This is a genomic window from Paenibacillus xylanexedens, assembly GCF_007676705.1.
In the GTDB taxonomy this organism is placed as follows: Bacteria; Bacillota; Bacilli; order Paenibacillales; family Paenibacillaceae; genus Paenibacillus; species Paenibacillus xylanexedens_C.
Map to the genome: position 1 here is coordinate 519043 of NZ_VEBF01000002.1, position 57671 is coordinate 576713.

Here is a 57671-nt window from a genome sequence, read left to right on the forward strand (position 1 = left end):
GGTCCTGTGGACTGACCCCGTAACGTAAGACAAATCAAAACACCTTCAAGAGAATGACCATAAAACGTATTCAAAAACTGTACCATCGTTGTAAAATAATCGGGCGATCCCAATGATCCCGCGCCAGCTTCAATTGTTTACGTTTCATATCATAACGTTCGCCATCTTCATCGTCTTGTCTTTCATCATCCTGGTTATCTCCACATTGGAATGGTGTTCCAGAATCATGCCTTCCTCATCATTGTCCCCCAGCAAAATACGGCGGATCTCCGCAGCATTCTGTTGGATTATGGTTGTGAACGGTACAATGTAAATAATGCGTTGCTTTCTGTGTTCCAGCGCATGTCTTAGCGCATATGCTAATAGTTATTAAAGCCTTTTTCATACAGTTATACCCTCCATAGTTGTAACTTCTAGAATTATAACGGATCGGGTACAGGTATTGTTACGCTATCCTGCCCGTTAGTTGAACAAAAGCAGCCGATCGTGTTGATCAGCTGCTTTCTTTGTTTTAAAACGCTATCGTTTCCCGTTAGTTCAATGATATCCCTGAATTATGATATGTTTCTCTTGTTTAATTTGTTAAATGACCTTGATATAGCCATTGATCCCCAGTTTTCACAAAATCCATATAGATGGAAACATTTCCATCATCTACTTTTGCCAAAAATACTTGAACCTCATTCTCACTCACTGGATCAAAACCGCGATACTCTAAGTTCCCTAAATCAATTGGTGATAAGAGAGAAACATTTTGCTTGGAATCATCATCTTGTAAAGTATACGTTTCGGCCTGATCATCCCACGCCACTTCAGGAACAGATAATGGTGCTAAGGCTTCGTAATCTTTATTATTCATGGCGTCAATTACTCTGAATGCTGCATTCAAAGGACCTGTATTTGCTTCCATGTCCATTTCATTAGAAGTATTCTGAGCCACTTCTAATTCAGCTTTAAGTTGCTCGTTTTCAGCTTGAAGATCCTGAATTTCCTGATTACCATGGGTAACAGGTAGATTTTCATCAGAATTATCACATGCAGCCAAAGCGAAAGCAAAAATAAGCAACAATACAAATTTTCTCATCATATACCTCCTTGAATACGGATGCCCTATATCTTTATAAACGAGCAATAAGGAAGTTTAGTTACGCTAACTTGCACGTTAGTTGAATGAATATTTTACTTATATAATTTCCAATTTCCTCTTTTCTCCTTTAAATAATCAAGTGTGGGGCTCGAGAATATCAATTACGTTCTTATTATGTTGCATTAAGAATGAATTGTCCTTCTTCAGCTTTAATTTCAAAGAAGTACTTTGTATCTTTAATTAGGCCATCTAAATGCTTGCTGGTCCCAGGAGATATCTGGAATTGCTCAATGACAATGTCCCCTTTTGCATCTTTAACTCTCAATAACACGTTTCGGTCACTATTCGCATCATTAATGATGGCCTTGTCCCAGAAAATAGTATCGTATTCAATGGAGTCTTTACCATCAAATATTATAGGGTTCCATTCGTCTGTGGTGTCTTCAGCATCAATTACGGATGTTAATTTTGGCGAAAAATAATTATGAACATATCTTACATTGAGATAAATCTGATAAGAACAAACAAAAATTATTGTTACAATTAGCACTAAACCAATAAGGCCAATTATCTTAGATTTACCATTAACCATTTCTTGATTCCTCCTTGTTAATTGTGTTGTTAAACGTAAAAGGAGTGCAATTGCTCAAGAAGTTAATTTACTTTATTTTACTTTCTATAATACTTAGATAAAACCTTTTTCAACGTAACTAAACTACCCGTTACTTGAACAAAAGCAGCCGATTCACTATGGTCGGCTGCTTCTTTGGTTTTATAGGGCTATCGTTACCCGTTAGCTTAATCATCACATGGATATGATACTCTAAATTTGAATATCACAACCGTCAAAAGGTATCCCCCTTTCAATAAGTTTAACCGCATTGTTGATTGCATTTCGTTGTTCCTCTGTAAGATGACTCTCATTACCATCCCATTTATCTAACCACCAGAAGAAAGAACAAATATTCCGATACTCCATAAACATGGGGATTGTTTCTATCCAGTATTCTGTTAGATGACTTTCTTTACCATAACCATTTAAAAATTCATGTAAGAACATCTGAACAAACTCGTTTTTTGCAACACGCTCTTCTTTTTGCACTCCCCACCAGACGGCATGAGTGGCAGCAATCGCGATGTCTGATGAAAACCAACCATAGATACTGTCGTCAAAATCAAAGACGGTTATTTTACTGTCGTCTATAAAAAAATTATAAGGGTGGAAGTCATTATGAATCAGTCCAAATGAGTCTCTTTCCCTTGGGAGTAACTGAATCGTCCGCTCCAGGGAGATCAATTTTTCAAGAAGTACATAGAAACTGCCTCGTTGCAGATGAGGGTTATTAATATTCCTTATACTCCAGCAATCTCTTTTAACAAGGACTTCAGATGCTGTATAAGATTTAGATAGTCGATGCATTCTGCCCATGGTTTCTCCCCAGTTACTAAATACTTTTGGTCCCCAATATTGATCATCGTTTTTATCAAAAAAACGACCAGTAGCCGCATGAAAAGCTGTTGCAATATACAAATTATCTTCATCATAGTAAATTGCCGTTAATTGATTATCCCTTGTTTTGATTGGTAGTGATGCACGTACACCGTTCTTTACCAAATAATAAATCCAATCCACCTCAGCTTGTATCTTGTCCATGTATTCATGTGGTTTCTGAGTTAAACGTAAGATATACAACTGATCACCTTTGGTAAACTGATACACCTCATTTGTTGAGTTGCTAAGGAAGACTAACGTTTCTACATTAAATTCGAAAGAATCAGCGGCTTTTAGTAATATCTTCAAGATCGCCATTAAGAATCCCCCTATCTTTAGAGTCTCCCGGCCAGGTATAACCAAACAATAGATGAAATTTCTAGAAAAATATAGACTTATCTTTTCTCTAGGTATAAACTCATAATTAGATTAAGTGTTATTTTATCTTCTGCTATTTGATAGTCATATTCTGTGGTAAAGATAGACATAGAACTTCAAAAAAAATTTAAAAAGCGACCATTAAAAGAGGGACGCTTTAATTTCATAATTCTGCCCGTTAGCACAACAAAAGCAGCCGGTCACATTGATCTGCTGCTTTCTTTGTATTATTACGCTATCATTTCCCGTTAGCTTAATCTTGACAATAGATCTTTTCCTTTAAAACGACCTCTCTTAAGCTGTAGGGTTCCATAGGATAGCAGTGGATTTAATCTTGACCTTCTTCAAATAACTCTCTGAGCATCCTATCCTTGTTATTCACAAACTCTTTCATAATCATAAAATGGTCGGTTTCTTCCAATACTTGGACCTCGATACCATCCGGCTTTAAATTGTAAATAATTGAATCTGGGTATGCCATAAGGATTGGAGAATGGGTCGCAATAATAAATTGAGAGTTTTGCAAAACAAGTTCATGGATTCGTGTCAGCATCGCCATTTGGCGAAGGGGAGACAATGCAGCCTCAGGCTCATCCAGTATATATAATCCATTCTCCCCGAACCGATGAATGAAAGTGGAAAAGAACGACTCTCCGTGCGATTGCTCATGCAAGGACTTGCCACCGTACGAATCTTTAATAGGGCGAATAGGGCGACCAAATGAAGGTTGGCTGTCCAACTCATCGATCGTGGTGGCTAAATTATAATAACTTTCTGCCCTGAAGAAGAAGCCATCCCTCGGGCGTCGCGGACCTCTGATCAATTGTATATATTCATATAAGCTCGAGTGGGTAGCCTGGGTTGAGAAGGAAAAGTTGATTGTCCCACCCTCCGGGTTAAATCCCCATGCAACAGCAATGGACTCCATCAGTGTTGATTTGCCCATCCCATTTTCACCTACGATATAGGTTACCTTGGGGTGGAATTCAAGAGTATTTAGACTTCGAATGACTGCCAAATTAAAGGGGTAAAGATTATAAGTGGGTACTTGGTGCCTCTTGAGCTGAATTTGTCGTAAATAGGAATGCTGTACATTCAATATAGTTCCCCCTTTTAAGCCTTTAATCATTATCCTTACCTTTGTTGGCCGACACTGACTCATGTCGCACCCTTTAGTTTACTCCATCAATCAAATAATACCACATACCGAAACTACCCTGCCCGTTATCATAACAAGTATCGCCTATCTAACATAGTTCTCTACCGTCCTCCCCATTTCTTAGTTATTCATTGATTCTTAAGAACTATAATATGTGATACTATATTCCTAATCCTACCAGTGTTAGATGGATATCATTAAATAAATGATGAAAGCTAAACATTTTCTGAATTGTGAGGTGAATTATCAGAGTAACAAGCTAGGTACTAAACATTGCTAGTACATAGAGTATGTTTTTGGGAGGCCGCTCTCAAAAATTAGCGGTAATTAAGTATGAATAGAACATACTGTGTAAGGGTTTTGTAGAACTTGAAGAACGAATTGATTTGAGGAGGAAATATGAAAAATATTTTAAAGGTTCAGGGTATTCTATTGGCTATTCTGCTGGTTATTGTGGTTCCTGAAAATGCATTGGCTTCAGGCTCTTCTTCCATCGCAACAAATGCACAAACATATCTAGAGTACATGGGTGAACACCTTAAAGACAGTTCAGCCTCTCCTACAGATAATTCTTTAGGAAATGGTAAAGTTCATGGACAGACAAAACGATGGATTAGGAGCACGCTAAGAGAAATTGGCGTAGACTCTCGATATATTTATGAGCAGAATTTCAACACAAAAACAGATACTACTAGCACTATTACAGGGACATACAGACAAAGTATCTATTTTAAAGGCTCGAATATTGAAGTAACACTGAAAGGGAAAGATCCTAGCAAACAAATCATTGTTAGTGCCCATTATGACGGATCAGGCTATTCGAATAACGCTTCGGGGGTAGCATTAATGCTCGCTCAAATCAAGGAGCTAGTAGACAAGAAACTTCCTCACACAGTTAAATTGCCGTATACCGTAAAATTTGTTTTTTTTGACATTGAGCGATTCGATAAAGGATCAGAGTACTATGCAAAGAAAATGACTGCAGCAGAAAAGAAGAATACTCTTTTCATACTCAATATCGACAATATCGCACGTGGTGATTACCCTAATGTTTATGGAGGCATAACTGATCCAAATAATAACTCCGTTGTACATACAGAAGCTTATAAATTAGCCGTTTCCAAAGCCTTAGAATTGGGGATTAATGTATTCGACACCGAGGCACTAGATGGATATTACAACACACATGGCAAAGGTCCCGAAATTAGCGAAAATACAATATATACCAACCCATGGACAAGCTCAAATCCTTCTCCGGGCGTAAAGTATTCTGCACTTTCTCCTTCAAATGAAATAAGTAGAAGTCATATGCTTTTTGTAGAAGCAGGGATACCTTATGCAAGTTTCCAAGCCTCGAACTGGTTTGCAAAAAGCATTGATGGTACTTTATTTGAAGCTGAAAATGATGGTTTAATATCTTTCGTTAAGCGAGATTTCTACATTGCAGGAGGGAAAGAGCATGATACGATGAAAATTCTGGAAGCTTATTTTCCAGGACGTTCATTGGCACATTACAATGTGTACGGACCATTGTTGAACAAAATGCTGATGGAGCCAGACATCAAAACACTCCGACCAGGTCAATAAAAGTACTCTACATCAAAAACAGTTACAGGGAGCTATGATTCCGAATTGTTCGGAGCTTAGTTCGCCTGTAACTGTTTTTTGATTTATTTTTCTCGACTCTGAGGTGTAATTTTAGCCGCCAAAAATTGAACGTCATGGTCTGGATGTTCTTTTATAAATTCCACTTCATTTCGCGTTTAAATAATCGTGGCAAACTTATGCTTCCAATAAGTCTGATCCAGCTGGACTCGGTTCGTGATAAGCTTACTTATCTGTTGCCAGCTAGCTAAATGAAAAAGAGATCCCCGCTAACCTGCAGTCTGCCTCATACTTTTTGAACTAACGTTTCTCGTTAGCGTATTAACTTTTAATTGCACTGAACACATCTCATCTGGTCGCCTAGTAAACAAAAGTTATTGTTGCACATTGATGAGGCTTTCAGAGTATTATCATTGTTTTAATCGTCTACTTTTTAAACCTATATGCAGGCATGCTGTCATGTCATAACGCTATTAGAGAACGCTTATATTCTCATTTCTTATAAGAAACTGAAACCAGTCATCTTTTTCAACATCCGGAACTATTAACTCATAGTTCTTGTAGAAAACAAAATTCAAAAGAAACGTATCTAAACTTTCAAATTCTTGGAACCTGAGGTCCCCCTCATCTTTTATTAGAATTAATGAACCAGAAAACTTGTCTATAAAAAGCGGTTTATACATTACTTGTCCTATCTCAAGCCACCTATTTATAAACTCAGGGAATTCGCTTACCCTAAATTGATTATCAGGTAATTCCTCATAGGTCCAAAAATCAATCGCCCCACAGCGTGCACCATTTGTTTTTTCTAGAAATGAAATGTACTGAGTGAGGTGAACAGAATTAAACTCAAGCTCAATACCAGAGATCCCCTCATTTAACTCACCAACTATTATCCCATTTGGATCCTCTTTCAAGCTTATCTTTAACCTGCAAATTATATCTTTTAAATTCTTATTCATCTTTTGCTGCACTCCATATGTATATCTCATTAATAGACGTTGAATATTCTTAATTATATCACGATGGCTTTGATTCATTGTATTATTAGCATTTGTAGTTTGGGATAGAACAGGCTTACCCGATACACTAATCATAATAACCACAAAATTAATATTATGACTCCTTTAGAATACATCTTCACAAGTATTCACTTCTTATACTTACTGGCTCTTTACTCTTTATGAGCTTCATCTCTTAAACCTCAACAAATAATGGTGAGTTACGCTAATCTTCCTGTCAGCTGAACCAAAGCAGCCGATCACATTCATCAGCTGCTTCTTTGGTTTTCCGTGATTTTAATAACAAAAGGATCTAGGAATAACCTAAAGCAACCTTTAAAGATGTTACCATTACATTGCGGTAAATTAGTTGTTTGACTGATTAATGGTATGTTGTTCTTATCCTTCGCTCAAAACGAGTTTATAAGCATCAATTTTGCGATCTTTATGTAAATCGTTTTTGTCACGTGTTATGATTTCCAACAACCTAAATGTTTAGATATTAATCTAATCGGCAACGGCACATTGTTCTTGTCCTTTTCAATCAACGGTACTATGTTCTTGTGCTGAGCTTGGGACAAGAACTTGGTTCTTTAAACATAGCCGTTATAGGTAGAAGTAAACAGAATCCCAAGTCTGTCCGATTAATAAGTATAGAGCCTTTGACAAGGTTGAGTACAGTCTAGGTGACCGCTGCACAGGACCGGTAACCACTTCTGGAGAAACGTACAAAGTGAGGGAGTGGTAAATCAAACGCCAATACACGTTGAGCGTCAGTTGAAGGAGTATTTTAAGGAGTTGCCGAAAATAATTAAACGTAGGTCGGGCTTTGAAAGGCTGAGAAGGTGTAGATATCGAATACATAAGTCCATCAGAAAATCGTGGTGCTGGTAGCTAGGTAGACAACCAGTTGGAAGAATTCCGGATGCTACCATTAAAAGAGTTTAAACTTGAATGAGGGGTTAACTGTTCTATGAGTAAAAAGATTAACGAGATTAGTGACTACGTTGGTGTGTTTTGTTTAGGTGCTTTAACATTATCACTTTTTGTATTATCAATTATGTTTATTATCAAGAGCTTTATCAATATTTATAGAAGATTAAAAGGTGTAAAAATAGACAGAATGACGCCTTGCACAACATGTAGACGCTCGATTTCAAATACTGCTATTATTTGCCCGTACTGTGGTGAACATTACGGTAAAATGAACGGATTAGGTGATTCCATATTTATCTGTTTTCTTTTTGGAGTAGGTCTTTTCGTATTAGGAATTGCGAGTCTAACAGAGTCCGTTGAATGGTTTGAACGAACTTATATGAACTGATCAACACATGTCATATTCTCCATAACTTACCGCCTCAATCATTTATAGCAAACCGCTATAATTAGGTTGAGGTGTTATTATGTACACCCCCAAAATTTAAGATTACCCTTACACCAGTGTATGAATATATATTGTAAGCACAATACAGGAGGTGTTTTGTATGTGTGGTAGATTTACAATCACTGACCCTTTAGACTCTATCTTGGACAGGTACTATGCATCTATTGCTGATGGATTTGAGTACAAGCCTAACTATAATGCTGCACCCATGCAGTACATCCCAACTATTATCGGAAGTAAAAACGGTAATAGATTAGGCGCTCTCCGCTGGGGTTTGGTACCCACTTGGGCAAAAGATGATAAGATCGGGAACAAGATGATTAATGCCCGCGCAGAAACATTAGCAGAGAAGCCGTCCTTTAAACGTCTGATCAGCTCTAAACGCTGTATCATCCCCACGAACGGATTCTACGAGTGGAAGAAAGAAGAATCAACAAAGCGGCCGATGCGAATTCTGATGAAAGACGACAGTATCTTTTCATTGGCAGGATTGTATGACACGTGGACAGATCCAGATGGAAACAGACTGAGTACTTGCACCATCATTACAACGGAACCAAATAGTCTTATGGAGGTTATCCATAATCGTATGCCGGTCATCTTGCGCCCTGAGGATGAGGCTGAGTGGCTTGGAAGAGATAATGATGATGTTCAATCGTTGCTCGGTTTTCTTAAGCCATATCAAGCATCTGAGATGCGAGCGTATGAGGTGCGAGCGTATGAGGTGCGAGCGTATGAGGTGCGAGCGTATGAGGTGCAGAAGGAAGTGGGCAATGTGAGAAATAACAGTGTGGAATTATTGAAAGAAATAGTTTAGTGGTAAAGCTTTACCGACTTATTTAGGTCGGTAAAGCTTTTTCATATTTAAAAGTGCATCATTGTTCTTAAAATTAACTCTTAATCATAGAGAAAATTCCTATTCAAAAATAGACTGGCAGATGATTCTAGTGGTAAGAATCTGGGCTATCAGAAATAGTGAGCCCAGAGTATCCAGAACAAGCATCTGGAGACCGCGCCATCCTTGTAGTTAACCCTGACAGCAGGTTTGGATAAAGAAACGATCTTCCGATGAGTGATGTAAATGCATTCCTCAAATGGAACGATGATCGTGATGCAGGAACTGGCCCGGCCAAGTTTGCTATCAACAAATACAGCAACAACAAAGGTCCATTCAGCAAGCGTACTGATTACGTGATATTCGATAATATTTTGAAATTTGAGATAAGTGAATATACGACCAACTAATTACATGGATCTGTGCTCATTTGCACAGAGTCTTTTAAATGTAAAGAAATAAATGGAAATAGATAAACGGGTTTGATAAAATAAATTGGATTATTACATAGATGGAGGAATACAATGTTTGATAATATGGCATCTTACTCACTTCTGGGTATTGCCGGTCTCATCACTACTTGTTTGTTTATATTTGGTATAGCTTGTTTAATAGCATTTTTTATCAATATCTTCAGATTGATCAAAGGTCGATTTAACCGAAAGTTAGAACAATGCCAATCGTGTGGTAATACTATCTCAATATCAGCTATCATTTGCCCTAATTGCGGCCACCACTATGGTAGATCTAATGGAGTTTTCAATTCAATTTTCGGGTCATTCGTTGGTTTCGTAATTTGCATTGGCGGTGGATTCATAGCATTAGCTGAACTTATGAAGATGTTTAATGATAAGTAATTAAGTGAGAAGGGGCCATTTAAGACTCCTATTTTTGTACCCTAAATTCAAACGCGTTACGGAATTATCTACCGTCTATGCTCTTAGTTGATGCTTTTCTAATACTCGATAAGTGTTCATTTTCTAACATTCATTCATTTCTATAGAAAATTATATCTAGGTCTGATAGACTGTTCTGGATTGATTACATAGTTGGAGGAACGTCATGTTCGAGCGCATAAATAATGTAATAGGTAATTTATTCGGTATAGGGATCATTATCGCAATGTTTGTACTTGCAATCCTAGCTTTTAAAGCAATGTTTAGAAATATAAAAAGAAAGTTCAAACCTAACGCTAACAACTTAATGCATTGCGAATCTTGCAAATGTGTGATTTCTGCGGACGCTTTCATGTGCCCACACTGCGGGCAACATTACGGTAGATCAAGGGCTGGTAATTCTATATTTTACTGTTTATTGGCCGGATGCGGATTTTTGTTGGGGGCATTTTATGGTCTCCAACTCTTCTTTGAAGATGAGGAGGTACTTTTTTTTATCCGAACATACTTTAATTAATCGAATATATAGTAATAAAAGGAGCCACATAAGGCTCCTTCCTATTTTTGTACCCTAAACTCAAATGTATTACGAAAGTACCTCTTCCCCCATGATCTTAATGGATACTGTGCTATACGCTTCTACTAGTCCTTCTAACCTACTCTCGTTGAAAAACTTCGTTCGTAACTAGTGTCCCTATTTTAAATCCTTTCACAAATGCCTCACAAGAATTAGTGGAATTAATATTATCTATCATATCTAATAGTTCTTCAAACTGTTTAAAGTCATCCTCCGAGAGTTTTTTCTGAAATTTTTTCGATACTAGCCTGTAATCTCCTTATTAATAGATCGATACTCCGAATCTTTAGGTACAATATTCTCCTCTGGTCTCAGATTACCGTAATATAATTTTTCTATTATATTTCCCACATCACATCCCCCTTTCTCTAATAAATGTCTTGTGCTCTTCTCATGACAATTATATAAGTTTGACAGACAATGCTGGGGAATTATGCAATATTCGCATGTGATTCTTATAGCTTTCATAGGATATCGCATTTTACAAGCATGCTTTGACATAATAATGTAGTGCTTGTTGAGCCCTACCTCGCGAGTATGCTAAGATAATGGACACCTATTTCTACAAAATCCTATAACAAATCAACCGCACAGAAAGGACACTATGAATCCTTCATCACTGTCATCCAAGTTACAACAGATCATTCCACCGCTGGATCTCCGAAGCTGCCTCGTCAGCGTACGCGGTGAGATTATGTACGAACATTACCGCAACCAAGAGGCTGCGACCGATATTGCAAAAGTCAACTCCTGTACCAAGAGTGTGCTGTCCGCACTCATCTGTATAGCGATGGATAAAGGCTTGTTGCCAGAGGCATCGGCCCCAATCTCCACCTTTTTCCCACAGTTGACATCCGATCCTGATCCGCGTAAACCTGCGATCACGCTGGAACAACTGCTCACGATGACAGCCGGATTCAACTGGGACGAGTTCGGTGGGCAGAATTCATTCCCTCGTATGACCCGTACCGATCATTGGGTGGATTTTGCGTTGGAACAACGTTTAAGTCATGAACCGGGTACATACATGGAATACAATTCAGGAGTATCACAGATTCTATCCGCCATCCTGATGCAAAAAGCAGGCATGAACGTAGCCGAGTTCGCAGAACGTTATCTTTTTGGCCCGCTGGGAATTAAGGATTATGAATGGGAAAGTGACCCTCAAGGTGTGCATACAGGTGGGTTCGGTCTAAAAATGTTGCCCGTTGATCTGCTGAAATTCGGTCAGCTGTTTCTACAGCAAGGTACATGGGAGGGTGAGTCTCTCATTTCAAGTGATCTCGTCTCCCGTTCGACGCAGCCTTTCATTACAGTCACTCCACCGAATCACGGCAATTATGCTTGGCATTGGTGGGTGGATGACTATCCGAACGAAAGGTCTGACTCCGAATATATCGCTGCTGATAACGACAGGCCCAATCTCCATTATTATTACGCGCGAGGGTTTGGTGGGCAGTATGTATACATTGTTCCTGAACTGGAACTCGTTACGGTGTTAACCAACGACAAACGAAAGAAAGAGAAACCTCCGTTGGATGTTTTCCCACGATTAATCGCACCTGAACTTTGGAAAATGTTATAAACACGGACATTCTATCTATCTCGTCCTATAAATGAACCCCCAACCTTATGTGGGCATAACCTTGCCCTTAGGCTGAGGGGTTATTGGTCATGCCAAAGCTTCTTCGATGGCCATCGTTATTGGATACGGGCCTGACTCTTGATTAGAGAGCACAACCAGTCGTAGATCTCTGTCTGGATACACAGAAGACATGAACGACACCCCTGGATCAAACCCCATGACATGAAATTTGAGAATGTCCTCTCCTTTCCGGTCAATCCAGATACCATGCCCATAATACTCTTCATCCTCTTGATGAGCATGTGGAGTTAATAACTGCTGCGTCGTCTCTTCATTCAACAATTGGTGACCCAGCAAAGCATCCCAAAATCGCATCATATCCGGAGCCGTAACATAGGCCCCACCATCTGATCCACCTTTGACAGGAATGGAGAACATATTGGTGTTCCAAGAGCCATCTTCATGATCTATATACCCTAAGGCTGTGTTACGCGGAAGCTGATCGGTTAAGAAATAACCCGAATCCTTCATACCACACGGCTTGAAAATGTGCTCCTCCACATAATCTGTAAATGACATTCCGGAATGTTGTTCTACAATAAGTCCCAGCACAATGAAACCCGCATTGTTGTAGTGAAAACGTGCACCCGGAGTAGACTTCATCGGAAGATGCTGAAACATAGGCAGAAAGTCACTTAATCGCCGCATCGCGTAGACGGGTCTGTCTTTCCACAATTCCGAAAAGTCTTCCATCACTTCTTCATCGAAATAATCCGGAATGCCTGACGTGTGTGTTAATAACTGATGGATGGTGATTCCTTCGTCCCACAGTGAAAACTCCACATCCAACACATCCGTAAGCTTGGAATCCGCAGACAACTTGCCTGCTTCAATTAGTTGGCATACACTCACTGCCGTGAAGATCTTACATCCTGATGCAATTCCGAAGCGTGTGTCCACCTGATTAGCAAGTTCCTCGCTACGATTGGCATAACCACGTTTCATATTCAATAGGGGTTTCCCGCCTTGCTGGAGTAATACGACACCCGAAAAATTCACCCGTTCCATGACTTCTTCTACTTTTGTTGTCAACTCTAATACATTCAACATTTTGTTGTTCACCTACTTGTCTATGTATTCATTACATTCCCATTCTTAATTCTTCGTCATATCCTGCATACCTGCCAATTTTCACAAAAAGAAGGGTCACTCCCTTATAAAAGGAAATCACCCTGCTTTCAGACAACGTAAGTTTAAGTTGGACAAAGCATGCTCAAATGCTGCTCAATCACTTGTTCCACTCGTTTTACCGTAAGTCTATCTGGCTGCATTAGGATATGAATGGCGAGTCCATCCACAAGAGCATATAACTTCTCCGTCTCCATCTCGGCATCCAGATCGGGATGTGTCATGCCCTGCTTCTGCAACTCCTCGATTACCCACTGAGCAGACCGATACATCCCCTGATGCATCTGATCACTTAACTTTTTTAATTCAGGGTATATCAATAATTTGGCTGTAAACGAAAACCAGACCTCCATTTCCATCATTCTGTCTTCGTCCAACGGGAGAAATTGCAAGAGCAGATTCTTCATATCCTGCAGTACAGATCCGCTCATCTGTAACGCCTCTACCCTCTTCTGTACCCGTTCTGCAAAAAGATTCATGCAAAAGGTGAACAATTCGGCCTGTGTGGCAAAGTAATGACGCATGGAACCTACAGATAGTCCCGCTTCCTTTGCTATATTCCGAACTGTAGCATGCTCAAGCCCATGCTCTTGAATGACCCGGATGGCTGCATCAGCAACGACTCTCCTTTGACTTTCATGATCTACGATTTTTGGCATGACCTCATTATACATCAAGCTTCTCTTTTTGTAATACACTGTGCTATAATCTTTTTAATACATTGTATTAAAATAAAAAAAGCTCTATGGAGAGGAATTAATAAGATCATGCATACCACGATCCCAGCCTCAAAACGCAAGAAATTCAGAGTTATCACCTTCATAATAAGGCTATTCTGCACCATGTTATTGCTGATCGGTGCAGTATTCTTGTATGAGTGGTTTGCTTCGTCACAGGCCAAAAAAAACTTTCCGCCTCCTGGTACGTTAGTTCAAGTCGGCGATTACCAGCTGCACATTCATAAACAAGGCAGTGGTTCGCCGACCATACTTATGGAGGCCGGAAGTGGTGAGACCAGTTTGTCGTGGAGGGACATTCCGACGGAACTAGCCAAACATGCAACGGTGGTCACGTATGATCGCGCAGGATATGCCTGGAGTGAATCTGCACCTACAGAACGCACAGGTGCGAATATCGTCAAAGAATTACATGCAGCTCTGGAAAAGGAGAATATCCGCGGCCCATACGTTATGGTAGGTCATTCCCTTGGGGGTATGTATGTTAGACTCTTTGCACAGACCTATACAAGTGAAGTTCAGAGCCTTGTCCTCATTGATGCGAGACCTGAGGATGATGAGAAGAATACAAAGGCTTTGTTGGAACAGGCTCAGTTTCAGGGAAACCCACCTGCCTCCTTATTATCCTTACTGAAGGTATCTGGCGCTTTCAGATTATTCCCAGACTTTTTGCTTGATGGTCTGGTTGCCAAGCAAGATCGGGATACTTTTGTTAATGTGATAGCTACACCCTCCTTTTTTCACGCCAAAGAAGAAGAAGCCTTCCACGCCCATTCAACAGAAGATGCCATTCGTGGCCAAAGTCTTGGATCAATCCCTGTACGTATCATTGCACGCGGACGTCCTCAAGACTATGCTCAAGCAGGGCTTTCGACTGAGATTGGGCAGAAGCTCGAATCCATATGGCAATCAGGACAGCGTAACATGTTGAATATATCGGAGGATAGTCAGCTCATCACGGCCACCCGCAGTGGTCATATGATTATTCACGATGAACCTGAACTGGTTGTGAAAACAATCCTTGAGTTAATCTCTGATAGGTAGAGAAAGTGTTATCGACTATCGTTCCACCTGTGAGTATACTTACTTCCTCAAGTTAAAACCTGACTTGTTAGAAATTTAAAGGGCTGTTCCACCAGCCATGTGTATGACTTGGAACAGCCCTCTTAGCAATATAAAATTAAGATTAGAACTAATGAGTTCTGCCTCAAGAAATCATAAGTTAGCGTAAGGCCTGCAGGTTCGCCTCGGGACTTCCTGAACTTTTCTGCGTTTCACGGGGAGACCTCGTATTGATCAGATAATACAGTGTGGCATAGATCGTAATGATAAACGTTCCAAAAAACAGGCAAAACGCAAGAGACGGGCGGCTTACACTTTCGTGCATCAGCTGAATCAGCGTCTCGCGATTCGTCAGTGCATCCCAGCTATTCAGTCGATATACACGTCCAAGCAAGACCCCATAACTTCCCAAAGCACAGCCTGCCAGTACAAAGATCCAGGATGCCCAGCGTCCAATCCGGTGATAGATCACTTCCTGAAGCTGATACATCGACAGGAATCCCAGCAGAAGCCCAGTCCAGACAAACATTAATACAACACTCAAGTCGTACCAATAAGTGTAATCAACCCCGTTACCAACATAATACCGGGAACTCCTAGCCGTCAGATGAACCAAATCCGTAACAATATAAGAAGAGTTCGGGAAGAATAACAACCATAGCAGCCCACTTGCTACTGCAAGCCATGCGGCACCTTTCCATCTCACATTACTTAGAAGATAGGATACATAAGAAAACACAAAAGGAATCCAACCCAAAAACAGATTCCAGATCAGGAAGCGGAAATAACGCTGATCGAGCCAATCTGCGGCTACATAGTACAGCCCAAGCGTTACTATAGTGACTACACTAAGGAAAATAAATATGCGAATATAATTCAGTTTTCTCAATGATTCTGACCTCACTTGATAAAATTCAATTAATTTCGAAAATAGCGGATGATTTCTTCCTTATTCTTTTCAACACGCAAATTCAATCCACGTTTATCCTTCAAACCATACTGATGCAATTCATGGCCCGGATCAAGCACCAACGGTTTAGTCGCCACATCGACCAGCAAGTCCATAGTCAATTGATACGTTTCCCGTAACTTGTCCATCGGTAGTCGTGATTCGTACCGCTTAATCAGCTCTATCAGGCGTTCAGCATACACGAGACGAACCATACTGTCCGCACTCTTCAATTGTCTTGAAGCAAATGCTGTAATTGCCGTAACAATACCCGGTTCTGTCCGATGTTTGGCGATCAACGCAAGCTCATCCACCGCATCCCAATTCATGATAGACAGTTCGGAACTTAATTGTTGAATTCGCTCCCCTATCCATTGCTCTTCTAACTCTTGGGGTACGTCCCATCGCTTATAGTCCGCATACACACCTTCTCGATGCATCTGTATAGCGCTCCCGTAATGTTTGACGAACACATCCTTTGCTACACGCCAATCGGTATCTTCCATTTTAACCACCACCATACCTGTTCCTATTTGTGCTTACGCAGTTATCCATACACATATTACATAAATTCATTACTTCCCAAGCATACTATACAAGTTGAGAACTATACATTTGCACGAGAACGAAGAGGACAGAAAGAACCTGAAGAAGTGAAGCGTTCGCCTTTATCACCAGATTTTCACCTTTGTAAAATCGAATTAAAAATCTGGGGATAACAGCGATCGGAAGGTTGTTCTGTCATCGGAGTGCCAAGTGTAAATATAATTTAGTTCAACTTAAATAGAATCATACCATTTACCAAAGGAGAATCAAATTTACAATGAATCCGAATTCCATGAACCCTCAGAATTTAGTACAACCTACACTGAATGCAAATCCAAATGTCATCCCTAACATGAATCATGGCGGCCATGAGATGTTCGATGTGCATGAGATTCTGGCCTCTACCATTAACGTGCTGGATCAATATATGATCTTTCGTACATTCGTGCAGAGCCAGGAACTGATTGGCATTCTGGACCGACAGTACAATTTCATTTTATCCCAGTACAATCTCACAGCGGAGTGTTTTGCATCCGGACAGAAGCCTCATGAAGAGACGGCAACCTACATGATCCCCAACATCGTACCACCGGTATATGGCCTTAAGCCAACAGCACCAAAAAAGCCAAATCAGAGCTTGGCTGATGTAAAGGATGCCGGAATTAGCGGTCATATGCTGGGACTGATCAAATCACATGCCAGTCTCCTCGGCATGTCCTGCAGCGAGATCACGAATGCAACGGTTCGCCGAGTCGTCGCTTCGCAGATCCAGCATTTTATCGAGATGGCCTATGAAATTTTCATGTTCCAGAATAAAAACGCCTATTATCAAGTACCTCAGCTCAGTCCAAATGATACACAACAGATGCTTCAGGCATACATTCCTGCAACCGGAGCACCTCAGATGCCTATTAGCAATAAACCACTTCATTAATTAGAAAATAAAGCCCGATTACCCAGAACAGTCTCTTCAACCCATTCGGGTTTTAGGGGCTGTTCTTTGATTATTTATAATCATTTTCCTGCTTAAGATACTTGATTCGGTTACCAGAAACTGGTTTAATCAAAGACAGACCTTACATGTTCAACTTATGGAACATACATATAAGATACGATAAAAAGCAGCTATACAAGAGTTCAACGACATATTTGTACAATACGGGAGGTATACGAATGAGATGGAAGCAACCTGCTATACTTGCTTTACTGGCCATGGCTCTAGGCTGTACTGCCATTAGCGCAATACTCACACCTTCAACAACAGTGGCTGCCCCTGTTCCCACTTCCAAAGCGGTGTATCATCAATTCCAAACCTATCGTACAGCAGCAGTGAAATCCACAGAGAGTCTGGTTAACGCACGAAAATATCTGATAAACCATATCGATAAAGTCAATCCTTGGCAAGCTACACTCATGACCCTGCAACTGGAGAACATGCAGAACGTGAAGCTGGCTAATGTGGATCACCAAATGTATACGGAACAGTTTCAACAAGCCTTGTCTCAAGCCCATGAACAACTTGGTTACGAACAGAAGCTTACCTATAGTCGCCTGCTCAAAAAAATTAAAGATCCGAACGTGAAGAAGCTTCTACAGGAAGCATCTGATCTCGGATTCAAACTGGAAACCAGTGAAGGCTTGTATTACCCCATCATCAATTATGAGATATACCAAAAGTTCAAGCCTTTCGTTCAGGCTGATATTGCTGCTTACATTGACATTATGGCTACCGAGTCCAACCAGATGACGACTTCGGATGGTGGGATAATCATCTCATGGAACGAATTAATTCAGCGTACATTGGAGAAGGAAGCCTTTTTAAACAACTTCCCGAATTCCAATCGCACAACCAAAGTAAAACAATGGTTGTTTGTAGATTATCTGTTTTATGGAAGTGACAACACGCCTGTATATGACTGGTATACAGACGAAGAAATCCGCACAATGGACCCTGAAGTGAAGAAGGCTTACGAGAAAGCGTTGGCTAAGCGAGAACCCAACACGAAGAGTGTTCTTCTGGATACCATGGAAAAGATTTTGCTGGTTCTCAATCAGAACAATGATGAGCTTACACCTGAGATTAGAGCAATCATTGAACCTGTTCAACAACAATTTGCTAGTGAATAATCGAATGGTGAACAGCTAAATGTGAATGCAAAAAAGCGGCAATCCTCGTGACAGAGGTTGCCGCTTTTAAGGTTAAATATCAAATCCGTACGATTTAATCAAAGAGTTGACGTGTCAATCGATGTAAGTTTGTTCGGATTTACGACGAGATATACTCCCTCAATCCGCTCACCGGAAGGGTCCAACTCCAGACAGAATACCTCGGACAACTGCCCTTCTTTCATCAACGCGAGTTGAAGCTCGCCATTGATCCACATCGGTACCCATTCTCTCTCACGCAATCGAGTAAGGACTCGCCGTGAGGTCAGGAGTGCAAGCACGCCTTTGTGAACGTTCATCGTTCTCATAACCGTATGCACAACTCCACCGCCATCTGCTGTAAATACAGGCTGATCCGCCAGTAACTCCAGCATGGCAGAGACATCATAACGAAGGAACGCCGTTGTAAAACGGCTCAGTAATTCGCCTTTGGCTATCATATCCGCATCACTCTGCTCGATCGGCGGTAGTCTTTCAGGCAAATTTCGTCTGGCACGGCTAAAGATTTGACGGCAGTTACTCTCCGTTTTACCCAACCAATCCGCTATTTCGGAATAGTCATATCGGAACGCTTCACGAAGTAGAAACACTGCCCGTTCCATGGGCGAAAGACGCTCCAACATGACCAAGTAAGCGTACGATATCATCTCTTTCTTCTGCATCGTTTCCTCTGGCATGTTATCCACTTCACGATCACCCATCGGCTCTGGCAGCCACTCACCAACATAACTTTCCCGCTGGTTGCGGGCGGAATTTAGCAGATTCAAGCTTCGGTTCACAACCAGTCTGGCGATGTAGGACTTGGGATTTCGAATATCCTGAGCAGATTTGCTCTGAATCCCCGCAAAGCAATCCTGCACAATATCTTCAGCTTCTACCACACTGCCCAGCATACGGTATGCTACCGAAAATGCATAATTTTTATAACGAATATACAGCTCACCAACATCCAGAGAAGACACTTCTGGCTCATTGGCGTGGAAATTAGAATTCATAAGAAGCCTCCTCTGGCATGGTGCATGTATTTTTAGTTAAAGCAACCCGGATACATCCCAGTTGTGATCGCAATCCGGTTCCAGTTATTAATTGTATTAATGGCCAGGATCAGATCCACCAGCTCGGATTCACTGAAATGTTCACGAACCTTATCGTACAACGCAAGGGGTACGCCCTGTTCCGAGATTCGAGTCACGGCTTCAGCCAGCTCCAGCATAACACGTTCTTTATCTGTGAAGAAAGGCACTTCACGCCACACACTCAGTAAAAGAATATGATCCGCATAATCTCCCAGTTTCATCAGATCTTTGGCATGCATATCAAGACAAAAGGCACAGCCATTGATCTGAGATACACGAATTTTCAACAACTCGTATAACACTTTATCTTCAAATTGCCCGGATATATATTGCTCCATCGCCATCATCGCTTTAAAAGCACCTGGACTCGCTACTCTGTAATTCGTTCTTAAATTCATATCTCATTCGCCTCCGTCATTTGGTTTACATACTGTAGACAAACGACAGTCGGGATCTGTGACATTCTCTGCGAAATCTTTTGTATTCCAACAGGGATATGTTCGACTTAAAAATACTCATACTGAATTCTGATGACAGGACAAACTTCACGGAGTCAACAATTGTTAATGGGAAACAAATTAGTGAGAGGATTTTTATATACACAAATAACATATAGCGTAAGATAAATTCGGAGTTTTCCGTATTCATGACCGTTTTTTACGGTGCTGTTTGTGATTTCAGCCAAAAATAGGTTGGATATATTGATACATTGACCAAAAGAGTAGTAACATACGGCTAATCAAGTAACCTTTTCTGACATAAAAAGAGAGTCATTTATTCATATCGGCAAGGAGTGTTTTAATATGATAACTTCCAACGAAAACCGTACCGTGGCATCCGAATTGCCTAGAGGTTGCACGTTCACCGCTGAAGACTGGCATGTATTATCCCAATATTGGTACCCGGTAGCACAAGTAACCGAAGTAACCGACAAGCCACTGGCTGCTCAATTACTCGATGTGAAGCTGGTACTTTATCGCAGTAATGATCAGGTAGTGGTAGCCAAGGATCTTTGTTTTCACCGTGGGGCGCCACTTAGCAAAGGCTGGGTAGAAAATGGCGAGATTGTCTGCCCTTATCACGGTTTTCGTTATAATTGTGAAGGGAAATGTACCGCAGTACCTGCGCACCCAAGCTCCAAAATCTCACCAAAGCTCAAACTCATTGTATACCCAGCAGTCGAACGTTATGGCTTAATATGGACCACTCTGGCAGGAACGGAAGAACAGATCCCTTCCTTCCCAGGATGGGATGATCCGGATTATATCAATATTTTGCCTCCCAACTTTGACATTGCTGGTTCCTCTGGACGACAAATGGAGGGATTCCTGGATGTATCCCATTTTGCCTATGTGCATACCGAAACGTTTGGAGACCGAAACAACACAGAAGTCCCCCAATACAAAGTGAAACGCGAGGGGAATGAGTTACTGGCCGAGTATTGGAGTACGGTAAGCAACTATGGGAAAGGGCAAGATCTTGTTGCGCCTGAAGGTTTTCAATGGCTGCGCGAGTTTCGGGTATTCCCACCCTTTGCGGCATCTCTTACGGTACATTTCCCAGGAGACGACAAGCTGAATATTCTGAATTGTGCTTCGCCAATCTCTGCTCGTTACACCCGTCTATTCTGTCCCATCACACGCAACTTTGATAAAGATGCACCGATAGAAGACACGATCAAGTTCAACTTGCAGGTATTCGAAGAAGATCGTGAGATGGTCGAGTCACAGAAACCGGAGGATCTGCCCCTTGATCTGCATGCCGAGGCCCATATTCCCGCGGACCGTACTTCGATTGCTTATCGACAATTATTAACAGAAATTGGCTTGGGACGAAATTATACATCGTAAATAAATATGATGAATTCAAATAAAAGAAGAAGCGTTCCGCTGTGGACGCTTCTTCCTTTGGATACAAGTTCAAATGAAGTACTAATCATGTATTAGTAATACCATGTCTAATAAGCCGTCATTCATTATTTAATCTTGATTATTCGTATTCACAGGAAGCTCTCTATAATACGGGCAACCCGGTTCGTGAATAATGCGGGGATCAACCCAAGTGCCCCAGTACGGTACACGGTTCACGTAAGGTTCCATGTTTGGCTGTGAATTAGGTTGCATGTTTGGTTGTACATTAGGCATTACGTAAGGTTGATGATTCACATGCGGAGCACTGTTAGAGACAGGGGCAGTTGAAGTTGGGCAATCTGCCGGTGGGCCAATAATCACTGTTTTTTTGATGGGGGCGAGCGCTTCTTGAATTTTTTTCTCGTCCAGACAGTACGTATGAGCCAGAACATTGGCAGGGGTAAGACGCAAGATGTCTGAGCCAAATATCGCTTCAGGCACAGGTGCATCGAAGATCGCCAGTAAGTGCGTATGATCTACAGTAGCCATTTCATAGTGCCACCAACCTTGAGGTACATTAGCCACCTGCCCTGGAGTAATCGGGAAATGAAGCAATTCATTGGTGAACGGATTAATGAGGGACACGACGGCCGAACCGCTGATGCAGTATACCAGTTCAGTTGCATTCTGATGAATGTGTGGTTCAACCACATTGGCAGTGCTGAGGAAAATATCCAATAAAGAAGTATTGCCCAATGTGTTTAACTGTTTGATGGAAAGTGAGTTAATATAGTTGTTTTCGTCCTTCTTGAATAACGGATTTTTGCTCAAATCGTAAGTAAATTCGGTGGTTGGTAAAGTAAAATCCATGTAAGAGGTTGCCACAATAAAACGCCTGCCCTTCGCTCTCGGTTTAGGTCATAACCTATATGCCAGCTTATGCCCAGCGCCCAGATGCGTGAGCCCATTTCCGGCAGGCTTCATTCGCATGCCAAATATCCCTGACTCGGACATCCAGATCAGGGCTTATTGGCTATTAAAATTTTCCTTCGGCGGAAATGTCCTCCCAACTAATCCCTAATGGACTACTGTTCAAATTTACACTTAGAAGCCAAGTCATTCGCTTCACCATGTCCGGCATTCCCATAATTAAACCATCAGTTACACTCAAATAACGCAGTTTCTTCAGTTGCTCCAGTTCAGGCGGAAGCTCACGTATGCCCGAGTACCCTATATCCAGAGTCACGAGTTCACTCAATTCACCAATTTCGGCAGGAATATGCTTTAGACCAAGATCCGACTTCTCCTTTGGCTTCCACCCAGTAGGAACTTGGTATGAACTACCACAATAAATTCTAAGTTCTCGAAGTTGTTTCAATTTCCCAATGTCTTGATGAATACCTTCCAAATCCGCCGTCATGATCTCCAATTCTTCCAATGTTGTCAGTTCAAAAAGAGCTGGAGGAAGCGTATAAACATCCTGCTCAAAAATCGTCAACCGCTTCAAGTGCTTCAATTCCCGAATACGTTCCGGAATCTCTTTCAAGTAATGTGAACTAATATTCAGCACATCAGTCTGATGTCTAATCGCATCGTCCAATAAGCAATGAATGTTCTGATGCCGATCTAATCTAAAAAATAACCCCGTGATTCGCTCCATTAGCTCAATTGCTTCTTCTTGTGTAATATGCATGCCATACATATTCTCATGAGCAACAGTGTAGAAGTAGTCACTTCCATCCTCGTTCAGAAAACAAAGATCATCTGGCATTGACGGATATAACCAGTCATGAAAGCGATTGGCTTCCTCCTTAAGGATCTGCCCTGATTCCGGCGTGCAACGGTATATGTAATAGATACCCTCTGAGTACATGGCGCCACTTTTCATCATCATTTCTTCCATATTACTGCTTTCAATTAGATAGGGCTCCAGTCTCTGTAACACTTTGGCAACTCTTTTAGGTGTAGCTTCTTTAGCATATTTTCTGTCTACCAGCATGAAACGCTCTGTCTTCTCTATCAATTCGTCAATCAACAGCTCATAGGCGGTTCCTCTAGGATCGGTGTGAAAAGCTACGGCCACCCTATATTTCCCCCTTCATATTTTTATTCATAATTTCAATCTGCTGTATCATCTGATTACATTGTGGCATAGGCTGATATCATCAATCCAGTCATTGGAGGCTTGTTATATGGCATACAGCCCTGGTTCAGTGTCATCCCCGCAACCTGCGGGTTATCCTTACCCTTATTATCCCCCACCGTATCCTTACCCTTATCCCTATCCATACCCACCTATAGTTCCTTTTCCACTGCCATTTCCGATCGGCGGTCCTTGGTGGCATGGTGGCTACCACGGAGGTGGTTACCCAGGTGGGCACCATGGTCCTTTTCCAGGAGGTGGCTATCCCGGCGGACCTCACGGAGGTGGACCTGGCGGTCCGGGTGGCCCAGGTGGACACGGAGGTCCTCCAGGCGGAGGATTTCACGGACATCGTTTCTTCGATTGGTAATCGTAATCATTAGACTTATCCAAAGTCCAGTTACAGATTAGATGAAGGAGCTGCTTCGGCAGCTTCTTTAGTATTAAAAACTATTGTCTAATCGTTCAGGGTCTATATAAATTGGACTAAAGATTATTTACACTGCACACTCCGATGACAGAACAACCTTCCGATCGCTGTTATCCCAGATTTTTTTTTGATTCCTTTTATAAAGGGTAAATCCGGGGATAAAGGCGAACGCTCCGCTTCTTCAGGTCCTTTCTCTCCTCTCCGTTTTGTGTAAATGTTTAGTTCAATTTATATAATACGTGATTTAATATGTGATCTCATCCATCATCTTCAAATTACGGTTCGAGATGCCGAGCAGATCCGTGAAAGTAGGCGTTAGATAATAGACAAAGTCCGGATCGTGCACATACATAATAATCTGCCCATACGTCCCTTCCTCCGTTGGATCAAAATCGAGCATCAGATACAGTGAACCTCCTGCAATCGTTGCAAAAGGTATCCATGGTTTGTGGAACAGATACGGCTTGATCTCCGGGTCCAACTGGCTGATTTCCTCTGCAGAATAATACTCTTCCAACTTCTCATCCACTTCACAGAAGTATTGTTTGGTCTCTCGAATCTCTTCCAATGACATGAGATAAAATGGCGTACATCGACCCTCCTCGGCATCCCCTGGGTATAGCACATGCAACCCGTAACCACTGCCATCTTTGCTTTGATAAAAGGTACGAAAATCGCCAGGTAGCCTGACGCCATACTCCTTTTCGAATAGATTCAGACTTTCCTCGGATGCACCTTCCCGATGTTGATATTCTTCGAACAATTGGCGAATCTCTTGATCCTGTATTCTCTTATCCAGCAAGCGATTCAGCTCGTCCATTAGCACGTTTAATGATACATTCGGCTCCAATCTTACCACACCTCCCCTATCTCAGTTCTTCTTTTCTTGTAGATATTGATGATATCCCCAAAACGCTTCTTCCTCACCGCCGCCCTCAATCAGAATCATGACTGCATAAGATAACAAATTAAGCCATTGTTCCATCAACGCCACCTGTTCGTCCGAGATGAGGTTGTTGCTGCGAAGCATACCCTCAGGTTCAACGGCCCAAGCACGTGCCATGTGAGTAATTCCCCATAGACCTGCCATGACTTCCCGATCCAGTGAAGGCCGTGCAAGTTCTGGTGCCAGAACCCGCAATATCTCCATCAGTTCATGAAAATTCTCCTCAATTAAATGTCCACGAAAAGGCCGCAGACTGCGAAGAAAACCATTCTCCATCTTGGGATGACTCAGATCATCATAGGAAAAAGCATGACATTTTAATAAAATTACTGCCTCTTCACGTTCCATTCCTTCACCCCTTCCTGGTTGTCATAGTACCTCACCAGCGCAAAGGCTCTTCTCCACGCCACAACACATAACGCTCCAGCTCCCGAAGGGTACCTGTACCGATCCCGTATTCGTCCATCTCTTTCGAATGAAGATCGAGCACATGCAACATGCCACCATACGTACCTACTGCAAGTTTGGACCGCTCTGGTGATACGGCGAGAGAAGAGATGGTACTGCCTACAAAATGACGCCATACTTCCTCACCCTTGTCATTCACACAATACAAATAACCATATGCATCCCCAAGCACCATACCCGCATCTATTTCCACCACTGCATACACACGTGCATTCTCGTCCATCACTGGCCAATCTTCCTTCGTTTCGTTACCTGAAATTGATTCCAGCGGGACCTGTATCGTGACTCCATTATAGAAATGACATGCATTGAACCAGACGTTCTGGTCATCACTCGTGAATGCCGCATAATGAGGATAGCTGGATGCCGGATAGAGGGAATATGTCTTGTTCAGCTGACGGTCCATCACCATATGATTGCTGCCTTGGCTGCCATAGGCGATCCATCGACCATCCCGTGATACAGATGCATGTCCCATATCTATCTGTGTATCCTCAAGCTCATACTCTTCGATCTCTGCCAGATCGGGATGCAGCAAGGTCACTTGATTTTGCGTTACAAGATATATCCCGTATCGCGAATGTATAAGTAGTGCCCTGCCTTCATCCATAGGTATAAGTCCCTCCAGTGTGCGTTCGGGATGCTCACAATCCGCAAGTGATTCAATTCGAGGTAAGGACGACTGTATCCGGGCTTGAATATCCTCCCAACGATATATCGCCATCTCCTGCCCTTCCAACCTGCGATCAGGCTGACGGACAACACGAATACCTTCCGGTCCTGCAAGCGCATAGTCGAGCCCATCGGATGAGCAGCCTGCAAATGAATACGAAGAGAAAGACAGCCATCCGTGCTGATCCATCGTATATATCTGACCATTCTCCGTGAAAATCCCCGTATGACATACACACGTTTCCTCATTCAGATAACCTACAACATTGACCGCCTGCATGGAAGCTTGAAACTCCTCATTCAGAGGCCAAGTCGCTGCGGGTAGCTCACGTCGAAGCACCTCCACGTCACCGCGGAGATTGGCCTGTCTTACCATACGAAAAACTTTAGTGCTCATTTCGTTTCTGGAGTCTCCCTCCAGCTCAGATTCATCCAGTTGCTCTCCCTGCATACTTCTCCGTACAAACGCATTGACATCCCTTGCATAACGCTTGCCTTCATTGCGCCATTGTTCGGCGATGTCTTCCTTTAACCAGCTCATATCATGTCCTCCACTCTGCCCCTATTCATATGCCGTACAATGATTTGCTTGCAAAAATAGACTGATATCGTAATCCGTTGCCTCCTCCGCACCGTTCTTTTCTTCATAGAACAGGGCAACTTCTCTTCCATTCGCATAGTTAAAACGTAAGTATCCGCCCATCGAAGCCATAAACAACTTGCACATGTACTCATTCTCCAACACAGCGTCCCACTTAAATTCCGTTTTACACGTATCGGCCAGTTCCTTCATGGAGCTTCCCTGTTCCGTCCCTGTAAAGTGATAAAACGTATGCTTCCGCAGCTCATTCCACGGTTCATAGTATGATGGTGCTATTGGTTTATCCTGACGGTAATACCCGCAATAGATCCGGTCCAGCGTTTCGCCAAATTCAGTCTCCAAGCATGTCCACAAGGTAATATTCTCATCATGACGCGGTAGCCACAACAGCCCCTCAATCTCTGGATGAACAGCCAGGAAATCTCCATCCACAGAACTACCAATGGTAATGCACTGCTCAAGTTGATGCTGACTTATGGGCGTTTCATCCGTATGTATCCAAAAATCATATTCAACAAAAGGCTTCAGTACTTCCGGGTCCGGTCTCTGTACATTCATCCAACCCGTGTATGTGCCCTCTCCGTATTGTTCAACCCAGGTACGGTATGACGAAGGTAGCGAGATAACATGTTGCTGTTCAAATTGATTCAGTTCCTCTGCTGGAACCGGCTTAAGTGCACGGGACACAATATACATTTGTCGACATCTCCCATTCTCAGTTTGGTTCATTCGTTATCAGATCTAAGCCAGTTCTTCCTGTACAATGTCAGTCCATACCCCTTTACGATTCAGAATGCGAATGGCAAATGCATCATATCCATCACGCTTGACCTGATCAAATCCCATACGCTCTCCCGTGATCAGTTCATACGTCCCATTTTCATCTACATCTTCGCCAAACTCTTCATCCCAAGGCACATTGTAGTAAGCCGTCAACTCTACCTCAAAGATGTCCTCTCCTTCAACATCCAGGTAAGGACGAAGTGGTCTGTCATTAATTGCTTCTTCCGAATAGGTCTCACATAACATGGCATCATATCCATGCTTGGCTGCATCAATGAGCAGATAGCGCTCACCCGTTACCGTGTGTTCCGCATATACAAGAAGCGGTGTCGAATCATGCCAGGCAATCAGATCATCTTCCGTTAAGTCACCATAATAAAAAATATGGAATTTATCATGACCATCCGTCGTTTGAAGTTTGCCTTTCCACTCCACCTCATCGGTCTTGGTGTCTTCGTGCTGCTTTGTTAGTCCTTCCAGATATGCAGGTCCGTGTTGTACACCATACTCATTCATCATCTCGCCTCCGATTTATTCATTTGGATGATAACTACTTTGTGTTCCTCATCCACCCTCAGTTTCACATCGATGTTTAGTTTGTCGCGAAATAGTGCCGTAATATTGATATAAGGATCGCGAACGGCTTCACCACCACCACCACCATTAGTGGAACGGCTCATTTCCTGATGAATAATGGATTTCACCAGCTGTTCGTCCCCTTTGCCAGTATTATTGTAGGTGTAGATGACCTGCCCTTCCTGATCGTACAGATTCAAGACCGTTGCAATACACCCAGAATGATTGCAAAAACAGTAAGTTTTACGCGTAGTTTCATGTCTTCTCTCCTTGCGGGTCTAACTCTTCATCTCCATCTTCATCTTCAACTCATCCAGTCTTGTGCTGAAGCTTCGATAGTGTACGAACAACCACATCCCTGTTCTTTGCTTCCTTGATATAAGCAGGGATACTGTGTGAAGCCGTTCGTATAGGCATATTTCCGTATTTCACACGCAGATCTGCGGAAACATAAGCGATGAGATAACTCAAGTGCTCCCGGTTCACAGCCCATATTATTTTCCCTCTGAAATCATCCATGAAGTATAATTCCAACCCGAACACAGGATCCTTTCCTGCACGAATCTCGGCAAAATACCTTTCATATGTCGGCTTGGCATGTAATTCAACCTGATTAACAGAACCACAATGCGGACATTCCACATGCGTCGATCGGTGAGACGTCTTCTTCTCGTCCGTGACTTCCACGTTAAACCAACGTTCACATACAGCACAATTACCCTTGGCGTTATATTGATACACTGGTTCTTCAAGTGCTTGAGCGTAACATTCGAAACACTTCCAACCCAGTTGATCATTCCGTTGTTCAATCGAAGCGTGCCCACCGCATTTGGGACATTTCACATCAATCCGCTCTCCCCGTCGAAGAACCGAATAGAAACTGTACTTATATGCACCTTCATCTTCGAAACGTTTCATTCCGTATCCACCCTCCTCCTGAAACTATGACACACACCGCGTCAGAATACTCAACATTTACCAATCCATCTCTCCAAAATTATATGAAACTCCGTTCCTCAGCACAAGGAACGATGAATGGTAAGACGATAGGGAATCACTCTAATACGACTTACCCAAGTGTGTGCCCCATCACACCCATTTCTGCTCCAATAACGTAATCTATTACTAAATAACGAATGGAGTGAAAGAACGCCTGTTTTTTAGTTTGTGAAAAACATCACTTGAGCAAAGGTTGTGCAGCTATGTTTTCATTACTGAACCTGAATGTATATAAATGGTCACTCGTATTCGCCATTTTCACAGCCACTCTGTCTCATTGTAGTTCAACCGATACAGTTCCTCCTGTTCACCAGAATGAAATTTCACCTACGGCTATCAGCCAAGCCCCGGTGGACCCGATCATCCGTAAAAAAGGCACCACAGTATATATTGAAATGACTGCCCAGGTTACAGATGTCGAAATCTCCAAAGGCGTGATCTACAACGCTTGGACATTTAATGGTACCGTCCCTGGACCCATTCTACGAGTGACCGAGGGAGACACACTGGTGTTCACGTTGAAAAATAAAGATTCCAGCTTGCCTCACTCCATGGATTTTCACGCTGTACATGCTGCCCCCAGCAGCAAATTTATTGATGTTATGCCAGGCGAGGAAGGCACGTTCACCTACCCAACCTCCTCACCCGGTGTATTCATGTATCACTGTGGAACCAAACCTGTCCTTGCCCATATTGCGAACGGTATGTACGGCATGATTATTGTTGAACCCAAGGCTGGATACCCTTCTGATCACTTGGTTGATCGTGAATATACCCTTGTTCAGAGTGAATGGTATAAAGAACATGATTACGAGGCCTTTTTGAACGGGGAACCGGAATATGTCGTATTTAACGGCAATGATTATGGATTGACCAAGCGCCCCCTGCTAGCCAAAGTAGGAGATACAGTGCGGATCTATGTCAGTAATGCCGGACCCAATGAAGTCTCATCCTTCCACATTGTCGGTACAATAATGGACCGTGTGTATACCGATGGTAACCCACGTAACATCCAGTATGGAATACAGACGGTTATGCTTCCCGCAAGTGGTGGAGCCGTCGTAGAGTTCACCGTAACCGAAGAAGGCGACTATCCGATTGTAACCCATCAGTTCAATCATGTAGCCAAAGGAGCTTCCGCTGTTCTCCGTGTAACCAAGGACGGTATTGATCATGGCGGACCCGCAATGTCTCACTGAAACATGACAATGACTATGACTATCCTGAACCATTCGAGGTGATTAAACGATGATCTGTGCGCACGAAGCGAAGGATGCCTGTTTCTCCAAAGTATCTCTGTTCCAGCATCTTGATCCATCCGAAGCAGCATTGCTGACCTCCCTTCTGCATACCCGTACTTATAACAAAGGTGAAGTTATCGTCCAGGAGGGCGAACGTTCAGATACGCTTTATGTGGTTCATCAGGGATGTGTGAAGTTATCCAAATACAACGAAAATGGCAAGGAACATATTATCCGGTTTCTGTTTCCCGGAGATTTTTTCGGACAAGATTCCCTGTTACATCAAAAAGCACATGCGGCTAACGCCGAAGTTCTGGAGCCTTCGGCCATCTGCTCCATTAGCAAGCATGACTTTGACCAGTTACTTGAACATGATCCGAAGCTTGCTTACCATTTCCTGCTTGCCATTTCCAATCTTCTCCGTGAAACAGATGAATGGAACAGTTCGCTCAGTGCGATGACAACGGAACAGAAGATTGCTAAGCTGCTTTTGTATTTCCATACCCGAAATCATGCAAGGCATGAGATCCGCTTGCCTGTTTTCAAAAAAGATATGGCTCTGTTACTCGGTATTACACCCGAAACACTTAGTCGTAAACTCGCCATAATGCAGACCCAGGGACTGCTTCAGGTTACAGGGAACTGCATCCTTATTCTTCAATTGGAGCAGCTTAGGGAAAAGGTTACCTACTGAACTAAAGATTTGACAATAACACTGAGATGACAGAATAACAGCGTATTTGGACAAGTATTAAATTTCACATCAGATGTGAGTATCGTCACAGTGCGGGCTTACGTTAGCGTATACAGTTAAGAAAAGATCTACAGGAGGGTTTTGCGATGAATACGATTGTTAAATTGGACAAACAGATCATTATGCACAAAATGCAGGAGCTATGTTCACTGCTGTTACAGGATGAAGGATACAAAGAGATGCGGGACATGATTGATCAGTTTGCAGCAGATGAGCAGGCCACAGCCCAGTATGAGCGTTTTATGGAGAAACATCAGGCACTGGAGGAGAAAGAACGGCAAAATATTGAGTTGCTTGCCTCTGAAATTCAGGTATATGAAGAGGAAGAACGCGCTCTTTATGATCATCCCCTCATTCGTCGGTTCATCTATGCACAACGCGAGTTCAGCCAGCTGCATCAGCAGATCAGTCACTATTTCACGAAATCCGTGGAAATGAACCGTCTACCCGAAGCGAATGAACTGGGTAAAGAGGCTTGCGGGTGTGGAGGAAGCTGTTCCAGCAACCACTAAGATCATCTTTTGTCTAAATAATAAAAAAGAGTATCCGATCAGAATCCACTCTGTTCGGATACTCTTTTTATATAGATTTAACTAATATTTACACGACTATGTAGAGGACAGCGATCGGAAGCTTATTCTGTCATCTACAGATCCAACAACAGCGATACAAGCAATCCCATGGATGCAATCAAACCCACGACAGGTCCGCCTTCCTCAAAAGCCTCCGGCATCATCGTCGAGCAGATCATCGCAATGATTCCACCACCTGCAAATGCACCAATTGCTGCACCCATCTCCTCAGGAAGCTGCTCGAGAAACAGATATCCACCCAGAGCTGCAAGCGCGGAGATCAGCAGTACACTCAGCCACATCAACATGATTTTCGCTCTGCTGTACTTGCTGCCCTGCAATCCAACCGTACTCGACAGACCTTCAGGGATGTTGCTGACAAAGATGGATACCACCAGCACCACACTGACACCGTTTCCGGCCAGCAAGCTGGCTCCAAGCATGATGGATTCCGGGATAGCGTCCATTACTGTGCCTGCAAAGATCCCCAAGCCGCTTTGATTCGAGTCTCCTGACCTTCCCGAGCGTTTACGCCCTGCCCCACCCTTTGCCGAGATGAGCAGGTCAAACAAGGTATACACGACGGCACCTGCCGTAAAACCAATGGCTGTAGGGATAATCCCCCCATCATTCAGCGCATCTCCGAGTAGTTCAAAGGTAGCTGCCCCGATTAATGTACCTGTCCCAAAAGCCATGATCCATCCGATGACTCGTTTGGGAATCTTTAGAAACAGCGCTGCGAGTGCACCAATGACAACCGCTGAGGCAGAGATGCCGCCCCACATGAATGCAGTCCACATCCGGGTCGACCCCTCTCTTGTTCAATAATCTTCTATCATTCCATTAACCCTTGCCGACGAATCAAAAACAATACTGTGACGTTGTGACCTATATCACCTGCTGTGTTCAAAAATCACGCTATGATGAAATGATGAGGTTTACAACAGAATTGACCAGATCAGGAACTGTACGGCTCCAATAATTTCAATGATACCGACCTTCATAGGGCGCAGTGTTCTGCCTGCATATATGAAGGTGCGCACAGCGGAATAGACATACACCAAAGACATCCATGGATATCCGATCACCATCGGTATGATGATTAGAAGGATATGTACCGTGCGAGTTAGCATCAGCCAACGCTTATTCGTTCGCTCTCGAAAGACCGATTTCACAAAGAACGTACTTCCTGTAAAATGTAAGAAAGAAAACAAAACGACGATCGCCATTTCATAATCCCAGTGCCCGCCTCCTATGAGATAAGCAGCTGCTCCCCCCAGAGAGAATACGAGCATGGCACACAGGTCATTGGTAAGCGAGCGTTCTACTTTGTGTCTCACATGCCAGATGTTCACCAGCAACAAGCCAGCCAGTACCGGGCCAAAGAATAATAGTGAGATCTGACCCAGAACGGGTGGGATCAGACAGATTAGAGCCACTGTACCGTAGATTGCCGCCCATTTGTAGAGACGATGTCGATTGGCATTCTTTTTCAAAGACTGTAGTAAGGGATACGCTGTTAGATATAATCCAAGCCAAGCTACGAATAAGGGCGCATGCAGCCAGTGCGGACCACTTGCAATCACACCTACCAGAAAAGGTACACTAACCATGGCCCAGCCGCCATGTTCATGAGGGATAACGATTGAATGCGTATTGGTTTTCACTTCACAGTTAACCTCCTAGGATTAATGATGTCGAAGTTCAGAAATATGAACACAGAGAGGAAAGATTCTCATGAGCAGGGTAAACAAAGATTCAGCAGCGGAGTTTCTACATCAGTTCCCCATCTTTCAGGACCTTAGTCCAGAAGAATTAAAGCAGGTCGAAGATATCGCCATTTCCAGAAGCATTCATAAGAAAACGGTCATTTTTAGCGAAGGTAGCGAAAAAGAAGCTGTTTTTTTCATTCGTACCGGCATCGTAAAAGCATATAAAACGGATGAGAACGGACATGAACAGATTGTCTCTTTTCTCAAGACAGGAGATATGTTCCCGCACACCGGCTTTTTTAACGCACACCCCTATCCGGCTACCGCTGAAGCGATTACCCCTACCGAACTACTGGCCATACCCGTCAGACTGTTCGAACGTTTAATGCTGAGCACTCCATCAATTGCGATCAAAATCATGCGTGTACTCGGAGACAAAATACGAGAATTACAGGATAAATTGCAGGTACTCTCTGGTCAGGATGTTCGCAACCGCGTGCTTTCCTTCCTTCTCATGCTCGCAGAACAGCATGGACAGACACATGGAGATCAAATTATCATCAACCTGCCCATGACACACCAGGAGTTTGCCAATTCCATTGGTACAACAAGGGAAACAGCGAATCGGCTTCTAAATCAGCTTACAAAAGAGCATTTGATCGAAGTGGATCGCAGCCGAATTATCATTCTTGATTTACAAGCATTGAAACAACAAAAGGATGCATGATCACCCACTCCACTGGGGTTACCCCAAGTCCTTACACCAATCTCTGTGTGCAAAAAGAGACCTTAACGCCTGCAATCGATGTTAAGGTCTCTTGCTGTATGCACAATTACCGATACATGTATCAGGCGATTGTGAGCTCTGGCCTGCCCATGTCACTGAACATGCCCGCATAATATTTGACTTCACCTGCCTCATTACGGATTGCCGTAATACTTAGCCATTCCTGATAGATCTCTCCGTTTTTCTTCCGATTCCAGATCTCGCCTTGCCAATATCCTTTTTCACGTAATTCCAGCCATAATTGGTCATAGAAACGTTTATCCTGCTTACCGGATTTCAGCAGACTTGGCTTCTGTCCAACCGCCTCTTCAGCGCTATAACCAGTGACTGCAGTAAAGGCCGGGTTCACGGATGTAATAACACTGTTCGTATCTGTGATCAGAATGGCTTCAATGGTACTCTCCAGAATGCTCGCAGATAACTGAAGCTTCTCTTGGTAGAACATCCAGATCACAAGTACAAGACTGACCAACGCGATCTGAGACAAAGCCATGAAACCAATGGCATAATGACCGGTCATGCTGTACAACAAAGTCAACATCAACGGAGGGAAGAATCCACCCAGTCCCCCCATAGCGGAGATCATCCCATTCGCTACACCTGGTTGTTTGACGAAATACATTGGCACTAATTTGAAAATGGTTCCGTTACCTGTCCCTGCGCATAATGCCACAGTCAGACATCCAATCGTATAGATATAAAATGATGGGGCGAAGGATAATACAATCGCTGCGATCGTTAATCCGCCGAACACAAACATTAATATTTTGAATGGATTAAATCGATCTCCAAGCCAACCTCCTACGGGCCGCATAATGGTTGCAACGAGAATGAATCCCGCTGTACGAATACCTGCATCGACTTTATCCATCTGAAAGTGACTAACCAGGAAATTCGGCAAGTAGACCGTAAATGCCACGAACGAGCCAAATGTCAGAAAATAAAACAAGCAGAGCAACAATAGTTTATTGTTGCGTGATATGGCCTTCAGTTGCTGCATTAAAGGAGCGTTAACTCGTACTTCCTGTTTGTCACCCAGAACGAAATTCAGCGCCGCCATCCCTAATAGCAAAATACTGTAGAGCAGAACCGTCGTAGACCATCCCATACGATCAGCGATCAGCGGGGCTCCAAATGCAGACAGTGCTGTACCCAGGTTACCAATTCCGTAGATCCCGTTAACAAATCCATGTCGCTCTTTCGGATAATATTTGGGCAGTGAAGTTACACCGACGGAGAAGACAGCTCCCCCAATACCGAGGAACAATCCACCAATCACCAGATCACTGAACGACGTCGCACGGCTAATCCACCATACCGGGGCCAGCAACAGGACAAAGCTGATCATGAAAATATTGCGTGCTCCATATCGATTCGTCCAATAACCAATCGGAATACGGGCGATCGATCCGATCAATACGGGAATCGCTGTCGCCCATGCAAGCTGGGAAGAAGTTAGCGCAATATCCTCTTTAATAAATGGCATCAGAGATGACAGGATAACCCATACCATGAAACCCAGAACCAGACTTGCCGTTTGCAAGGGCAGTTGAACCTTTCCTTTATGTTGCATCTACATCGCCCTTTCCTTTTTTTGTTCCTGATTCGGATACACGGCACCATCTCTTCTGCGATACAACACATAACTGCGTTTCAGATAACCCAGTGGCGTACTCAGCATGTGAACCAGACGTGTAAATGGAAACACGCAGTACAGTACAAAGGTAAGCAGAATGTGTACTTTGAAGTTCATCGGTACCGTCTGCATCAGAACCGGATCAGGCTGGAATACGATCAGACCGCGCAACCACGGATTAATCGTTGTTCGATAGTCAAAACCTGTGTGATTCACCGCATTAGCCGAGGTCGCCAGTATTCCGGTGACAATGACAATGATCAACATGGCAAGTGCCATCCAGTCCCCAATGCTGCTTGTCGCCCGCACTCTGCGAGCAACACAACGGCGAACCAGCAAAATGACAGCACCTGCAAATGCAATGATCCCCGCAGGAAGTCCTCCTGCAATAGCCATCAAGTGATATCCTTCATCACTCAGGCCAATCCAGCGATAGAACTCCACTGGAACAAGCAAACCGGCAATATGTCCACAGATTACAGCGAATATCCCGATATGAAAGAGTAAACTGCCCCATTTTAGCATACGTTTCTCCAGCATCTCACTGGACTTGGACGTCCAACTGAAAGGATTCGTCACATAACGCCAGATTGTAGCCGTAATACAGAAAACAATGACCATATAGGGAAGAGCGCCCCATAACAACAGTTCCAGTGTACTCACCGATTCCCCCTCCTCATCTGGGCAGCGATCTGCATAAGATCTGCGGGTTGTTGGTTAACTGTTTCTTCTTGTTCTGGCACATCAGGGGCAGGAGGCTCAGGAATGACCTGTAACATCAGGCTGAGTAATGGCCCATATGGGCTTTTCTGCCCCGCAATGCTTTCGCTCATTGTGACCAACGCCTTATGGCAACTGGAGAGCACCCCTAAGGCATCTTCCTCGGGAGCCTCAGCTACAAATTCAAGCACCATAGGCAGATAGTCCGGCAACTCACTTACTTCCATGTAAAATCCCGCAGCTTCGTATCTGCGCTTCAATTCAATGAGAGCCGGGCCCCGATCCCGTTCATCTCCATGAAGAGCATACGTGAGATAGAGGTTACACTTTTTATCAAAATCGAATGTACGAACATAGGAATCCTGCCACTCAATCGAGCTTACCGCCTGTGCCTCATCTATAAATGTCAACAGAATCTGCTTCACCATCTCATCCGAAATGGACTGTATGGCTTCCTGAACACCCGATAGTCCCTCTCTCCACGCTGTATCCGGATATTGCAACAGGTAGGAGATCAGTTTGCAGACCATTCTTCTCGTATCCGTATCGTAAACCAGAGTCTGACCTGTTCCTTCATTGGGTTCGATCGTCATCGTTTGTCATTGTCTCCTTTCCATCAAAATACCCCACAAGAACCTGGACCACCTGCAAAATCAAGTCCGCAGCTGCCCTGTTCGCTGAAGAGATCTTCCACTTCCTCACGGTGAGCTGGCGGGATGACAAAACGGTCGTTGTATTTCGCAATGGCGAGCAGTCGGTACATGTCCTCCACTTCCTGTGCATCCATACCCACTCTTTCCAGCAATGCCGATTCACTGGTCTTACCCGTCTGCTGATTACGCATGTGAATGCGCATAACTGCCATCTTCCGCAGGACCTCACGAATTCGATCCGTATCTCCTGCTGTAAGCAGATTGGCAAGATACTCCACCGGAATACGCATGTTATCAATTGCAGGGAAAATATCATTAGCCTCCAGTGAACTTCCCTGTCCCTCTACCCGATTGGTAATCGGGCTAAGCGGTGGAATGTACCATACCATTGGCATGGTGCGGTATTCCGGATGAAGCGGGAGCGCAATTTTCCAATCGATAACCATTTTATAAATGGGGGACTGCTGCGCTGCAATAATCCAATCCTCTGGAATTCCCGCCTCGCGCGCTTCGCGAATCACCTCAGGGTCATTCGGATCAAGGAAAATATCCATCTGGGATTCATAGAGATCCTGGTCATTTTCAACTGAAGCAGCGGCTTCAACACGGTCTGCATCATACAGCATCAGGCCGATATAACGGATACGTCCCACACAGGTTTCGGAACAGATCGTTGGCAGACCCGCTTCAATCCGCGGGAAACATAGCGTGCATTTCTCGGCTTTGTTTGTCTGCCAATTGAAATAGACCTTTTTGTAAGGACAGCTCGATACACAGAATCTCCATGCGCGGCATGCATTTTGGTCAACCAGTACAATCCCGTCTTCTTCCCGTTTGTACATCGCTCCGGAAGGACAGGAGGACACACAGGCCGGGTTAAGGCAATGTTCACAGATCCGTGGCAGATACATCATAAATACCTGTTCAAAATCCATTTTGATCGAATCTTCGACACCCTTCATGTTGGGGTCTTCCATCCCGGTTACATGGGCACCTGCCAGATCATCCTCCCAGTTAGGTCCCCACTCCAGATTCATATATTCACCAGTAATCTGGGATTTCGGTCTTGCTACAGGCTGATGTTTTTTCTCCGGGCTGTTCGTCAGTTTCTCATACTCGTAGGTCCATGGCTCGTAATAATCATCAATGGTAGGCTGATCCGGGTTATGGAAAATGTTAAGCAAGCGTCTTGCCCGTGTGCCGGACTTCAATTCAAGTTTGCCATTCTTCATCTCCCAGCCACCGCGATAACGCTCCTGGTCCTCCCATTGTTTCGGATAACCGACCCCTGGCTTGGTCTCTACATTGTTCCAGTACATATATTCTGCACCTGGACGATTGGTCCAGGTGTTTTTGCACGTAACACTACATGTATGGCACCCTATGCATTTGTCCAGATTCATGACCATACTGACTTGTGCTTTAATCTTCAAGCCAATCCACCTCCTGCAGTTTTCTTATGATGACATTGAGGTCACGCTGATTACCTGTCGGGCCATAGTAGTTGAAGCCATAACTTAACTGGGCATAACCACCGATCATATGGGTGGGCTTCACATGAATACGTGTCGGACTGTTATGCGTACCCCCACGTGTCTGTGATATTTTGGTGCCCGGAACATTAATATGACGGTCCTGAGCGTGATACATGAATGCCATGCCTCGAGGAATACGGTGCGTCACTACGGCTCTGGCAACGACTACCCCGTTACGGTTGAAACATTCGATCCAGTCGTTGTCGACCAGTCCGGCTTCTTCTGCATCTTCGTAGTTCATCCAGATTGTCGGGCCACCTCGGAACAACGTCAGCATCGGCAGCGCATCATAGTACATACTGTGGATCGACCACTTATTATGCGGTGTCAGGTAGTTCAGGACAATCTCCTTTCCCCCTTCGATCGGACGTTTGCTGTTCGGATGGAACGGCGTATGCTTCAGCACAGGTTTAAATGTCGCTAATGTCTCTCCGAACTCGCGGAGCATTGCATGATCAATATAGAACTGCTGTCTGCCCGTCAATGTACGCCATGGAATCAGACGCTCCACATTGGTGGTGAATGGCGAATATCGGCGTCCGCCTTTTTCCGATCCGCTGAAAGCAGGCGAGGTAATGACCGTTTTCGGTTTGGAAGTGATCTCGTCAAACGTAAAACATTCCTCAGACCGTTCCTCAGCCAAATCTTTCAGATGCAATGCCGTTTTCTGTTCAAGCGCTTCCCACGCACGCACAGCCATCTTGCCGTTCGTTGTACTGGACAAGGTCAGAATGGCCTCCGCAACATTACGGTCTGTGCTCAGATCCGGACATCCTTGTCCCACGCCATCTTTACGGTGCACACCCAGGATGCCCTTGAGTTTTTCATACTCTTCACTGGCTGACCAGGATATGCCTTTGGTACCGATTGGTTTATCCTTCACCACAGGTCCAAGGCTGATCATTTTGTTATATACGGCAGCATAGTCACGTTCCACGACCTGAATATGCGGCATCGTTTTACCCGGGATTGCTTCACATTCTCCCGCACTCCAGTCTCTGATCTCTCCGTACGGTTGAGCAAGCTCATCTGGTGAATCATGCAACAGCGGTGTAGCTATGATCTCCTTCTGTGGACCATCAAATTGCTGCGCAGCCATCTCGGAGAATACACGTGCAATTTCCTTGAAGGTATCCCAGTCCGAACGGGATTCCCACTGCGTGGCTACCGCCGGATTAAATGGATGAACGAACGGATGCATATCCGTACTGCTCAGATCGCTTTTTTCATACCAGGTCGCTGCTGGCAGAACAATATCGGAATACATCGCCGTACCTGCCATCCGGAAATCCATATTGATCATCAGGTCGAGTTTGCCTTCCGGTGCTTCATCCACCCATTCCACATGCTCTGGGCGCAGTCCATGATCGTCATCATTCAGCAATCCGTTCGTTGCACCGAGCAGATGCTTGAGGAAATACTCATGTCCTTTGCCGGAACTTGAGATCAGATTCGCTCTCCAGACAAATAGTACACGCGGGAAGTTCGCTGGATCATCCGGTTGCTCGATTGAGAACTTCAGATTTTTGTTCTGCAATTCTGAGGCTACATAAGCACCGATCTCTTCCTTCGTCGTTGCTCCAGCCTGCAGTGCATCCTGATGCAGATCAATCGAGTTACGATTGAATTGTGGATAAGATGGAAGCCAGCCCATACGCGCAGCCATCACATTATAATCAGCCACATGCTGGAACCGCGGTTCACCCTCAAGCGCCGAAGTCAACTCTCCGACTTGGGTCTCCTCGTATCTCCATTGATCTGTTGCAAAGTAGAAAAAGGATGTTCCGTTCTGCAGACGTGCAGGTCCGGTCCAGTCACGAGCAAAGGCAATCGTCTGCCAGCCTTCAGCCGGACGCAGTTTTTCTTGACCAACATAGTGCGCCCAACCTCCACCGTTCACACCCTGACAGCCTGTCATCAGTATTAAGTTAATGATGGCGCGATAGATGACGTCGGAGTTGTACCAGTGATTAATACCGGCTCCCATGATGATCATGGAACGCCCTTTGGTATCAATCGCATTTTGTGCAAACTCACGTGCAATCTGTACGACAGTCTCTTGGTCCACACCAGTGATTTTCTCTTGCCACTCCGGAGTGAATGGTTTTACCTGTGGTGCATGTAAGATGTCGTCTCCACGGTGAACACGTACACTCAACTGCTCCGCACCAGTGACTACTTCTGCTGAATCCGCAGAACGTGTCATTTCACGTTCAATTCCGTATTTGGCAAGTACCAGATCGTATACGGCTGTTACTGTAATCCATCTGTCCCCTAACCAAATCTGACGTACAGGAATCTGCCGCTTCATGACATGTTTTCCCTCATCATCAAAGTACGGCAGTTGAATGGTTACGAGGTCATGATGGACTCCGAGCATGGATAGTCTAGGATCAATCGGCTCACCGTTCTCCACCTGTTCCATTTTGAGATTCCATGTGCCTTCTTCCCCCCAACGGAAGCCCAAACTTCCTTTTGGCATCGCATAGGTTCCACTGTTCTCATCGAATACAAGCGTTTTCCATGCCATATTGTTGCCCGTAATACCCAGGTCTTCCCCAACCAGAAATCTGCCTGCTGTGTGTATGCCGTCCTTTTCTTCCACAATCAGCAGATTTGGAAAGTCCGTATACTGTTTGGCATATTGCATGAAATAGTCCGTAGGCTTTTCAATATAAAACTCTTTCAGGATGACATGGCCCATAGCCATCGCCAGAGCGCCGTCCGTTCCTTGTTTTACCGACATCCATGTATCTGCAAATTTCACATATTCCGCATAATCCGGGCTGATCGATACCACTTTCGTTCCCCGATAACGTGCTTCAGCCAGGAAGTGGGCATCCGGTGTCCGCGTCATTGGCAGATTCGAGCCCCATACCAGAATGTATCCCGAGTTGTACCAGTCACTGCTCTCCGGCACATCCGTTTGATCGCCCCAGATCTGAGGTGAAGCCGGCGGCAGATCCGCATACCAATCGTAGAAACTGAGCAATGGTGATCCCATTAAGGACAAGAACCTTGACCCTGCTGCATAACTGACCATCGACATGGCAGGAATCGGAGAGAAACCAATAATCCGGTCCGGTCCGTATTCTTTGATCGTATGAATTAGCGAAGCGGCAATAATCTGTGTCACTTCACCCCATGACGCGCGAATTAATCCACCTTTACCACGTACCGATTTGTATCTTTTCACTTTGGCCGGATCATCCGCAATACTGGACCATGCTTGAACCGGGTCACCATGTGTCTGAAGCGCATCACGCCACATGTCCAGCAGCGCACCACGTACGTAAGGATGTTTGACACGCAGCGGGCTGTACAGATACCATGAGAAACTCGCTCCACGTGGACAACCTCGTGGCTCAAATTCCGGCATATCCGGTCCGGTTGAAGGATAATCAGTAGCCTGCGTTTCCCAAGTGACAATGCCGTCTTTCACATAGATCTGCCAGCTGCATGATCCGGTACAATTGACGCCGTGTGTGGAACGCACCACTTTGTCATGCTGCCAGCGGCGGCGGTAGACATCTTCCCAATCCCGGTTGACCGGGGACATCTCACTCCAGCCCTCCGCACTTTTTTCACGTTTGGCAAAATATTTGAGTTTGCCCATCCAGGGCATGCTTTTGTTACTCATTGTTGTCCTCCCACATATATGACCTGTTGATGCAAGTCGAATCCTGAACTGCTGTTGCTAACCTCCGATTTGCGACATATGTCGAAGCGTTGGCGTGCCGTCAATCTGTTGCCCGTTTAAGGCTTTTAACATGTCATGTGTTTCGGGTTTGGCTCCGAGCGCCGAGTAAAATAAATCCTGCACCGCCTTGTCATCACCCACGAGTGGACGAACATTGAACTCATCTGACCAGTAGAGACAAGGTTTGATATTTCCGTCTGCTGTCAGCCTGAGCCGATTGCAATTTCCGCAGAAATGACTGCTCACCGGGTGAATCAGACCAAAGGTTCCGGCAGCTCCCACAATGCGATAACTATCTGCCGGTCCATTGCCATAAATCTCTCCACAGCTTTCGTACTCCCATCGTGCTCCGCATGCTTCCAGCACATATTCGAGGGGCATATACCCTGATCTCCAACCTTCTCCACTTTCACCTATAGGCATGTACTCGATAAAACGAATATGAATGGGTTCATCCCGGGTCATCCTCAGAAAGTCTTCCACTTCATCGTCATTCACGCCTTTCATCAGCACCACGTTAAGTTTGATCGGATGAAATCCGGCTTTTTGGCTGGCCTTAATGCCGTCCAACACACGCTGCACCTTGCCGCCTCGGGTAATGCTTGCGAATCGTTCTGGCTTCAAAGAATCCAGGCTTATGTTCACCCGTGTTAGCCCCGCAGCCTTCAGCAGATCCGCATAAGCTGCCAAATAGATGCCATTGGTTGTCAATGCGATATCTTCAATTCCTGGAATAGCGGACAACATCGCAATCAGTTGATCCAGCCCCTTACGAACAAGAGGCTCCCCTCCAGTTAAACGCAATTTCCGAATGCCCAGTGGAGCAAGCGCCTTAACGATGGACGTGATTTCTTCATAGGACAGGATTCGTTCTGTCGGTTCAAACTGCATTCCTTCCTCCGGCATGCAATACACACAGCGGAGATTACAGCGATCCGTAACCGAAATTCTTAAGTAATCATGTTTTCTTCCAAACGGGTCCATTAATTTTGATTCCATACACGTACCTCCCTTCTCTAGGGTGCTGTCTTCACATCAGCCGAAGGAGAAAGCTGTTTTCTCTCATCCAGTGTCATCTTGACGCTAAATATAAGGATGTCTCGCTCGCTGAACTGTGCAAAATATCACAAGAAGTGAAACATAGTGCACAGTTGCACATCTATATATGCTCCGCAACCCTTTTCCAAACAGGATTCTGGTCTAAATAAGTCAAAATTATGGCAAAAGAAAATGTGTGAGCCTGCTCACACAGACCCCTCTTCACGTTTTCTATAATCAAATTGCAGCACCCACACTATCCCAATCTGGAGGAATGACACATGAACACATACGCAGCAACCATTAATGCCACGGAGTATCCACCGCATTTGAAACATAAAGTTATTTTCGAAACGTTTGAACAGCTGCAACCACAGGAATCCATGCTGCTCATCAATGATCACGATCCAAAGCCACTTCGATTCCAGTTCCAGTCCACACATCCTGATGGCTTCAACTGGGAGTATATTGAGCAGGGCCCTACAACCTTCCAAGTCAAGATCAGCAAACTATAGATTGGAGCTGAACCGCTATGGCCCACGTTGAAATCATTGACGATACTACACTTCGCATCACGCTGAGGTTGGAAGATGCCACAACCATGGTGCAGATAGCACAGCGTGAGCAGGCCGAATATGCGCAAGAGATTATTACCATTTACGATAAAATGCCTGTGTTCGAATATACTCACTTCTGTTTTTACGCCTATGACAGTGCAAGACTTTTTGAGCGTGTGCTCGGCATGGACCCTAAAGCCTATCTGTCCTTCTCCCTCGATGCGCCGGAGTCATTCTTCTATGCGCTGTACGGTGGTATGGCCGCCCTGTATGAATCATCTCTACAGTTGGTACAGCAGACGGATGTAGCTGGCGCAGGATTGGATGTGAACGCACATGTCTCCATCTGATGTCCATATTGTTGAATTGGATGTGCGCCCTCATCTGAGTAAAAAGCTGGAGCCGTTTCAGCTGATCATGGACACGGTCAAGGGCCTTCAGCATGACGATGTGTTTGTACTACATGCTCCATTCAAACCAACGCCTCTGCTCGGTATTCTCAAGCTGAAAGGATATTCCAGCACATCTGAACGTAGGAGTTCAGATCACTGGGTTACCACATTTGTGCACAAAAAAAATAAAACCGGTGCAAAAGCATTATCTGCAATGGTTTTATCTGGATCAGAAGTTAATTCGGAACCCGATTCAGATGAAGAATCAGCTTCATGCAAAGGACATCCGGAGGAGCAAGCTGTTGCGATTGCAAACATTGAAACTCCACAGGAGGCCAAAGTTATATTGGACAATCGCGGATTGGAACCGCCACAGCCCATGATGCGAACACTTGCCGCACTGGAGCGTTGCAAACCTGGGGAAGTCGTACTGATTCATAATGACCGTGTACCTGTATTCCTGATTGAAGAGTTGAACAATCTCGGTTGCACCTACATGGTTGAGGATCAAGCCGATGGTACAGCCAAAGTGAGAATTGAAAAAGGGTAAGGAGGCGAGAGCCATGTCCAGGTTGCCGTTTCTTTTTATCATCACGGGCATCTTTGGATTTGTAATGTATCACGCCTTCTCTCTGCTCTCGCTGACAGGTTGGCTTGGTGATGAACTCAGAGGACCCGAAGGCTGGTTTCATGCCCATCTGTTTGTGCTCGGGTGGGCAACCATGCTGGCCATGGGTGCCGTTTATCAGTTGATACATGTTATTTTGCAATCGAATATCTACAGTCTGGTTCTCGGTTATTGTCATTATTTCTTGTTCAGTATCGGGATCATGGGCATGTTATACGGCTTCATTCGTGCAGATGTCATCTGGATTTCCAGTTCTGCTACACTCGCGCTCTCGGGTATTCTCTTGTTCGGATGGAATATGGCTGTTACCCTCTTCCGTGCCTCACAGTGGAATCCGGTAACAATCAGTGCCGCATGTTCCTGTCTCTATCTCGTTTAACCGGGCTTTCAGGTATGCTGATGGGTCTGAATTTTGCCTTTGGTAATTGGAATGGTCTGCATGAACGCTTATTCGGCGCACATATCTGGATGGGAACACTCGGCTGGTTTGGCATGTTAATTACCGGATTCAGTTACAAAATGCTGCCCATGTTCTACCTGTCCCACGATTATTCCATTCGATTGCAGAAAGTGGTCCTGGTTCTGTGGAATGCAGCTGTAATTACAGGCGTTGTCGCATTTCTCACAGGTATCAAGGGAGGCTTGCTCTGGTTCGCGCTCTTGCTCCTAACTGCAGCCCTACTCTTCTATGTGTATCACTTGGAGCAAATTCAGGAGAAACGTCACAAAAGCAACCCCGGCCCGGGCATTCGCTGGTCTGTCTATGTAAGTCGTGCCTTTGCCGTATATGCTGTCGCCCTACTGATTTATTCCGCGCAAGGAACCGAATTGCTGCTCCATCCACATGTTGTTCTATTGTCTGGATGGGTATATCTAGGAGGTTGGGTGTCTCTCACCATACTTGGCTATGCCTCCAAAATCGTGCCTTTTCTGTGGTGGACCCATAAATATGGCAAGCAGGCAGGCAGACCCGGGACACCGCTAATGGCTGGTATGCTGAGTGAACGGAATGTCAATTGGGGGATGATCGCCATGGTGGCTGGAAGCCTTCTGCTAGTCAGTGGAATTCTGATTAATCTGGCTGAGGTCATGATGGTTGGAGGAACAATCTTATCTCTGGTCTCCATCGTTTATATAGCGAATATTGCTTTGGTATTCAGACGTTAATATTAAAAGTTAGATTGGAGAGTGAACATGATGGAACAAACAACGCATTTACTTGAATGTCTCAAGGAAGTATATGACCCTGAATTAGGTGTCAATATCGTTGACCTTGGTCTGGTGTATGAAGTAAGGGAAGAAGCTGAACGAGTACATGTACGGATGACGCTGACTACACCAGGTTGTCCGCTGCACGATACCATCGTTCGTGCGGTGAAATGGGTTTTACAGGAAAATACGAGCAAGACTGATATTGATGTTCAAGTGGTGTGGGAGCCACAGTGGTCTCCACAGCTGATGTCGAATGAAGCCAAGGAAATGCTGGGATACTTCTAGGCAGAATGACTATAGACCGGATGAATGAACAAGTTGTTGGGGGAATACGAAGAAGCGTACTTAAATCTGATGTTCTCAGACTCAAGTATGCTTTTTGTTTTGCGATGGGAACATACACTTGATATACACCCCGGAGATTGCTAGAAGGACGAATGTTGGAGAAGAGTATTCTTGAATAAAAATAAATAAGGAAACTCCAGAATAGAGTTCCCCTTATATTGGTGCCGATCAGTGAATCATTTTATCGATTGCTTGATATTAGATCTTAGATGTCCTTTGCATACGATGCTGCTGGTACTTTATTTAACACCACGAACAAACGAACCTCCTGATCTCCTGTATTACGGAATGCGAACTCCACTTCACCGCCGCAATGAATTACATCCTCTTGTTTCACCTCTTGTTCTTTTCCATCCAGCATAAGTGTGCCTGTGCCTTCGACCACCAGCAAAATAACGTCTGTGCCCGAATGTTTATGAACGGGAAGCTGTTGTCCTGGCAGAAAATGAAGTACAAAGGTCACTCCACCCCCCTGTTGGAATAAAACACGTTTCGTAAAACGGTCCTCGCTGAATACTTTAACTTCTTGCAATGACGTGATACTCATCATAATCGTCCTCCTCGATAATATAATCTGTGAATGCATTCATCTTATCGCAAAAAAGCCCGCATTTCCTTGATCTGAATCAAGAAATACGGGCAATGAACAGATCATGGTCGGTCCCTTATGATCGTTTGTTTCTAAGATGGTTACACCATCATTTTGCGCAGAGAAGCGATATATCTCGAACGTATAACGAAGAAATAAAACGTCTGTGCAAGTACAAAGGCACCAAATACAGTCAACACCGGCATCGTATAATTGGTAATACCGAATTCAGTAAGAAATGGCTTAACCACAACCAAAGTTTCAATGATAGCTACTCCGATCGGTAAAAAGAACAGAATAGCAATCTGAACGGTGGATGATCGTTTCATCTCCTGGAAACTCAGACCCATTTTCGAAAGAGAATGCACCATTTTTCCATCCGCTTCAAGATCGGTATGCAGTCTGAAATACAAAAAGCTTGCGGAAGAGATCGAGAAGATTAATCCGATAAATATGCCCAGGAAGGTAAATAGTGCTGTACCCTGTCTGTATCTCTCAAAATCTCCGTATCGAGTAGTCAGAAATCCGGAGTAATTATCATCGGAAGCATTATCGCTTCGAATGGTATCTGCGGACGACAGTAGTTGATCGCTAACCATGGCTTCCGAGGAGTGCCGGTCAGGTACAGCATGACCCCAGGCAGGGATCTGATATAAAACTTTGCCAGATAACCTATTTCCTTTGAGCTGTTGTGTGATCTCTGCATACTTCTCATCCGGGAGAACGACTACACCTGTAGAATAGATCAAGGTTGCGAACCGTGGTTCTACATCCGTAGCTGTAACTCTTGCTTGCAATGGGCCATCCTCCAGATTCAGAGTCAATGTGTCTCCTTCCGCATAATTGCGAAACCTGTTTCGATCAATTTGATCCTGATCCTTCTTATTACGGGAATCTACGAATAGTGCTGATTCTGAATCCAATTGAAAAGTCTTTTTCCCTTGGATCGTATTGAAGCCGTTGTAATGACTGAGTCGCATGACCGAGACAGCACTCTGATCCGCATCAGACCAGAAATATTCAATGTAGACTTGCTGATAATCCAAGCCTGCGGCTTCAAGTTTCGAATCAATATAGCTCATATCCATTTGATCCGATGGTGTGTACACGTTGTATTGAATTGGAAAATCGTTGTTTGTAAACTGCTCCCGGTTCTCCTGATCCAGTGACAAAATTACAACTGCACTCATTGAAGCAATCGCAATCACCACGGTCACCATAAACAGCATGCGAGCATTATCCTTCATTTTGTAACTCATCTCTGAGATCCATAACAGACGTGTACCATGCCATACCGTTTTACGATTACGCTTCAACAAACGGATGATGAGCACGGAAAGTTGTGAATAAAAAAAATACGTTCCTGCTATCCCTGTTACTGCTGCAAGCATGATTGTTCCACCATTTAACTCGCTACGGAGTACCACAAAACCTACTGTAAGTAATGCAAAACCCAGAAGGGAGAAGAACCATGAAGCTTTGGGCTCTTTTTTAGGTTTGTTGGTTCCCGTCAAAAGTTCTAACGTCCGTTTGTTTCCGATAAAAACCAATGTGAAGAGTGAAATGCAGAAAAATAATAACAGAAAGGCCCCGATCGTAATCAGAATCGCTTTCACCGGAAAATAAAAGGGCAGATCATCCATCCCGATAAAACGAGTGGTTAACATCAGGAACAGCTTGGACAACAACATACCTCCGCCGATACCGGCAATAATGGACAGGCAGCCGATCAACATATTCTCCAGAATGACCAATCTCCGAATCTGCCTGGGCTCGGCACCAAGTATGGTCAGAATGCCAAACTCTTTATTCCGTGATTTGAGAAAAGCACTGATGGAATACATAACAAAGAAAAAAGCAAACACATACACGATAATCGAAGCGATCTGCATCCCCGTAGCGGTTGTGTCACCCATTGGCAACTCTGCCACATATGGATGATAGATAAATACTGCATAAGCGAAGAATATCATGACCATAAACACACTGCTAAGAAAAAAAGCAATATACGCTCGCCCATTACGGCGAATGTTATTAAACGCGAACTGAGGAAAGCTCATGTGAATTCCCTCCCCAGAAGGATAAAGTATCAATGATCCGCTGGAAGAACGTCTGTCGATTATCTCCGCGGTGTACCTCGGCTGCCAGTTTTCCGTCCTTGATGAACACGATGCGGTTGCAATAACTTGCAGCAAGCGGGTCATGTGTGACCAACATAATGGTCGTTTTCTCCTGCTGGTTAATCTGTTCAAGTGACTCCATGACCGCTTGGGATGACGTAGAATCCAGGGCACCGGTTGGTTCATCCGCCAAAACAATTGAAGGCATATTGATCATGGATCTCGCAATGGCTGTTCGTTGTCGCTGTCCGCCTGAAATTTCGTAGACTCGTTTATCCAGAATGTGGTCAATCCCGAGCTTGGCTGTAATGCGATGTAGTCTGCTCTCCATCTCCTTCAGTTTGACCTTGTCCAGTGTCAATGGAAGTACAATATTCTCAGCAACAGTCAGCGTGTCCAACAGATTGAAATCCTGAAAAACAAATCCGAGTTCCCGACGTCGGAACATGGCAAGTTCTTTCTTTTTCATATCAAACGGATTCATGCCATTAATCAGCACCTTGCCTGAGCTGGGTTCATCAATGGTGGAGACCATGTTTAATAATGTGGTTTTGCCACTACCCGACGGGCCCATAATGCCCACAAACTCACCTTGCTTGATTGTCAGATGAATATCACTAAGGGCTTGAGTCTGCACTTTGCCCTGATATACTTTGTTCAGTCCCGATACCTGTAACATTTCCATACGTAATTCCCTCCTAATCCATCATTCTTTATACGTTAATTCTATTCTTATCCTAAACGACCTCCCATAACGGTGCTATCGAATTACCTTAAACTTCCCTTACAGCCCGTTTAAGGTTCTGTTCCCCTACCTCCTCTATCACAATTCTGTGCATCAAAAAAGCACCTCGCCCATGGGCAAAGCGCTCTTCACTTCGGATATTTCGATTGAACCCAGCTGAATCTGACCAACGTTCCCTCATTCGGCTCCGAAAACAACTCCACACGGTTATCCAGGCGGGCACTGATCTCACGGACCAGATATAATCCCATTCCTGTGGATTCGTGGTATTGCCTGCCCCGTTCGCCTGTAAAATAGGGATTGAACACCCGATGAATATCTTCGGACGAGATGCCGATTCCCTCATCCTGAATGTCCAAGATTGTACGCTCTTCCTGTTTATAGCCAGTAATGATCACTTTTTTACCTGATTTGCTATCGGAATAGTTCACGGCATTGGTCAAGATCTGGGTGAACATGAACCGCAGCCACTTGGAGTCACTATATATCTGAAGATCGCTTTCCATCCGGATATCGGGCGTAATACCTCTGCGAATAAATAAACGTCGGTTTTCCGCTATACTGCTCCGAAGCACCTCATGTAAGGACAACAGCTCCACCCTGAAATCACCTTCGAACTGTTCAAGCCGTGATGAATGCAAGACCATTTCAAGTCCTTTGCGCATCTTATCCAACTCATCCTGAATACTGCCCGCCGTCTCATTGTCCACATCTTCCAGGGTCAGCTGGATAATGGACAAGGGTGTCTTCATCTGATGAACCCAGCGATTCATGAATACCACCTGTTGTTCCTTGCTAGTACGTAATTGACTTATCTCATTCTGCCGATTACGCTCCAGTTCATGTAACAATTCCTGGATGGCTTCCACCACGACCGAATTTCCAAGCGCTTGGAAAGGCTCGTTTACCAGTTTACGTGGTTGTTGAAGCAGGCGATAATACGCTCGCAGCTGGAGGTAACGTATGACCAGATAGACCAACAGCACAACAGTACTGATCAGCATGCCATAGAGGACAATCTTCATCGGGCGGCCCTCACCAGAGAGCCAGTACACACACGGAACCAACAGCATCTGTAACACATAAAATCCGACTAACATCAGGTGGTCTTTCAGGAAAAGTCTCATTTCCCTTTTCCCTGTGCGGTTGAACCCAGATCCAACACACGATAACCCGCTCCGCGAACCGTCTCCAAAATCTCTTCTGCACCCAGCTCCTTCAACTTCCGGCGAACACGTGTAATATAGACATTCAACGTATTATCATCAATAAAATGCTGATCTTCCCACATCTGTTCTAGCAATTTTTCCCGGCTGACAACTCGACCTGCCTTTGCCATTAGTGCTTCCACCAGTATCGCTTCCTTCTGTGTCAGCTCTGTTGAACGTTCCTCATACTCCAGTACGAATCGCTCAGGATAGAGGATCATGGGACCATTCTTCACTGTTACTTCCTGCTGAACAGCAGCGTAAGAACCATAGGCTCGGCGCAACTGACTTCGTACTTTGGCAAGAACGACTTCATATTGAAAAGGTTTCGTAATATAATCATCCGCTCCATGTTCCAACGCCATAATCTGATCCATACCACTATCACGAGCCGATATGAATAAAATGGGACATATGGAATGTGTGCGTATCTGCCTGCACCAGTAGTATCCATCATATTGCGGCAAATTCACATCCATCAGCACAAGGTCGGGATTCACTTCCACAAATTCATCCAGTACATGACGAAAATCATCTGTGACCTGTACCTGGAATCCATTTCGGGTCAGATAAGCCGCCAGCAATCCTGCTAGCTTGGCATCATCTTCAACCAACAATATCGACTGCATCGTTAACCCTCTTTCCGTTTCCTGACGTCAGTGTATCACATCTAGTTACCCATTCTAGTCGGAAACGGCTTGAAAATAAAGGGTCAGACCACGAGACGTCCCCTCTTCTCTGCCAACCCAATGATAGCTTCCACCCCTGAATTAAACTCAAGAAAGTCCTGCTCGACCCCATCGCTGAAAATGACACCATCCTCTGGCATCTGGGATACAATGTGCAATGGTTGCTTCGAATGGATCTGTCCAAACACCAGGTTGGCAGCTGTCGTTCGGCTCGGAAAAGGTTCACGTACTGAAAAATATAAGTACGGCGCATCCCAGTTAAAATGATTCAGCTCCTGCCTGCTTCCATGAATGGATGCCGATGCTGTAGCGACCTCTGCTTCGGAATTCATGTTCTGCCATGCAGCCGATCCTACAATTCCGGTGGCTCCGGCCAGCACACTTTTGAACCAGCCTGTCGATCCCATACCTGTGGATACAATGATACCACTGGAGGATTGTTGTTCTGCGGATGTACCCAAACGCACTTCATAACGTGCCGATACATGCGTCTTCCGTCCAATGAACAGATCATTCACACCATATAGATACTGTCCATCATTGAGTTCCACTTTGGCCAGAGTGACTTCTTTCAATGTTCGTTGCTTTCGAATGACATCAGGAACAATGAAGCTCAGATCCTCCACGGTAAAAGGTAATAACACCCCGTCCCACCGCATCGGGTCCGGATTCACACCGATGAGCGGCTGCTCGGTCACATATTTGAGGGTATTGGCTACAAGTCCATCCTGTCCAACCACGACCACGATATCCTGCTCTCCAAAGATAAAATTGGGGACATGTTCTCGATCAATTGTCTGAACACGTCCCAATTGTCCCAGCTGCTGCTGTGCCTGCTGCACGGATTGTCGATAACGACGGTCTTCCTCCATATAATCACTGAAATCTGCGCCCAGACGTTCAATATAGAACTGCGCTTGCTGCACCGTGTTATATCGAACCACCAGTTCCTCCAGTCGGGTCCGGCGCTTCACCAGAATCAGCTTGTGTTCGGTCATTCGATCGTCCGTTGCAGCCTGCTGACGTACTGATTTTTCTGCCTGCTCTTTTCTTCCCAATCTCATCTGGCTCGACCTCCCTGATCTCTGCCCTGCGCAGGAGACATCAATCCCTGCAACAGATCCGGCGAGATATTAAGCTGTCCAATCTTGCCCGCATTTTCAGCCAGTTCCTGGAACGCGAGTGCGATCAGCTTATCAGAATTCATGCCCATGTTCGCCATCGCTTGCAGTACATTCGGCTGTACATTTTGCAATGAATTCATTACGGCAGCAATCTCATAGGCTTTGGCATCCGCTTCGGCATTGTGATTAGCAATGGTTAACTCAATCAGTTGCTGCTTACGTTCCTCCATCGCTGTATTGAACTGAAGCTGCTCCTGCTCCATCTCGTTTTGTTTCTGTTTCACCGAGCGCTCAGCCTGCAATTGGGTCTCACGAATCTGCTGTTTCTTCGTCTCTACGGCAATTTCGGTGTTCAGTTCGTTCTCTTTCACTCGTCTTTCCTGTTCAATGGAGGCATTGCGACGTACATAGAGCGCTTCATCTGCCTGACGCAAAATCTCTTCCCGCGCTTGTGCTTCCAATGCACGCATCGTCTCTTTATTAGGCAGAATGGCCAGTATCGATAGACTCATCAGCTCAACGCCCAGTTTCTCCAATTCTTCACTTTGCACGACTTCTCGTTTCATGCTGCTCGCCAGACGTTCACTGGATTGAATAGCTTCTTTCAGCGGCATTTGTTCCAGATGTTTCTTAGTCAGTACCTTGGCTGTGGTGATAACCCGTTGATCCAGTTTGCCGGGGTCGTCGGAGATATACCGATTCTTGCGCAAATTGTACGTGTAATTCAGGCTCTGGGTTATTTTCAGGTAATCCACAATGCGATAGCTTAGCTGCCCTTGCACAGTAACCGTCTGATAATCCGCCGTAATCTCTTCGAACATGAACGGTACATCCACCGAGGATACGGGTAGAACCACTACCGATGTGGTCGGCTCATAATAATAGAAGGACAATCCCACACCTTGACGCTGTACCTCACCATTTTTCACCTTCATTACATACTCACTGGGTTGAAATTTCGCGAATCGGAATCCAAACATGGCTCATTCCCCATTTCTCAATATTGTCGTTTTGATATTATCGAAATGATATCAAATGAAATTGATATTGTCAATACGACATTAACAAATTGTTCATATGCCTATTTAGAAAAAGGGACTCCGTCAATATCTCTTTTTTTCGCAAAAAATAAAGAGATCGAATCATATGATCCGATCTCTTTACCTGCTTCATTATTTTCTAATACAACTTTTCCATCAGTCTGGCGACTACAACAGCCCCTTGTGCACGGTTCGCTGTTTCTTTCGGAGCAAACATGCCATCAGGCATGCCGTTTAACAGTCCAAGCTGTTGCATCGAGGCTATAGCTTCTTTTGCATATCCGACGATCTCAGCATTGTCTACAAACACCATATTTCCTTGTACAGAATTGGTCGCATCCTCACGCTGCACAACCTTCAGTGCTCTATTCAGCATAACGGCCATGTCTTCTCGTGAAATACGTTCATTGGCTGCAAAGCTTCCATCTGCTCGGCCTTGAACAATATTCATTTCAATTCCAAGTCGTACTGAATCGGCATACCACTGCCCTTCCTTCACATCCGTTGGGATCGAAATAGATGGATCGGGCTGGCGTGTATCTCCAATACCTTTAATAATCATTTGCAAAAATTGTGCTCTGGTCAGTTCACCTTGCGGGTCAAAACGAGTTGCGCTCATCCCCGTAATAATTCCCTTACCATAGAGGTTCTGCACCTCTTGGATTGCCCAACTATGATTTTGCAGATCATTTAATGGCACTTCAACTTCTGCAATGACATAACTGCCGGATTTCAGAGGTTTGAACACCATGGTTTTAGTCTTGTCATCGTACTTCGAGTACGTAACAGGTTTCATGTCTCCGCTTGGATATATGGAATGTACAACCATAACTACATCATTCTTTTTAGGTTGCTCCACATTGGATAGAGCAACTTCAACCGCTCTGTTTGTCCATTGCAATGGCTTATTGTTCATTAACAAATTCACATCAACAATAGCATGATTACCGATCGCTGCTTTTTGCGATGTAGTCAGTGTATCTGTCGATCCTTTTGCCACTACGATGTCAAACGTTCCAGCAGTCTCTGCAATGGTTAACGGGAGTGATTTCAGAGGAACACGAACGGTAGTCGGTCCTACGACTACATCCAGGGATTGCACTTCCTCGGAACGAACCCATGCTGCCAGTTGACTTGCAGCCAATTGGAATGTGACTTTCTTGGCTGTGTCAGGCACATCTGCAATCAGCTTCAACGTACGATTTCCTTCGTCCATGGATTGTAGTGCCTGAGTTAATTGGGATGCATCTGGACGAATGAAATACTGCTCATCCCCGGCTGTCGTTCCTTTTAACGTGATCGATCCCTTCTCTGGTGCAGTACCCGATCCAACTGGTGGGGTTACATCCGGATTCCCCGGGGTTGGAGCTGTTCCAGGGTTGGAGGGCTGTGATGGTACGCTTGGTTGTGATGGCTGGCCAGGGCCAGGTGTTACATCTTGACGCACAAGCTTACTCACAGCATCTTGTAACGCACGATCCGCATTGCTTACATCTTGCTTTGAAGATTCAACATCCTGAATGAACGCCTTCGCTTCAGAAAGCGCCTTACTGAATACATTCCAGCTTGAAGTGGTGTATTCGGTCTGCTTTAATTTCTCAGCGGCATCTACCGTAGCTTGCAGTGCAGATTTGTCCGCCGGGAACGTACCGTAGGCTTCAAAATCCATAAATCCTACCCATTCTGGACCTTCTGTAATCGTTACAAGAATATAACGCGCTTCTGTATCATCCGAGAACACATGTCTTGGCGCTGTTGAAACGACAACGTCGTTAGTAGTATCGACTACTTTCACAAAATTTTTGTTATCATTAGACACTTCAATCTTGTATTTGATTCCGCCACTCCACATCGACATTTCGATCTTACGGAGGTTAGCAACCTGTCCCAAATCCACTTGCCACCAGCTACCCTTACTCTGGTCTGTTCCCCATGAACTGTTTGGATTGCTGTCAATTGCTCCTTCTGGGGAGTTAGGTTGATTGTCCCCCGTACCTGCACTTGTTGAAGCCGTCGCCGTCTTATCTGTAGTTAATGCTTGCAACTGAACGAGACTCTGATTGGCTTGTTGCAGTGCTTCGTGCGCTTGATTCACCTCAGCTTGTACTGCATTTTGATTATCTCTCACTGTGATTGCATTCTCTAATGCATCTATTAATGTTTGCCAGCTACGATGAGTATACGAAGATTCATTTTGCTGTTGCGTCTCACCGATAAGCAGAGCCAATTTTGTTTTATCTACATCCGATAATCCGCTGATCGCATCCTGCAACCGTTTCTCAGCAGCATCCACTTCAGTCTGGGTTGCTCTAGGATCTGTCATAACCTTATCTGCATTAGCAAGAGCCTTGGAAAAAATATCCCAAGTTAATGCTGACCAATCCGACTCCTTGTATGTCTGAGCATCTGTCAGCTTGGATTGGAGAGCTTCCCGCTTCGCAGGGATCACATTCATTTGCAACATAACTTGTTCGAGCGCAGCTGTTGCAGAATTGGTGTCCGATTGCGTCACTCCAGTTGAAGTATACGCTTGGTTGTAGACATCCTCTGCTGCCTTAATCGCAGGAGCAAGTGAATTCCAACTCGCTTCTTCAAAATCTGGAGCTACCAACCTTTTTGCACGCGTAATTGCAGCCGCCAGATGCTGACGATCCGCAGGTAAATTTTCTAGCCCTCGCTTGTAGACATCCAATGATGGCAAGGCGCGTCCTTCGTAGGAGTATCCACCATTCCCCGGAAATTCATCATAGTCGAACATGGCATGATTCTCCCATGCATCTCCCTCGGAAGCAATCCAGCCTACATCGGCTGCAATCCAGGCGGGCTCCCAATAGAAGAAGCCGGCTCCGCGGTTTTCCGGCACGTCAGCAATCATATCCATTATGCCAGCGATAGCATCATATTGACCTTCTACCGTTGCAGGGAATGTTGCTCCCCCAACATGAAGCGCTTCATCCGATCCAATGATATTACCGTGTGCATCCCCGTTTTTATACGAAAATGGATACGATGTCTCAGCAATGATCACGTCTTTTTCGAACTTGTCAGATACTTCATTCATCGTCTTCTGCACATCGGCAAATGTCCCATGCCAGAACGGATAATAGGATAACCCGATGATATCGTAATCAAGCTCACGACTCTCTAGTTCACTAAAGTAGTCCTTAAACATTTGTGCTTTACCACCCTCAGCCAGATGGATCATAATCTGAACATGCTGGTCTTCTTCTTCGAGGGCACGCACAGCATCAACGCCTCGTTGTAACAATTCATAATTTTCCTGATGGTTTACCCTGCTGTTGAATCCATTCAGCACACCGCTGTTGATTTCATTACCGATCTGAACCATATCAGGCATAGCGTGCGCAGCTTTCATCTCTCTTACAACTTCATACGTATAATCATATACAGCTTGTTTCAACTGTTCAAAAGTATAACTTTCCCAAGCTTTAGGACGAAGCTGCTGTCCCGGATGAGCCCACT

The 57671-nt window shown here is 44.4% G+C and carries 58 protein-coding genes and 2 pseudogenes (1 of these 60 running past the window's edge); 20 read left to right on the forward strand and 40 right to left on the reverse strand.

The genetic code is table 11. The features are described 5' to 3' along the window. Positions 1-59: 59 nt before the first annotated feature. The 5 genes and pseudogenes from FS628_RS32625 to FS628_RS12280 all read right to left on the reverse strand — a co-directional run. Positions 60-363: pseudogene (locus FS628_RS32625) on the reverse strand (CRISPR-associated helicase/endonuclease Cas3); the annotation flags it as partial. A gap of 211 nt (positions 364-574) precedes the next feature. Next, positions 575-1084, reverse strand: coding sequence for a hypothetical protein (locus FS628_RS12265; protein ID WP_145322243.1), 510 nt, complete (start codon positions 1082-1084; stop codon positions 575-577). Positions 1085-1259: 175 nt separating this feature from the next. Then, entirely contained in the window at positions 1260-1679 is a 420-nt protein-coding gene (locus FS628_RS12270) for a hypothetical protein (protein WP_145322245.1), read from the reverse strand. A gap of 231 nt (positions 1680-1910) precedes the next feature. Beyond that, a complete protein-coding gene (locus FS628_RS12275; RefSeq protein ID WP_145322247.1) occupies positions 1911-2897 on the reverse strand; it encodes a phosphotransferase enzyme family protein in 987 nt (328 codons plus the stop codon). 388 nt (positions 2898-3285) lie between these two features. Beyond that, positions 3286-4026: an AAA family ATPase gene (locus FS628_RS12280; protein ID WP_440131293.1), complete on the reverse strand. Its 741-nt coding sequence runs from the start codon at positions 4024-4026 to the stop codon at positions 3286-3288. A gap of 489 nt (positions 4027-4515) precedes the next feature. Between FS628_RS12280 and FS628_RS12285 the strand changes: the two genes are divergently transcribed. Further along, positions 4516-5703, forward strand: coding sequence for a M28 family metallopeptidase (locus FS628_RS12285; protein WP_145322251.1), 1188 nt, complete (start codon positions 4516-4518; stop codon positions 5701-5703). Positions 5704-6194: 491 nt separating this feature from the next. On the opposite strand, the gene FS628_RS12290 is transcribed toward FS628_RS12285, so the two are convergent. After that, entirely contained in the window at positions 6195-6683 is a 489-nt protein-coding gene (locus FS628_RS12290) for a hypothetical protein (protein ID WP_145322253.1), read from the reverse strand. A 1012-nt stretch (positions 6684-7695) separates the two neighbouring features. Here FS628_RS12290 and FS628_RS12295 point away from each other — a divergent pair. The 3 genes from FS628_RS12295 to FS628_RS12305 all read left to right on the forward strand — a co-directional run bounded on the left by FS628_RS12295 (position 7696) and on the right by FS628_RS12305 (position 9351). Next, positions 7696-8046: a hypothetical protein gene (locus FS628_RS12295; RefSeq protein ID WP_091036819.1), complete on the forward strand. Its 351-nt coding sequence runs from the start codon at positions 7696-7698 to the stop codon at positions 8044-8046. Between the two features lie 160 nt (positions 8047-8206). Beyond that, positions 8207-8923, forward strand: coding sequence for an SOS response-associated peptidase (locus FS628_RS12300; RefSeq protein WP_145322255.1), 717 nt, complete (start codon positions 8207-8209; stop codon positions 8921-8923). Positions 8924-9174: 251 nt separating this feature from the next. Next, complete coding sequence (locus tag FS628_RS12305; RefSeq protein WP_145322257.1) at positions 9175-9351, forward strand: galactose oxidase; 177 nt, start codon at positions 9175-9177, stop codon at positions 9349-9351. Between the two features lie 1142 nt (positions 9352-10493). Here FS628_RS12305 and FS628_RS33115 read toward each other — a convergent pair. Then, positions 10494-10640: pseudogene (locus FS628_RS33115) on the reverse strand (DUF6809 family protein); the annotation flags it as partial. Between the two features lie 17 nt (positions 10641-10657). Continuing rightward, a complete protein-coding gene (locus FS628_RS33120; protein WP_369008893.1) occupies positions 10658-10915 on the reverse strand; it encodes a DUF6809 family protein in 258 nt (85 codons plus the stop codon). Between the two features lie 103 nt (positions 10916-11018). Between FS628_RS33120 and FS628_RS12310 the strand changes: the two genes are divergently transcribed. Next, complete coding sequence (locus FS628_RS12310; RefSeq protein ID WP_145322258.1) at positions 11019-11999, forward strand: serine hydrolase domain-containing protein; 981 nt, start codon at positions 11019-11021, stop codon at positions 11997-11999. Between the two features lie 87 nt (positions 12000-12086). On the opposite strand, the gene FS628_RS12315 is transcribed toward FS628_RS12310, so the two are convergent. Then, the gene (locus FS628_RS12315) at positions 12087-13109 is read right to left on the reverse strand and encodes a serine hydrolase domain-containing protein (RefSeq protein ID WP_145322260.1); all 1023 of its coding nucleotides are present in this window, start codon (positions 13107-13109) and stop codon (positions 12087-12089) included. A gap of 143 nt (positions 13110-13252) precedes the next feature. Further along, a complete protein-coding gene (locus FS628_RS12320) occupies positions 13253-13846 on the reverse strand; it encodes a TetR/AcrR family transcriptional regulator (RefSeq protein ID WP_186327858.1) in 594 nt (197 codons plus the stop codon). Between the two features lie 183 nt (positions 13847-14029). Here FS628_RS12320 and FS628_RS12325 point away from each other — a divergent pair, with 183 nt between their 5' ends. Continuing rightward, complete coding sequence (locus FS628_RS12325) at positions 14030-14968, forward strand: alpha/beta fold hydrolase (RefSeq protein ID WP_145324116.1); 939 nt, start codon at positions 14030-14032, stop codon at positions 14966-14968. 178 nt (positions 14969-15146) lie between these two features. Here the strand turns inward: FS628_RS12325 and FS628_RS12330 are convergent, their stop codons facing one another. Next, complete coding sequence (locus FS628_RS12330; protein ID WP_145322264.1) at positions 15147-15875, reverse strand: DUF1361 domain-containing protein; 729 nt, start codon at positions 15873-15875, stop codon at positions 15147-15149. A gap of 29 nt (positions 15876-15904) precedes the next feature. After that, positions 15905-16441: a hypothetical protein gene (locus FS628_RS12335; RefSeq protein ID WP_145322265.1), complete on the reverse strand. Its 537-nt coding sequence runs from the start codon at positions 16439-16441 to the stop codon at positions 15905-15907. 332 nt (positions 16442-16773) lie between these two features. On the opposite strand from FS628_RS12335, the gene FS628_RS12340 reads away from it, so the two are divergent. Together FS628_RS12340 and FS628_RS12345 are read left to right on the forward strand one after the other, a co-directional pair. Beyond that, positions 16774-17415, forward strand: a complete 642-nt coding sequence (locus tag FS628_RS12340) for a spore coat protein (RefSeq protein ID WP_145324118.1) — start codon at positions 16774-16776, stop codon at positions 17413-17415. Positions 17416-17654: 239 nt separating this feature from the next. Further along, positions 17655-18608 (forward strand): hypothetical protein, encoded by a 954-nt coding sequence (locus FS628_RS12345; protein ID WP_145322267.1) that lies wholly within the window; start codon positions 17655-17657, stop codon positions 18606-18608. A 98-nt stretch (positions 18609-18706) separates the two neighbouring features. Here the strand turns inward: FS628_RS12345 and FS628_RS12350 are convergent, their stop codons facing one another. Next, positions 18707-19642, reverse strand: a complete 936-nt coding sequence (locus tag FS628_RS12350; protein WP_145322269.1) for a sigma-70 family RNA polymerase sigma factor — start codon at positions 19640-19642, stop codon at positions 18707-18709. Between the two features lie 32 nt (positions 19643-19674). After that, the gene (locus tag FS628_RS12355; RefSeq protein ID WP_145322272.1) at positions 19675-20121 is read right to left on the reverse strand and encodes a carboxymuconolactone decarboxylase family protein; all 447 of its coding nucleotides are present in this window, start codon (positions 20119-20121) and stop codon (positions 19675-19677) included. A gap of 405 nt (positions 20122-20526) precedes the next feature. On the opposite strand from FS628_RS12355, the gene FS628_RS12360 reads away from it, so the two are divergent. Next, entirely contained in the window at positions 20527-21573 is a 1047-nt protein-coding gene (locus FS628_RS12360) for an aromatic ring-hydroxylating oxygenase subunit alpha (protein WP_145322274.1), read from the forward strand. Positions 21574-21702: 129 nt separating this feature from the next. Here FS628_RS12360 and FS628_RS12365 read toward each other — a convergent pair whose 3' ends face one another. The 3 genes from FS628_RS12365 to FS628_RS32630 all read right to left on the reverse strand — a co-directional run bounded on the left by FS628_RS12365 (position 21703) and on the right by FS628_RS32630 (position 23835). Beyond that, positions 21703-22458, reverse strand: a complete 756-nt coding sequence (locus tag FS628_RS12365; protein WP_145322276.1) for a cupin domain-containing protein — start codon at positions 22456-22458, stop codon at positions 21703-21705. Positions 22459-22609: 151 nt separating this feature from the next. Then, entirely contained in the window at positions 22610-23656 is a 1047-nt protein-coding gene (locus tag FS628_RS12370; protein ID WP_145322278.1) for a leucine-rich repeat domain-containing protein, read from the reverse strand. Between the two features lie 56 nt (positions 23657-23712). Then, positions 23713-23835: a hypothetical protein gene (locus tag FS628_RS32630; RefSeq protein ID WP_260871022.1), complete on the reverse strand. Its 123-nt coding sequence runs from the start codon at positions 23833-23835 to the stop codon at positions 23713-23715. A gap of 111 nt (positions 23836-23946) precedes the next feature. Here FS628_RS32630 and FS628_RS31990 point away from each other — a divergent pair, with 111 nt between their 5' ends. Beyond that, entirely contained in the window at positions 23947-24099 is a 153-nt protein-coding gene (locus tag FS628_RS31990) for a hypothetical protein (protein ID WP_222125230.1), read from the forward strand. A 291-nt stretch (positions 24100-24390) separates the two neighbouring features. Here the strand turns inward: FS628_RS31990 and FS628_RS12380 are convergent, their stop codons facing one another. The 7 genes from FS628_RS12380 to FS628_RS12410 form a co-directional block, all read right to left on the reverse strand. After that, positions 24391-24996: an SMI1/KNR4 family protein gene (locus FS628_RS12380; protein WP_313958593.1), complete on the reverse strand. Its 606-nt coding sequence runs from the start codon at positions 24994-24996 to the stop codon at positions 24391-24393. 21 nt (positions 24997-25017) lie between these two features. Next, a complete protein-coding gene (locus tag FS628_RS12385; RefSeq protein WP_145322282.1) occupies positions 25018-25440 on the reverse strand; it encodes a hypothetical protein in 423 nt (140 codons plus the stop codon). A gap of 31 nt (positions 25441-25471) precedes the next feature. Then, positions 25472-26773 carry a hypothetical protein gene (locus tag FS628_RS12390; protein ID WP_145322284.1) on the reverse strand — a complete coding sequence of 434 codons (1302 nt, stop codon included), beginning with the start codon at positions 26771-26773 and terminating at the stop codon, positions 25472-25474. 21 nt (positions 26774-26794) lie between these two features. Then, complete coding sequence (locus tag FS628_RS12395) at positions 26795-27529, reverse strand: SMI1/KNR4 family protein (protein WP_145322286.1); 735 nt, start codon at positions 27527-27529, stop codon at positions 26795-26797. A 45-nt stretch (positions 27530-27574) separates the two neighbouring features. Beyond that, positions 27575-28132: a hypothetical protein gene (locus FS628_RS12400; protein WP_313958594.1), complete on the reverse strand. Its 558-nt coding sequence runs from the start codon at positions 28130-28132 to the stop codon at positions 27575-27577. Then, positions 28132-28392, reverse strand: a complete 261-nt coding sequence (locus FS628_RS12405) for a hypothetical protein (protein WP_186327804.1) — start codon at positions 28390-28392, stop codon at positions 28132-28134. Before FS628_RS12405 ends, FS628_RS12400 begins: the two co-directional genes overlap by 1 nt. A gap of 109 nt (positions 28393-28501) precedes the next feature. After that, on the reverse strand, positions 28502-29110 hold the full coding sequence (locus FS628_RS12410) for a hypothetical protein (RefSeq protein ID WP_145322290.1): 609 nt from the start codon (positions 29108-29110) through the stop codon (positions 28502-28504). A 284-nt stretch (positions 29111-29394) separates the two neighbouring features. On the opposite strand from FS628_RS12410, the gene FS628_RS12415 reads away from it, so the two are divergent. The 3 genes from FS628_RS12415 to FS628_RS12425 all read left to right on the forward strand — a co-directional run bounded on the left by FS628_RS12415 (position 29395) and on the right by FS628_RS12425 (position 31698). Continuing rightward, on the forward strand, positions 29395-30390 hold the full coding sequence (locus tag FS628_RS12415) for a multicopper oxidase domain-containing protein (protein WP_145322292.1): 996 nt from the start codon (positions 29395-29397) through the stop codon (positions 30388-30390). 49 nt (positions 30391-30439) lie between these two features. After that, on the forward strand, positions 30440-31126 hold the full coding sequence (locus tag FS628_RS12420) for a Crp/Fnr family transcriptional regulator (protein WP_145322294.1): 687 nt from the start codon (positions 30440-30442) through the stop codon (positions 31124-31126). A 146-nt stretch (positions 31127-31272) separates the two neighbouring features. Next, entirely contained in the window at positions 31273-31698 is a 426-nt protein-coding gene (locus tag FS628_RS12425; protein WP_145322296.1) for a YlbF family regulator, read from the forward strand. Between the two features lie 134 nt (positions 31699-31832). Here the strand turns inward: FS628_RS12425 and FS628_RS12430 are convergent, their stop codons facing one another. Both FS628_RS12430 and FS628_RS12435 read right to left on the reverse strand, forming a co-directional pair. After that, entirely contained in the window at positions 31833-32558 is a 726-nt protein-coding gene (locus FS628_RS12430; protein ID WP_145322298.1) for a ZIP family metal transporter, read from the reverse strand. A 138-nt stretch (positions 32559-32696) separates the two neighbouring features. After that, entirely contained in the window at positions 32697-33425 is a 729-nt protein-coding gene (locus FS628_RS12435; RefSeq protein WP_260871023.1) for a YwiC-like family protein, read from the reverse strand. A gap of 70 nt (positions 33426-33495) precedes the next feature. On the opposite strand from FS628_RS12435, the gene FS628_RS12440 reads away from it, so the two are divergent. Next, positions 33496-34197 (forward strand): Crp/Fnr family transcriptional regulator, encoded by a 702-nt coding sequence (locus FS628_RS12440; RefSeq protein ID WP_145322299.1) that lies wholly within the window; start codon positions 33496-33498, stop codon positions 34195-34197. 121 nt (positions 34198-34318) lie between these two features. Here FS628_RS12440 and FS628_RS12445 read toward each other — a convergent pair whose 3' ends face one another. The 6 genes from FS628_RS12445 to moaA are packed head-to-tail and all read right to left on the reverse strand — an operon-like array spanning position 34319 to position 43500. Then, entirely contained in the window at positions 34319-35830 is a 1512-nt protein-coding gene (locus tag FS628_RS12445) for a nitrate/nitrite transporter (protein WP_145322301.1), read from the reverse strand. Continuing rightward, a complete protein-coding gene (gene narI / locus FS628_RS12450) occupies positions 35831-36556 on the reverse strand; it encodes a respiratory nitrate reductase subunit gamma (RefSeq protein WP_145322303.1) in 726 nt (241 codons plus the stop codon). Further along, on the reverse strand, positions 36553-37206 hold the full coding sequence (gene narJ / locus FS628_RS12455) for a nitrate reductase molybdenum cofactor assembly chaperone (RefSeq protein ID WP_145322305.1): 654 nt from the start codon (positions 37204-37206) through the stop codon (positions 36553-36555). Before narJ ends, narI begins: the two co-directional genes overlap by 4 nt. Before the next feature lie 23 nt (positions 37207-37229). Beyond that, a complete protein-coding gene (narH, locus tag FS628_RS12460) occupies positions 37230-38699 on the reverse strand; it encodes a nitrate reductase subunit beta (RefSeq protein ID WP_076210001.1) in 1470 nt (489 codons plus the stop codon). Beyond that, a complete protein-coding gene (locus FS628_RS12465; RefSeq protein WP_145322307.1) occupies positions 38689-42441 on the reverse strand; it encodes a nitrate reductase subunit alpha in 3753 nt (1250 codons plus the stop codon). The genes narH and FS628_RS12465 overlap by 11 nt, the downstream gene beginning before the upstream one ends. 57 nt (positions 42442-42498) lie before the next feature. Then, on the reverse strand, positions 42499-43500 hold the full coding sequence (moaA, locus tag FS628_RS12470) for a GTP 3',8-cyclase MoaA (RefSeq protein ID WP_145322309.1): 1002 nt from the start codon (positions 43498-43500) through the stop codon (positions 42499-42501). Positions 43501-43820: 320 nt separating this feature from the next. On the opposite strand from moaA, the gene FS628_RS12475 reads away from it, so the two are divergent. Genes FS628_RS12475 through FS628_RS12495 form a run of 6 tightly spaced genes read left to right on the forward strand, consistent with a single transcriptional unit; the run spans position 43821 to position 46613 of the window. Beyond that, positions 43821-44054 (forward strand): DUF2249 domain-containing protein, encoded by a 234-nt coding sequence (locus tag FS628_RS12475; protein ID WP_105408981.1) that lies wholly within the window; start codon positions 43821-43823, stop codon positions 44052-44054. Positions 44055-44071: 17 nt separating this feature from the next. Next, on the forward strand, positions 44072-44446 hold the full coding sequence (locus FS628_RS12480) for a hypothetical protein (RefSeq protein WP_145322311.1): 375 nt from the start codon (positions 44072-44074) through the stop codon (positions 44444-44446). Continuing rightward, positions 44433-45038 (forward strand): DUF2249 domain-containing protein, encoded by a 606-nt coding sequence (locus tag FS628_RS12485; protein ID WP_145322313.1) that lies wholly within the window; start codon positions 44433-44435, stop codon positions 45036-45038. The genes FS628_RS12480 and FS628_RS12485 overlap by 14 nt, the downstream gene beginning before the upstream one ends. Positions 45039-45051: 13 nt before the next feature. Next, positions 45052-45495 carry a hypothetical protein gene (locus tag FS628_RS32635; RefSeq protein WP_260871024.1) on the forward strand — a complete coding sequence of 148 codons (444 nt, stop codon included), beginning with the start codon at positions 45052-45054 and terminating at the stop codon, positions 45493-45495. Further along, a complete protein-coding gene (locus tag FS628_RS12490) occupies positions 45444-46283 on the forward strand; it encodes a hypothetical protein (protein ID WP_260871025.1) in 840 nt (279 codons plus the stop codon). The genes FS628_RS32635 and FS628_RS12490 overlap by 52 nt, the downstream gene beginning before the upstream one ends. 30 nt (positions 46284-46313) lie before the next feature. Then, entirely contained in the window at positions 46314-46613 is a 300-nt protein-coding gene (locus FS628_RS12495) for a metal-sulfur cluster assembly factor (RefSeq protein WP_145324124.1), read from the forward strand. 265 nt (positions 46614-46878) lie between these two features. Here the strand turns inward: FS628_RS12495 and FS628_RS12500 are convergent, their stop codons facing one another. The 8 genes from FS628_RS12500 to FS628_RS12535 form a co-directional block, all read right to left on the reverse strand. Beyond that, a complete protein-coding gene (locus FS628_RS12500) occupies positions 46879-47220 on the reverse strand; it encodes a cupin domain-containing protein (RefSeq protein ID WP_145322315.1) in 342 nt (113 codons plus the stop codon). 143 nt (positions 47221-47363) lie between these two features. Next, positions 47364-49322, reverse strand: coding sequence for an ABC transporter permease (locus FS628_RS12505; RefSeq protein ID WP_145322316.1), 1959 nt, complete (start codon positions 49320-49322; stop codon positions 47364-47366). After that, positions 49297-50067, reverse strand: a complete 771-nt coding sequence (locus FS628_RS12510; protein ID WP_017687815.1) for an ABC transporter ATP-binding protein — start codon at positions 50065-50067, stop codon at positions 49297-49299. Before FS628_RS12510 ends, FS628_RS12505 begins: the two co-directional genes overlap by 26 nt. A gap of 188 nt (positions 50068-50255) precedes the next feature. Further along, positions 50256-51227, reverse strand: coding sequence for a sensor histidine kinase (locus FS628_RS12515; protein WP_313958597.1), 972 nt, complete (start codon positions 51225-51227; stop codon positions 50256-50258). 23 nt (positions 51228-51250) lie between these two features. Next, positions 51251-51964 (reverse strand): response regulator transcription factor, encoded by a 714-nt coding sequence (locus FS628_RS12520; protein WP_145322320.1) that lies wholly within the window; start codon positions 51962-51964, stop codon positions 51251-51253. An 83-nt stretch (positions 51965-52047) separates the two neighbouring features. Then, positions 52048-53022 (reverse strand): sugar kinase, encoded by a 975-nt coding sequence (locus FS628_RS12525; protein ID WP_145324126.1) that lies wholly within the window; start codon positions 53020-53022, stop codon positions 52048-52050. A gap of 62 nt (positions 53023-53084) precedes the next feature. Then, positions 53085-54128 carry an SPFH domain-containing protein gene (locus FS628_RS12530; protein WP_145322322.1) on the reverse strand — a complete coding sequence of 348 codons (1044 nt, stop codon included), beginning with the start codon at positions 54126-54128 and terminating at the stop codon, positions 53085-53087. Positions 54129-54327: 199 nt separating this feature from the next. Further along, positions 54328-57671, reverse strand: the 3' portion of a protein-coding gene (locus tag FS628_RS12535) for a glycosyl hydrolase 53 family protein (RefSeq protein ID WP_145322324.1). 1024 nt of this gene lie beyond the right edge of the window; the window shows 3344 of its 4368 coding nt (coding positions 1025-4368); its start codon lies beyond the right edge, outside the window; its stop codon occupies positions 54328-54330.

Coding starts and splice junctions, on each gene's coding strand:
- FS628_RS12340 (WP_145324118.1), top strand. CDS start 16,774: ATGAACCCTCAGAATTTAGTACAACCTACACTGAATGCAAATCCAAAT.
- FS628_RS12415 (WP_145322292.1), top strand. CDS start 29,395: ATGTTTTCATTACTGAACCTGAATGTATATAAATGGTCACTCGTATTC.
- FS628_RS12465 (WP_145322307.1), bottom strand. CDS start 42,441: ATGAGTAACAAAAGCATGCCCTGGATGGGCAAACTCAAATATTTTGCC.
- FS628_RS12400 (WP_313958594.1), bottom strand. CDS start 28,132: ATGAATGAGTATGGTGTACAACACGGACCTGCATATCTGGAAGGACTA.
- FS628_RS12445 (WP_145322301.1), bottom strand. CDS start 35,830: ATGCAACATAAAGGAAAGGTTCAACTGCCCTTGCAAACGGCAAGTCTG.
- FS628_RS12345 (WP_145322267.1), top strand. CDS start 17,655: ATGAGATGGAAGCAACCTGCTATACTTGCTTTACTGGCCATGGCTCTA.
- FS628_RS12270 (WP_145322245.1), bottom strand. CDS start 1,679: ATGGTTAATGGTAAATCTAAGATAATTGGCCTTATTGGTTTAGTGCTA.
- FS628_RS12480 (WP_145322311.1), top strand. CDS start 44,072: ATGGCCCACGTTGAAATCATTGACGATACTACACTTCGCATCACGCTG.
- FS628_RS12410 (WP_145322290.1), bottom strand. CDS start 29,110: ATGAAACGTTTCGAAGATGAAGGTGCATATAAGTACAGTTTCTATTCG.
- FS628_RS32635 (WP_260871024.1), top strand. CDS start 45,052: ATGTCCAGGTTGCCGTTTCTTTTTATCATCACGGGCATCTTTGGATTT.
- FS628_RS12360 (WP_145322274.1), top strand. CDS start 20,527: ATGATAACTTCCAACGAAAACCGTACCGTGGCATCCGAATTGCCTAGA.
- FS628_RS12515 (WP_313958597.1), bottom strand. CDS start 51,227: ATGTTAGTCGGATTTTATGTGTTACAGATGCTGTTGGTTCCGTGTGTG.
- FS628_RS12320 (WP_186327858.1), bottom strand. CDS start 13,846: ATGCCAAAAATCGTAGATCATGAAAGTCAAAGGAGAGTCGTTGCTGAT.
- FS628_RS12485 (WP_145322313.1), top strand. CDS start 44,433: ATGTCTCCATCTGATGTCCATATTGTTGAATTGGATGTGCGCCCTCAT.
- FS628_RS12505 (WP_145322316.1), bottom strand. CDS start 49,322: ATGAGCTTTCCTCAGTTCGCGTTTAATAACATTCGCCGTAATGGGCGA.
- FS628_RS12475 (WP_105408981.1), top strand. CDS start 43,821: ATGAACACATACGCAGCAACCATTAATGCCACGGAGTATCCACCGCAT.
- FS628_RS12315 (WP_145322260.1), bottom strand. CDS start 13,109: ATGTTGAATGTATTAGAGTTGACAACAAAAGTAGAAGAAGTCATGGAA.
- FS628_RS12305 (WP_145322257.1), top strand. CDS start 9,175: ATGAGTGATGTAAATGCATTCCTCAAATGGAACGATGATCGTGATGCA.
- FS628_RS12290 (WP_145322253.1), bottom strand. CDS start 6,683: ATGAATAAGAATTTAAAAGATATAATTTGCAGGTTAAAGATAAGCTTG.
- FS628_RS12530 (WP_145322322.1), bottom strand. CDS start 54,128: ATGTTTGGATTCCGATTCGCGAAATTTCAACCCAGTGAGTATGTAATG.
- FS628_RS12390 (WP_145322284.1), bottom strand. CDS start 26,773: ATGAGCTGGTTAAAGGAAGACATCGCCGAACAATGGCGCAATGAAGGC.
- FS628_RS12395 (WP_145322286.1), bottom strand. CDS start 27,529: ATGTATATTGTGTCCCGTGCACTTAAGCCGGTTCCAGCAGAGGAACTG.
- FS628_RS12430 (WP_145322298.1), bottom strand. CDS start 32,558: ATGTGGACTGCATTCATGTGGGGCGGCATCTCTGCCTCAGCGGTTGTC.
- FS628_RS12275 (WP_145322247.1), bottom strand. CDS start 2,897: ATGGCGATCTTGAAGATATTACTAAAAGCCGCTGATTCTTTCGAATTT.
- FS628_RS12495 (WP_145324124.1), top strand. CDS start 46,314: ATGGAACAAACAACGCATTTACTTGAATGTCTCAAGGAAGTATATGAC.
- FS628_RS12385 (WP_145322282.1), bottom strand. CDS start 25,440: ATGGAACGTGAAGAGGCAGTAATTTTATTAAAATGTCATGCTTTTTCC.
- FS628_RS12420 (WP_145322294.1), top strand. CDS start 30,440: ATGATCTGTGCGCACGAAGCGAAGGATGCCTGTTTCTCCAAAGTATCT.
- FS628_RS12295 (WP_091036819.1), top strand. CDS start 7,696: ATGAGTAAAAAGATTAACGAGATTAGTGACTACGTTGGTGTGTTTTGT.
- moaA (WP_145322309.1), bottom strand. CDS start 43,500: ATGGAATCAAAATTAATGGACCCGTTTGGAAGAAAACATGATTACTTA.
- FS628_RS12335 (WP_145322265.1), bottom strand. CDS start 16,441: ATGGAAGATACCGATTGGCGTGTAGCAAAGGATGTGTTCGTCAAACAT.
- FS628_RS12265 (WP_145322243.1), bottom strand. CDS start 1,084: ATGAGAAAATTTGTATTGTTGCTTATTTTTGCTTTCGCTTTGGCTGCA.
- FS628_RS12325 (WP_145324116.1), top strand. CDS start 14,030: ATGTTATTGCTGATCGGTGCAGTATTCTTGTATGAGTGGTTTGCTTCG.
- FS628_RS12285 (WP_145322251.1), top strand. CDS start 4,516: ATGAAAAATATTTTAAAGGTTCAGGGTATTCTATTGGCTATTCTGCTG.
- FS628_RS12355 (WP_145322272.1), bottom strand. CDS start 20,121: ATGAATTTAAGAACGAATTACAGAGTAGCGAGTCCAGGTGCTTTTAAA.
- FS628_RS12520 (WP_145322320.1), bottom strand. CDS start 51,964: ATGCAGTCGATATTGTTGGTTGAAGATGATGCCAAGCTAGCAGGATTG.
- narJ (WP_145322305.1), bottom strand. CDS start 37,206: ATGACGATCGAACCCAATGAAGGAACAGGTCAGACTCTGGTTTACGAT.
- FS628_RS12525 (WP_145324126.1), bottom strand. CDS start 53,022: ATGACCGAACACAAGCTGATTCTGGTGAAGCGCCGGACCCGACTGGAG.
- FS628_RS12350 (WP_145322269.1), bottom strand. CDS start 19,642: ATGAATTCTAATTTCCACGCCAATGAGCCAGAAGTGTCTTCTCTGGAT.
- FS628_RS12310 (WP_145322258.1), top strand. CDS start 11,019: ATGAATCCTTCATCACTGTCATCCAAGTTACAACAGATCATTCCACCG.
- FS628_RS12510 (WP_017687815.1), bottom strand. CDS start 50,067: ATGGAAATGTTACAGGTATCGGGACTGAACAAAGTATATCAGGGCAAA.
- FS628_RS12500 (WP_145322315.1), bottom strand. CDS start 47,220: ATGAGTATCACGTCATTGCAAGAAGTTAAAGTATTCAGCGAGGACCGT.
- FS628_RS33120 (WP_369008893.1), bottom strand. CDS start 10,915: ATGTCAAAGCATGCTTGTAAAATGCGATATCCTATGAAAGCTATAAGA.
- FS628_RS12425 (WP_145322296.1), top strand. CDS start 31,273: ATGAATACGATTGTTAAATTGGACAAACAGATCATTATGCACAAAATG.
- FS628_RS12300 (WP_145322255.1), top strand. CDS start 8,207: ATGTGTGGTAGATTTACAATCACTGACCCTTTAGACTCTATCTTGGAC.
- FS628_RS12440 (WP_145322299.1), top strand. CDS start 33,496: ATGAGCAGGGTAAACAAAGATTCAGCAGCGGAGTTTCTACATCAGTTC.